This window comes from Kitasatospora sp. GAS204B (assembly GCF_029892155.1).
GTDB lineage: Bacteria > Actinomycetota > Actinomycetes > Streptomycetales > Streptomycetaceae > Kitasatospora.
This window is the reverse complement of the sequence record NZ_JARZAG010000011.1, coordinates 167,035-223,933: the sequence shown is the minus strand read 5'-3', so window position 1 is coordinate 223,933 and position 56,899 is coordinate 167,035. Positions and strand designations below refer to the sequence as shown.

Below are 56,899 nucleotides of genomic sequence, written 5' to 3'. Positions count from 1 at the left end.
TCGGGCACAGCCACATCCCGTGGGACACCGTCACGCCTCGTGGTCTGCGCCTGCTCAACCCCGGCTCGCCCACCGACCGGCGGCGCCAGCCCTGGTGCACGTACCTGACCGCCGGGATCGACGGCGGGCTGCTCCAGCACGTGGAGCTGCACCGGCTGGCGCCCGGCGGCTGAGGATCGCGAGCGGCGGGTCAGTCGGGCCCGCGGCGGGACTGGCGTCGCCGATAGCCGAACGCCCCCACCACGACCCCGGCCAGCAGCATGAAGAGCAGCACCACCCACATCGCGGCGTTGATGGTGGCGAAGCCCCACAGGTGGATCCTGACCGTCCCCCGGTTCATCAGGATGAACCACACCGCCAGGACCGTCACGACTACCACAACGACCCTGGCGGGCGTGACGCGCACCCCACCGATCCGACGCTCGGCAGCGTCTCTGTTCGTAGTCATATGTCCAGTGTGCGACCCGCGCCCCGACGGTGCTTGGTGCGAAGCCGCGGCTGACCGCGCCGGGCCCGGTGCCGTCCGGTGTCGGCTGGGTCTCGTCCGGGTCTCGTCCGGGTCTCGCCCGGATCTCGCCCGGGTCTCGCGCGAGGCGCGGAGCGTGTGGCTTTCTGCGAATCGGCGGCCCGCGCCCGGGCATTCGGGCAGTCGATCACCGGCCGCAAGGCCGTGGCCGGCCGCTGACCTGCGCTCATCTCCGTTGGCAGCGGGCATGATTCGGGCATGTTCCAGCCCGCTTTGGAGCTGTCCAGCGCCCCGGCCCGGGGGTATAAATCTCACACGGGCAGATTCGGGCTTCCGATGTCCGATCGGGCGGAGGGGAGGAACGCGGGATGCGAGCATCGGAGCGCCAGCACCGGATCCTCGTCCTGGCCCGGCAGGAGGGCCGGATCGAGGTCACCGCCGCGGCGGCCGACTTCGGGGTCGCGTTGGAGACCATCCGACGGGACCTGAGCGAGTTGGAGCGCAGGGGGCTGGTCCGCCGTACCCATGGCGGTGCCTACCCCGTGGAGAGCACGGGCTTCGAGACCGACCTGGCCCAGCGGGTCACCCGCCACGTCGAGGCCAAACGCCGGATAGCGGCCGAGGCGGTCAAGCTGGTCGGCGAGGCGGAGAGCATCTTCGTCGACGAGGGGTACACCCCGCAGATCCTCGCCGCGCTGCTGCCGACCGAACGTCCACTGACCGTGGTGACGGCGTCGCTCTCCGCAGCCGCCGCCGTGGCCGACGCGGCGAACGTGACCGTCCTGCTGCTGGGCGGCCGGGTTCGCGGCCGGACCATGGCCACCGTGGGCTCCTGGGCCTGCGAGATGCTCGCGGGATTCGTCATCGACCTGGCGTTCCTGGGGTCGAACGGGATCTCCCGCGAGCTCGGCCTGACCACCCCGGATCCGGTGGTGGCCGACGTCAAGGCCAAGGCCCTCGAGGTGTCCCGCCGGCGGGTCTTCATGGGCCACCACAGCAAGTTCGGGGCCAGCAGCTTCTGCCGCTTCGCGGACGTGAGCGACTTCGAGGCGATCGTCACCGACACCGAACTGTCCAGCGCCGAAGCCCACCGCTACGCGCTGCTGGGACCGCACGTCATCCGGGCCTGAGGCGGCAGTCCGAGGCACCGGCCTGCCGCCCCAACCTGACGCACCACAGCTGACGCACCACACCTGAGGCACCACACCGAACGGCAGTCCCCCCGCTGCCGTGGCCATCGCGCGACGCCCGAGCCACGACCACGGCCGATCCCCACGCGGCCGCGGCATCGATCCCACGCGTCGCGAACCGGTCCCACCCGACCGGGCTCGCCGAGAGAAGGAACAGCACCATGACGATCAGACAGTCCGTTCTGCGCAGGACCGTGCCGCTGGGCGCGATGGTCCTCTGCGGCGCCATGCTCGCGGCCTGCAGCGGTGCCGGCGGCGCCGGCGGCAGCTCGCAGGCGCACTCCATCAACGTGCTGATGGTGAACAACCCGCAGATGGAGGACCTGCAGAAGCTGACCGCGGACAACTTCACCAAGACCACCGGCATCAAGGTCAACTTCACCGTACTGCCGGAGAACGACGCCCGGGACAAGTTCACCCAGGACTTCTCCAGCCAGTCCGGCCAGTACGACATCGCGACCATCAGCAACTACGAGGTCCCGTTCTACGCGAAGAACGGCTGGCTGGCCTCGCTCAGCGGGAACTCCGCCAGTGACACCTCGTTCCAGCAGAGCGACATCCTGCCCACCATCCAGCAGTCCCTGACGTACAACGGCCAGCTCTACGCCGAGCCGTTCTACGGCGAGTCGTCGTTCCTGATGTACCGCAAGGACGTCTTCGCGGCCAAGGGACTGACCATGCCGGCCAACCCGACCTGGGAGCAGGTCGCCGACCTCGCGGCCAAGGCCGACGGGGCGCAGCCGAGCATGAAGGGCATCTGCCTGCGCGGGCAGCCGGGTTGGGGCGAGCTGATGGCGCCACTGACCACCGTGGCCAACACCATGGGCGGCACCTGGTTCGACCAGAACTGGCAGGCCCAGCTGACCGGTCCGGGCTTCACCAGCGCGACGAACTTCTACGTCAACCTGCTGCGGGCGCACGGTGAGGCGGGCGCGCCGCAGGCCGGGTTCACCGAGTGCCTCAACGACCTCGAGCAGGGCAAGGTCGCCATGTGGTACGACGCGACCTCGGCGGCCGGCTCGCTGGAGGCCTCGGACTCGCCGGTCGCCGGGAAGATCGGGTACGCGCCCGCGCCGGCCGACCAGACCAAGGCCTCGGGCTGGCTCTACACCTGGGCCTGGGGCGTGCAGAAGGCCAGCACGCACAAGGACGACGCCTGGAAGTTCATCTCCTGGGCCTCCAGCCAGGGGTACGAGCAGCTGGTCGGCAAGAGCCTCGGCTGGTCCCGGGTCCCGGCCGGCAAGCGCGCCTCGACCTACAGCAACCCCGACTACGTGGCCGCCGCCTCGGCGTTCGCGCAGGCCACCAAGACCGCGTTGACCAGCGTCGACCCGCAGAACCCGGGCGTCCAGCCCAGGCCCGCGCCGGGCATCCAGTTCGTCGGCATCCCGGAGTTCACCGATCTGGGCACCCAGGTCTCGCAGCAGATCAGCGACGCGATAGCGGGCCAGATCAGCGTGGACCAGGCGCTGAAGAACAGTCAGGCGCTCGCTGCCAAGGTCGGCGCCAAGTACGCGGGGCACTGACACCCCCCGCGAACCCACCCGACAGCATCCCGGCCCCGCCCCGCCCACCCGCGGCAAGGGGCCCGTGCGAAGCGGAGAAACGCAAGTGAGCACTACCTCGATCACCGGACGCCGCAGCAGGGTGTCGCCGTCCGCCGGACAGAGCGCGCGGCCGGCGGCGGGCCGGCCGCGCGGCGCCTGGTCGCTCCGGGCGCCGCTGCTGCCGGCGCTGATATTCATGATCGTGGTCACCCAACTTCCCTTCGTGGGGACCCTGGTGATCTCGTTCATGCGCTGGAACGCGCTGGACCCGGGCAACCGCGGGTTCGGCGGCCTGTCCAACTACGCCGCGGCGTTCGACGATCCGGCGCTGCGCTCGTCCATCGTCACCACGGTGCTGCTGACCGTCGCCGTGGTGCTGGTGAGCCTGCTGCTGGGGCTGGTGCTGGCGCTGCTGCTCGACCGCCGTTTCCTGGGCCGCGGCGTCGTGCGCACGATGCTGATCACGCCCTTCCTGGTGGTGCCGGCGGCCTCCGCGCTGCTCTGGAAGCACGCCATCTACAACGCCTCCTACGGTCTGCTGAACGGCTCGCTGACCTGGCTCTGGAGCCTGTTCGGCAGCTCGCACGCGCCGCAGCCGGACTGGCTCTCCAACACTCCGCTGATCGCCGTCGAGATCTCGCTGATCTGGCAGTGGACGCCGTTCATGATGCTGATCCTGCTCGCCGGGCTGCAGAGCCGGCCGCTGGACGTCGTCGAGGCGGCCCGGGTGGACGGGGCGAGCACCTGGCAGGTGTTCCGCTACCTCACCTTCCCGCACCTGCGCCGCTACCTGGAGCTCGCCGCCCTGCTCGGCAGCATCTACGTGGTGCAGAACTTCGACGCCGTCTTCACGCTGACCTCCGGCGGGCTCGGCACCGCCAACCTGCCCTACACCGTCTACCAGACGTTCTATCAGGGCCACGACTACGGCCAGGCGTCCGCCGAGGGCGTCCTGGTGGTCATCTGCACCATCCTCCTCGCGACCTTCGCGCTGAGGACCGTCTCGTCGCTGTTCCGGGAGGAGTCACTGTGACGACCGCCGCCACCACCCTGCCCGCCGCGCGTCGCCGCGAGGCCTCCGCCCGCCGCAACGGCGCCCTGCTCGGCCTGCTGGCCTGGCTGTGCGGTGTGCTCTTCTTCCTGCCGTTCGCCTGGATGGTGCTCACCTCGCTGCACAGCGAGTCGGCCGCCGCCACCAACCCGCCGAGCGTCGGGGCCGGCCTCACGCTGCAGGGCTACCGGGAGTTCTTCGGCGCCGGCAGCGGGGTCAGCCCCTGGCCGCCGCTGATCAACTCCCTGACGGCCAGTGTCGCCTCGACCCTGCTGGTGCTGCTGCTGTCGATCCCCGCCGCCTACGCGCTGTCGATCAGGCCGGTGCGCAAGTGGACCGACGTGATGTTCTTCTTCCTCTCCACCAAGATGCTGCCCGCCGTGGCCGGCCTGCTGCCGATCTACCTGATCGCGCAGAACACCGGGATGCTGGACAACATCTGGCTGCTGGTCATCCTCTACACCTCGATGAACCTGCCGATCGCGGTGTGGATGATGCGGTCCTTCCTCGCCGAGGTCCCCAAGGAGATCCTGGAAGCCGCCTCGATCGACGGCGCGGGGCTGCTCACCACCCTGGGGCGGATCGTGGCGCCCGTCGCCGCGCCCGGGATCGCCGCCACCGCGCTGATCTCCTTCATCTTCAGCTGGAACGAGCTGCTGTTCGCCCGGGTGCTGACCGGCGTCGTGGCCGGCACCGCACCCGTCTTCCTCACCGGCTTCGTCACCAGCCAGGGCCTCTTCCTGGCCAAGGTGTGCGCCGCCGCCGTCTGCATCTCCGTTCCGGTGCTCGTCGCCGGATTCGCCGCCCAGGACAAGCTCGTCCAGGGCCTCTCGCTTGGGGCAGTCAAATGACCAGTCAGATCCTGTGGGGAGCGGTCCGGTGAAGGCCGCCGTCATCAGCTCGCCCGGTGTGGTGGCCGTCGAGACCGTCGACGATCCGACACCCGGCCCCCGGGAGGTGGTGGTCAAGGTGGCGGCCTGCGGGCTGTGCGGCACCGACCTGCACATCCTCCAGGGCGAGTTCGCGCCCACGCTGCCGATCATCCCCGGTCACGAGTTCGCCGGGGAGGTGGTCGCGGTCGGCACCGGGGTGCGCGAACTCTCGGTCGGTGACCAGGTCGCCGTGGACCCCTCGCTGCCCTGCCGCGAGTGCCACTACTGCCGGATCGGGCGCGGCAACCTCTGCGAGAACTTCTCCGCGATCGGGGTCACCGTGCCCGGCGCAGCCGCCGAGTTCGCCCTCGCCCCGGTCGCCAACTGCGTGCGGCTGCCCGAGCACGTCCGCACCCAGGACGCCGCCCTCATCGAACCGCTCTCCTGCGCGGTGCGCGGCTACGACGTGCTGCGCAGCCGGTTGGCCAGCAGCGTGCTGATCTACGGCTCCGGCACGATGGGCCTGATGATGCTGGAGCTCGCCAAGCGCACCGGCGCGGCCGGCGTGGACGTCGTCGACATCAACAGCGAACGGCTCACCGCCGCACGCCTGCTGGGCTGCACCAACGCCGTCACCTCCGCCGACGAGCTGGACCGGCCGCGTGGTTGGGACGTGGTGATCGACGCGACCGGCAACGAGCTGGCCATCCAGGACGCGCTCGGCCGGGTCGGCAAGGGCGGTACCTACCTGCAGTTCGGCGTCGCGGACTACGCCGCGCGTGCGACGATCGAGCCGTACCGGATCTACAACCAGGAGATCACCATCACCGGCTCGATGGCGGTGCTGCACAGCTACGAGCGCGCGGCCGAGCTCTTCGCCACCGGTGTCCTGGACCCCCAGGTCTTCATCAGCGACCGGCTCCCGCTCGCCGACTACGCCACCGCGCTCCAGCAGTTCCAGGCGGGCAAGGGCCGAAAGATCGTCATCACCCCATGACCCGGGGCACCCGAACCACAGCAAGCCCGAACCACAGCAAGGAGGACGCATGACGGCCGCAGGGTCTTCGGCCCTCGTCATCGGTGAGGCACTGACCGACATCCTGGCGACCCCGGACGGCCGGCAACGCGCCGTACCCGGGGGCAGCCCCGCGAACGTGGCCCTCGGGCTGGCCAGGCTCGGCCGGCCGGTCTGCCTGGCCACCCGGATCGGCAGCGACCGGTACGGCCTGGACCTGCGGCGACGGCTCGGCCAGAGCGGTGTGCGGCTCACCGTCGGGTCGGTGGTCGACGCCGCGACGTCCACCGCCACCGCCACCCTGGGCTCGGACGGAGCGGCGACCTACCGCTTCGACATCGACTGGAGCCTGGCACCGGAGGCCGTCGACCCGGCCCGCACCGGTCCGATCGCCCACCTGCACACCGGTTCGATCGCGGCGACCCTGGCGCCCGGCGCGGCTCGGGTGCTCGCCGCCGTCCGGGCCGCCCGCCCGGGGGCCACCGTCTCCTACGACCCCAACCTGCGGCCCGCGCTGCTGGGGACGGCGGACGAGGAGCGGCCGCGAGTCGAGCAACTCGTCGCGCTCAGCGATGTGGTGAAGGCCAGTGCGGAGGATCTCGACTGGCTCTACCCGGGCTGCGACGCCGCGGCGGTGGCCGCCGCGTGGGTGCGGACCGGGCCCGCGCTGGTGGTGGTCACGCTGGGCGCCGCGGGTGCGCTGGCCTTCTGGCGGCACGGGAGTTGCGAGCTGGCGCCCACACCGGTCGAGGTGGTGGACACCGTGGGCGCGGGGGACGCCTTCATGGCCGGGCTGGTGGGTGGGCTGCTCGGGGCGGGGTTGCTGGGGTCCGAACCGTTGGGTGCCGAACCGCTGGGGTCCGAACCGCTGGGGTCCGAACGGCTGGGGTCCGGCTTCCAGTTGCCGCCGACCGCGCGCGAGGCGCTGCGGGCCGCGACGAGTACCGACCGCCTCGCCCCCGAGGTGGCCGAGGCGCTGGCCCTGGCGGCCCGGGCCGCCGCCGTCACCTGCACCCGCCCCGGTGCGGACCCGCCGACCCGGGCCGAGCTCGGCTGCTGAGCGCTGCCCCGGTCAGTCGGCTCCACCTTCTTGAGCCAGGGCGGCCGTCCCGCCGAGGGCGAACAGCACCGCCGTCCCACCCGCGACCGGGGAGAGCAGCAGGAAGGCACCCGCGCCGTACGCCCCGGCGAGGGTGGCACCCGCCGAGGCGCCGGCCGCGAAGCCGACGGTCGTCATGCTGTTGGCCCAGCCCTGGGTCTCGCTGTCGCAGCCGGGCGGGGTCAGCGCGCCGATGGCGGTGAAGAGGCGGGCGAAGGTCGAGCCGACCGCGAGGCCGGTGAGCGGGCAGACCAGCAGGACGGCGGCCGGCGCCACCTGCATCGCCAGGCCCAGCAGCACGCAGCCACCGACGAACACGGCGAGGAGTCCCGGCAGTTCGGTCCGGGCCAGGGCATCGTGGGCGCCCAGGCCCAGGGCGCCCACGATGCTGCCCACCGAGAGGCCGGCCAGATACCACCCGCTGTGCGAGGCGACGTGCTGCTGCTGCGCGTAGACGGGCAGCATCACCTCGGTGGCGGACAGCGCCGCGCAGAACAGGAACTGGGCGCCGAACACCGCGCGCAGCGGGCGGGAGCGCAACGGTGCCCGCCAGTGGCCGGTCGGGGGTCCGGGGCGTTCGGTCGGCTCGCGGTGCAGGGTGAGCAGCAGGACCACGGCGCCGGCCATCAGCACCCCGATCAGCGCGAACGGCAGCAGCGGGGAGAGCGAGGTGCTCAGCCAGGTGGCGAGCACCGGCCCGGTGATCAGCGTGACGTCCATCAGCGCCGACTCCAGCGCGTTCGCCGACGAGCGACCGCGCGCCCGGTCGACCGACGTCCAGTGCGTCCGCAGCAGGATGCTGACCGGCGGGAAGCAGAGACCGATCGTGACCACGGACAGGACCACCCACCCGAACGGCAGGCGGCCCGCGGCGGCCAGCACCAGCCCCGCCAGTCCGACCAGGTAGCCGGCGAGGCAGCGGCGCAGCACGCGACCCGACCCGGTCGCCGCCAGCCGGCCGCGCAGCGGACTGCTGACGGCGTTCGCGAGCAGCATCGCACCGACGGCCGTCCCGGCCTCGGCATAGGAGTACCGGGGCGACAGCAGGAGCACGCCGCTCACCGGGAACATGCTGATCGGGAACTTGGACACCAGGCTCGCCACGGCCAACCGCCGGGCCCCCGGGGCGGCCAGCACCTCCCGGTAGGTGGCGATCGAGCCGGTGGCGGCCGTCTCAGGCATCGGCGGGGACCGGGTCGGGCCGGATCTCCAGCCGGACCAGGGAGCGGACGGCGGCCAGGGTGGCGAGCACGGCCGCCTCGTCCTGGCCGTGCACGGAGGCGCTGAACGGGATGCTGACGTTGTCACGGGTCAGCGGAACATGGTCGCCGGGCTGGTAGCCGACCAGCACGCTGTCGATGCCCGGGAGGTCGTCCAGCCGGTCCAGGCCGTGCACGGCCACCAGCGTGCCGGGCGCCTGCTCGTTGTGGATCACCACCGAGCCGAACACGCCCGGGAACACGACCGGTTGGTCCAGCAGCCGCGGCCGCCGCCCCAGGTAGCACTCGATGGCGTCGTGGAACGGGCGCAGGCCGCCGTACCGGGCCCACATCTCCACGGCGGGACCGCCCGACAACCGGGCACCGACCTCGATCAGGAAGACGCCCTCCTCGTTGCACTTCACCTCGGTGTGGCTGGGGCCCCGCCGGATGCCGTAGGCATCGAGGGCCTCCCGGACGAACCGCTCCACCCGTTCCCGGTCCGGGTGACGCTCGTCGATCTGCACGATGTCCCAGAGCGGGAAGTCGTAGTCGCCGTCGTCGGGACGGCGGTACTCCCAGATGTCCACCAGCCGGTGCCGGCCGTCGGCGCTGAAGAAGTTGACCGCGAACTCGCGGCCCCGGATGTACCGTTCCACCAGCCACTCGGTGATCGGCTCGCGGTAGACGTCGTGGGTGACCAGCCGCTCGACGTCGTGCAGCGCGTCGGCGTCCGAGAACACCGTGACGCCCTGCGAGCCCGCGCCCATGGTCGGCTTCACGATGACGGGAAAGCCCACCTGGTGGGCGGCCGCGGCGATCTCCGCCGCCGCGTGGACCCGTCGGAACTCGGGGACGCGGACACCCGCCTCGCCCGCCCGGGCCCGCATCGCCGCCTTGTTGCGCCTGGCCCAGGCGAGCGCGTGGTCGTTGCCCGGCAGCCCGAGCCGCTGCGCGATCAGGTCGGCCAGGTACACGCCCGCCTCCAGGGCGGGCACCACCGCGCGGACGTCGAAGCCGGTGCCGGCCAGCTGCCGAGCGGCGTCCTCGGGCTCACCGGCGTACAGCGAGAGGTCGTCGCCCTCCTGGTGGCCGGGCAGCGCGGCCAGGTAGTCGTGCGTGTAGAGCGAGACGACGGCGAACCCCAGATCGCGGGCGGCGGCCTTGAACGGCACGCCTTGGCGGACGGGGTCGACCAGCAGGATCGCGGGTGTGGCTGCTCCCATGGCGGCCTCTCTTCTGATGCGGATGCGTGCGGACGACGTCCCAGCGGACGGACCGGCGGTCGCCGGCGGACCGTACTCCCGGCCCGGTGCTGCCCGTTCGGACCGGGCAGGCGTCCGGCCGGTGTGTTCCGGTCCGGGCCGAAGTCCGGGCGGCGGGACCTTCTGGCCGAACGGCCGGAGCGGCAGGATGGCTCACGATCGGAGCAACTGGCCTTCCGGAAAAGAGATCTGATGATGAATTCGGAGTTCTATTCGAAGGTGGCCGAGAAGTTCGGCGGCTATTCCAGCGGGGCCCAGCGCACGGTGGTCTACGCCGACGGCGATCCGGAGGAGGTCTTCGACCAGATCGTGCACGGCCTCGGCGATCCGGCCGGGCACCTGCTGGACGTCGGCTGCGCGGACGGACGCAACCTGCTGGCGATCGCCCCGGCCTTCGGCCGCGTCCACGCCATCGACCTGGCCCCGGAGATGCTCGAATCGGCCGGCCGCCACCTGGCCGAGTCCGGGCTGGGACAGGTCTCGTTCGAACTGCGGGACGCCTCGGCGACCGGCTTCGCCGACCGGACCTTCGACGTCGTGACCTCGCGTCGCGGCCCGCTCTTCGGACCGGAGTTCCAGCGGGTCCTCAAGCCCGGCGGCTCGCTGGTCTACCTCGGCATCGGCGAGCACGACGTGCGTGAGCTCAAGGAGGTCTTCGGCCGGGGACAGCTCTACGGCCGCTGGGCGGGCACGCCGGTCGCGCACGAGGAGCGGCGGCGGCTGGCCGAGGCGGGCTTCACGATCCTGCGGGAGCAGAGCTTCCACTACGACGAGTACTTCCACTCGCCGGCCGAGCTGAACCGGTTCCTGCAGCTGGTGCCCATCTTCGAGGACTACGACCCGGTGGGCGACCAGCAGCACTTCGATCGCTACGTCGCCCAGGCCTCCGCGCCGCAGGGCGTCCGGCTCGCCCGGCACTGGTTCCTGCTGCACGCGGCTAAGAGGGTCCGCCAGTAGGGGGCTGGAGGAAGGAGCGGCGTCCGGGCCGAGTCTGGGCGGTGCCGACGAGGGAGTCCATGCGGAGCATCGGCGACTGAGGAGAAGCCGTCCAGGCGACAGCCCGGGCGTCGCGACGCCGGCCCCCTGCTGGCGGACCCTCTAACCCGGCCGGCTGACCCGCGGGTCCGCCCCGGACCGCAGTGGTCCGGGGCGGACCCGGGGCCGGCGGTCAGGGACGGAGCAGGGCGAGCAGCTCGCCGCGCAGCACGCTGTCCTCGCCGAACGCGCCGCGGTAGGCCGTGGACGTCATCAGGGCGCTGGCCTTGATCCCGCGCATGGTCATGCACAGGTGCTCGCCCTTGGCGATGACGGCCACGTCCGCCGCGCCGGTGATCTCCGCGATGTCCCGCGCGATGTCCGCGACCAGCCGTTCCTGGACCTGGAGCCGGTGCGCGTGCCGGTGCGCCACCCGCGCGAACTTCGACAGGCCCAGCAGTCGTTCGGTGGGCCGGTAGGCGATCGTCACGGAGCAGTTGAAAGGCAGCAGGTGGTGCTCGCACAGGGACCACACCTTGATGTCCGAGACGATGACCAACTGGCTGGTGGTGGTCGTCTCGAAGAGGGTCGCGATCGCTCCCGGCTCGTAGTCGATGAACTCGCGCCACCACCGGGCGAACCGCTCCGGCGTCTCCCGGAGCCCGTCCCGGTCGGGGTCCTCGCCGATCTCCTTGAGCAGCCGCCGCGCCAGGTCGACCAGCGGATCCTGCTGCGGGGGCTCCCCGTACGCCAGGGCCTGCTTGCCCACTCGTGTCGTCACAGACAACTCAGACACCTCTCCTGTGGCCCCAGACCAGCGTGTGCAGCCTGGTGGTGATGTTCCAGCCGCGGTCGATCACCGAGGTGACGAGAGCCCGCGTGTGCTTGTCGATGGCGTCCCGGTCCTGCCCCTCGGGCATGATCCAGACCGAGTCGATCCCCATCTCCGCGACCAGCCCGGCGACCTCGTCGAGGTCGGCGGTGTCCCGGCAGACGAACTTGAAGGTGGTCCCCGGCGTTCGGGCGAATCGCCGCAGCGCACCGGGGACGATCCGCTGCCGCACCGGATCGCCCGAATGCGCGAGCTTGGGCGACACGTTGAAGCGGACCCCGGTCTCGATCAGGTGCGGATCCGGCGTCCGCGTCCCGTTCGTCTCGATCTCGACCTCGATCCCCCGCGCGGTCAGCAGGCGGACCAGCGGCAGCAGCCGCGCCTGCTGGTTGAGCGGCTCGCCCCCGGAGACGACCACCAGGTCGACTCCGAACGCCAGCAGCTCCTCGGCCACCGAGTCGACGGTGCGCCGGTGCAGTTCCACCTTCGGGTCGTACCTGACACCGGCGTCGCTCCTCCCCTGCCAGTCCCACGTGTAGGGGGTGTCGCACCACCGACAGGAGAGGTTGCAACCGCCGAGGCGCAGGAACGCGCATCTGCGGCCGAGTGACCGGCCTTCTCCCTGAACGGTCTCAAGTGGGGCCGAAGATCTCATTGACGACGAGTTCGGTTTCCACAGGGCACCACCTCCTTCTTCGCCATGTCGTCAGCTGAACCGATCACCTGCCGCACCCGCCCGCTCGGCGGCTCAGGGCCGGTACTCCGCCCAGGTCTTGGGCGTTTCGGAGATCCGCACAGAGCTGAGCTCCGGGAACTCCTTCGCCCACCGCCCGTACAGCCAGACGGCCAGGTTCTCGGCGGTGGGGTTGCCGTCCACGAGGTCGTTGAGGTGCCGGTGATCGAGCGTGCTGTCGATCCAGGACTTGAAGGTGGCGAGATCCCCGTAGTCGCGGACGAACCCGGTCGGCGTGAGTTCGGTCAGGTCGGCGCTCAACTCCAGCTCCACCACGTAGTTGTGACCGTGCAGGCGAGCACACTGGTGCCCGTCGGCAAGACCGGCCAGCTGGTGGCTGGCGGAGAACTCGAACCGTTTGGTGATCCGCAGCGTCATGTCGCTCACATGCCTTTCCGTTCGATCTGGTGATGGTGGGTCAGTTGGTGCCGGCGTGGGCGGTGGTGCCGGTGTCCGGCACCACGCCGAGCTTCTCCAGGACCGAGTGCCGGGCGCGGACCGGCTGCCGGCCCGCGCCGCCGCCGAACGGCGCCGCCAGCGGCTCGATCCAGGTCTCCGGATCCGTCTCGAAGAAGAAGACCAGGGAGAGCAGTTCCTCATCCGGTGCGCTGGCACTGGGCGCCAGCACCCGGTGCTTCAGCGCCCGCCACCGACCGTCGGTCCACAGCTCCATCAGCTCGCCCAGATTGACGATCAGTGAGTCCGGGCGGTACGGCGGTGCGAACCAGCCGTCCGCTTCGTTCCAGGCCTGCAGACCGCCCACCCCGAGCTGGCGGCTGAGCAGCGTGAAGGTGCCCAGATCGGTGTGCGGCCCGTTGCGCAACTGGCCGCTCTCCAACCGGCCCACCGAGCGCAGCGAGGGGTACCAGCTCACGTTCTGCGTCCAGGTCGACCTGGTGGCGACCGAGGCGAAGAACTCCTGCGGCAGACCGAGGACGGTGGCCAGCAGGGCGTTGACCTCCTGCGCGACCCGGACCATGTGAGCGGTGTAGGCGTCCGCGGCACGGCGCAGCTCTGGCAGTTCCCCCGGCCAGCGGTTGGCCGGGTAGTAGAGCCGGTCCAGCGCGGGATCGCCGGTGCGATGGGTCGGGCTGATGTAGAAGGACTCGTGGAGATCGGGCGCGCTCGGCCCGGCCGGCGATCCGTCGGCACGCGGCACGCCGACACCGCCGCCGGGATGCAGCTCCAGCCAGCCGCTGTCGTACGCGGCCTCGATGGCGTAGCGCGCCTTGACCTCGCGCGGCAGGGCGAAGTAGCGCCGTCCGCAGGCACGGAGCTCGTCCGTCAACCGCTGCGGCACGCCGTGGTCGACCAGTAGGAACATGCCGGTCTCCCGCAGGGCCCGGTCGAGTTCGGCGGCGGTACTCCGCCAGGCGTCGGCCGGGGCGGACCGCCAGTCGCCGAGGCGGACCGTGGGGATCACACTCTTCACGCAGCACTCCAGGAGTTGCGGGGCCCGGTCCGTTCGGGCGGGCCCGCGCGTGGGCGGCCCGTCGGACAGGTCCGTCGACAGAACAGCAGTGCCGTGGTCACGGCGCCGGCAGCGGCGGCCTCATGGCGCGAGCACCGCGCGCACGGACGAGCCGAGAATCTCCAGGCCCTCGGCGATCTCGTCCTCGCTGACGGTGAGCGGGGGCAGCAGCTTGACCACCTGCCCGCCCGCGCCGGAGGTCTCCATGAGCAGACCGTTCTCGAAGGCGGTGGCGCACACCTGGCCGGCCAGCTCCCCGCCGGCCGCGCCCAGAGCGCCGAAGTCGAGGCCCACGGCGAGCCCGCGCCCCTTGAGGCGCAGGCCCGCCGCCGGATGGGACCGGATGACCTCCGCCAGCGCGGACGCGATGCGCTCGCCCTTGGACCTGATCGCCTTCTCGAACTCCTCGTCACTCCAGTACGTGCGCAGCGCCGTCGCGCCGGTGACGAAGGCCACACTGACGCCGCGGAAGGTCCCGTTGTGCTCGCCGGGCTGCCAGACGTCCAGCTCCGGGCGGATCAGGGTGAGGGCCAACGGCAGCCCGTACCCGCCGATGGACTTCGACAGGCAGACCATGTCCGGCACGATCCCCGCGTCCTCGAAGCTGAAGAACCCTCCGGTGCGGCCGCAGCCCATCTGGACGTCGTCCACGATCAGCAGGACGCCGCACCGCCGGCACAACTCGGCCAGCTCGCACAGCCATTCGGCACGGGCGGCCGTCAGACCGCCCTCGCCCTGGACCGTCTCGACGATCACCGCGGCGGGCCGGTCCAGTCCGCTCCCGGGATCCTCGAGCATCCGCCGCAGGTACGTCAGTCCCGTCCCGGCCTCGTCCCCGGCCTCCTCGGCGTAGCGGTCGTACGGCATCGACACGGCCTGCCCGAGCGGGACCCCGGCGGCGGCCCGCTTCTTCGCGTTGCCGCTCACCGCCAGCGCCCCCAGCGTCATGCCGTGGAAGGAGTTGGTGAAGCTGACCACCGTCGGGCGTCCGGTCACCTTGCGGGCCAGCTTCAGCGCGGCCTCCACCGCGTTGGTGCCACCGGGGCCGGGGAAGACCACCCGGTAGTCGAGATCGCGCGGCCGCAGGACGACCTCGTGGAGCGCCGCCAGGAAGTCGCGCCTGGCCACGGTGAACATGTCCAGGGCGTGCGAGACGCCGTCGGCGGCGATGTAGTCGAGCAGCGCCCGCTTCAGCACCGGGTTGTTGTGGCCGTAGTTGAGGGCTCCGGCGCCCGCGAAGAAGTCCAGGTAGGGCCTGCCGTCCTCCGCGTGGATGCGGCTGCCCACGGCTCGGTCGAACACCACCGGCCAGGCCCTGCTGTAGCTTCGTACCTCGGATTCCAACATGTCGAAGATGGTCACGCCACGATCCGTTCTCGGGGGTTACTGCTGCACTCGGAGCCTGGGTGGATCGGTCGCGCCGCGCGCTACCGCGCGTACGCCGTGGGGTCCTTGACCCCGGCCGCCACGAAGGCCTCGCGCCGTTCGGCGCAGGCGGCGCACCTGCCGCAGTGGATCTCCTCGCCGCGGAAGCAGGTCCAGGTCTCCTCCCACGGCACGCCGAGGCCGTCCCCCAGCGCGATCACCTCGCTCTTGTGCAACTCCACCAGCGGGGCCAGCAGATCGAGGTCCGGGTGCGCCTGGCCACGGGTCGCGATCCGCTCCATCACCAGGAACGCGCGCAGGAACTCCGGTGAGGTGTCGGACGGACCGACGTCATCGGCCATCACGCCGAAGGCGACCGCCTGCGCCTGCTCCACCACCGCCAGCGCGAAGGCGGCGGCGAGCAGCAGCGCGTTGCGGTTCGGCACGATGGTCGAACTGCCCTGCGAGGGACCGGTGTCAGCCGGCACGTCAACGGCGGAGTCGGTGAGCGAGGAGCCCCGGAAGACGTTCCGCGCGGCACTGAGATCGGCCACCTCGTAGCGGGCTCCCAGCCGCCGCGCCGCCAGTCGGGCGAACTCCAGCTCCTTGCGGTGACGTTGTCCGTAGTCCACGGCCAGCAGATGCAGCCGGTGTCCCTCGGCCTTCAGTTTGTACGCCATCGTTACGGAGTCGACTCCACCGGAGACAACCGCTATGACTCTGCTCAATTTCCGTCCTCACAGGGTGAATGGCTCCTACGGGAGGCCGCTCCCCGTCCGTCCGGCCTCCTCGATTCCGCACTGGAATTCTCGTGCTCCGGCAGGGTTCGGAATAAGGTCCTGGCGCACCTCCCGCCAGCCGTGCCGACACCGTCCGTTCGGTCACCACGAGGCCTTTCGAACGGCACCGGCTGCCCGCGCGGACGTGGCCGGTGCCGCCGCCAGCCCGCCGGCGGCCCGCCCGGCGCCCGCCGGCGACGGGCGGGCCCGCGCCCACCGGCTGCGGTTCTGCCCGATCTGACGGTCCGACAGTTCACGGCACCGAACCAGCGGTCGGTACACGTAGACTTGGGATCCGTGAGGTTCACCGTGTTGGGGCCGCCCCGGGTGTGGAGCGGCGATGTGGAGCTGGAGCTGGGACCGCCCAAGCAGCGGGCGCTGTTGGCGCTGCTGCTGGTGCACGCGGGACAACCGGTCGAGTTCAGCGAGATCGTGGATGTCCTCTGGGGTGAGGAACCGCCGCACAGCGCGGCCAACGTGGTGCACCGCCACGTGGGCGCGCTGCGAAAACTGCTGGAACCGCGTCCGGCGTCCGGCGAGCACGGCAGTCCCGTGCTGCGCAGTTCGGGGACGTACCGACTTCCTGTCGATCCCGAATCGCTGGATCTGGCGCATTTCCGCGCCCTTGTCGAGCGCGCTCACCGGGCTCGGGCAGCCGGAACGCCGGCGGCGGCCGTCGAACTCCTGACCCAGGCGCTCGCGCTGCGCCACGGCGTGACCGCGGCCGGAATCCCCGCGCAGGTACGCGCACACCCGGCGTTCACCTCGATCGACCGGGAGTACCTCGGCGTCGTCAGGAACGCCGCACAGGTCGCCCTGGAGGCCGGCCGCGCGGGCCGGATCCTGCCCGCCCTACAGGACGCCGCCGAACGCAATCCGCTCGAAGAGGGGCTGCAGGCCCATCTGATGAAGGCGCTGGCGGTCACCGGGCAGCAGGCCGAAGCGCTGGAGGTCTACCGCAGGGTCAGGTCGCAGCTCGCCGAACAGCTCGGTGTCGACCCGGGGCCGGAGCTGCTCGACGCACACCGGCAGGTGCTCCACGGCGCTCCCCCGGCCCGGGCCACCGCACCCGGGCAGACCGCCCCCGGGCACACCTCCCCCGAGCACACCGCCGACGCGGCAGCCGGCCCGGCGGGCGGCCCGGCGCCGGTCGACGCACCAAGCCCTGCGGCGCCCGCTACTCGCCCCGCCCAACTCCCGGCCGCCTTGGCCGGGTTCACCGGGCGAAGTGCCGAACTGGCTTTGCTGCAAGCACTGTTGCCCGGCCAGGTGGAGAACGGCCGGCTGGAGAACGGCCAGGCGGCGAGCGGCCGGCCCGGCACCGTGGTGATCAGCGCGATCAACGGGATGGCCGGGGTCGGCAAGACCACGCTGGCCGTGCACCTGGCCCACCGGATCGCCGACCGCTTCCCCGACGGACAGCTCTACGCCAACCTGCGCGGCTTCGACCCGGCCGGTCTCGTGCCCAGCGTGAGTGAAGTCCTCCGCGGCTTCCTGCACGCGCTCGGCGAGCCGCCCCAGCGGGTGCCGGCCGGCGCGGACGAGCAGGCCGCCCTGTACCGAAGCCTGCTGGCGGGACGACGCATGCTGATCATGCTGGACAACGCGCGCAGCCCCCAGCAGGTACGGCCGCTGCTGCCGGGTGCGCCCGGCAGCCTGGTGATCGTCACCAGCCGGGACCAGTTGCACGGTCTGATCGCCAGCGAGGGCGCCCATCCGCTCAGCCTCGGTCCGTTCAGTCCCGAGGAGGCACGGGACGCCCTGGTGCAACGCCTGGGCGCCGCCCGGGTCGCCGCCGAGCCGCAGGCAGTCGAGCTGATCATCGAGCTGTGCGGGCGGCTCCCGCTCGCCTTGGCCGTGGTGGCCGCACGGGCCGCCACCCGTCCCGAGTTCCCGCTCGCCTCGATCGCGGCGGAACTCCGCAGCAGCCACGGCAGCCTCGACGCCTTCACCGGCACGGATCCCAGCACCGACGTCCGCACCGTCTTCTCCTGGTCCTGCGAGTTACTGACGCCCGAGGCCAGGCAGCTCTTCCGCCTGCTCGCCCTCCACCCCGGCCCCGACTTCACCGTGCCGGCCGCGGCGAACCTCGCCGGCCTCCCGGCGGGCCGGGCGGCCACGCTCCTCGACGAGCTGGGCCAAGCCCATCTGGTGACCGCGCCCACCCCGGGCCGCTACGCGCTCCACGACCTGCTGCACGCGCACGCCCGTGAGCTCTCCCTCGCGTACGACGACGAGCGGACCCGACAGGCGGCGCTGCGCCGGATGACCGACTACTACCTGCACTCCGCGCACGCCGCCGCGACCCTGCTGGCTCCGCACCGCCTGGACGGCATCGACCTGCCCGCGCACGGATCCGGAACCGCTGCCGAAACGCTCGACGGACGGCCCCGGGCCGCCGCCTGGTTGGACGCCGAGCTCCCCGTCCTGCTCCGCCTGATCGAGCAGGCGAGCGCCAACGGACTCCCCACCCATGCCTGGCAGTTGGCCCAGACGCTGGCCGGCTACCTGGACCGGCGCGGCCACTGGCAGGACCAACTGCGGATCCAGCGCACCGCGCTGCAGGCCGCCGACCGGGCAGCCGACGTCCTGGGACAGGCCCATGCGCACCGGGAGCTGGGGTTCGCCTGCGGCCGGCTGTCCCGCGAGAGCGACGCACAGCACCACCTGGAGCGCTCGCTCACACTCTTCACCGAGCTGGGCGACCGCGACGGCCAGGCGCGTACGCATCGCCACCTGGCCTTCCGGGCGAACAGCAGGCTGGACTACGACCAGGCCCTGCGTCACTATGAACAGGCCTGCGCCCATTACCAGGCGACCGGGCGGCTCAGCGGACAGGGCAGCGTGCTCAACGAGACCGGGTGGACGCACATCCTGCTCGGGCAGCACGAGCAGGCCCTGGCACTGTGCCGCAGGGCGATCGACCTGCACCGGCGGATCGACGACCTCAACGGCGAGGCCGCCGCCTGGGACAGCCTCGGCTACGCACAGCACCACCTCCGCCAGTACGCGCAGGCGCTGACCAGCTACGAGCGCGCCCTGAACGCCTACCAGGCCCTGAACGACAGCGCTTTGGAGGCCGACACCCTCAGCCACATCGGCGACACCCTGGACGCCCAGGGGAAGCACGAGTCCGCGGTCGTCGCCTGGGAGCAGGCGCTGGCCATCCTGGACGAGCTGGGCCACCCCGACGCCGAACAGCTCCGCCGCAGGATCCGGGAGCGGGCGACGGAGTAAGGCGTGGGACGGGGCAAGGCGACCGTCAGTTTTTCGGCACTGTTTCGGCACTGGCCCCGGCCTACGATGCTCAGGTGAGCCGACGACGCCACCCGACAGTCGAACCCCTGCTGCCCCAGCCCACCGATCGACCGAAAGCCCGGGCGACCAGGCCCTGCCACTCGCACCGCCGAGCGAGACCGCGCTGACAGCCCACCCCCTGTCAGCATGCTTTCGGTGTGAGGAAAAGGCGCTATGTCACTGCAGGAGATCACGGTAGCGATCCACGACGGCGACCCGCTCTCCCGAGCCGGCCTGATCGGCTACCTGGAGCAGCAACGGGACATCACCGTGGTGCAGCGGACCGACGCCACCGAGGACGCGCGAGCGGAGGACGTGGCCGTGCTGCTCGTCGACCAGATCGACGCGCCGACCGCGACCCGGCTGCGCAAGCTGGGCGTCGAGCGAGCCCAGCGAGTCGTCCTGGTGACCAGCGAACTCGACGAGGAGCAGCTGGAGTTGGTGCTGGAGGCGGGAGTGCACACGATCGTCTGGCGCCACCAGGCCACCGCCGAGCGGCTGGTGAAGGCGATTCACGCGGCCGGCCGGGGCGAGAGCGAGATCCCGGGCGACCTGCTGCGGCGGCTGCTGAGCCAGCTGGGCCGGATGCGCCGGGGCAGCGCCGTCCCGCCGGAATCCGGCACCCGGCCCACCCAGCGGGAGATCAACGTGCTGAAGCTGGTGGCGAAGGGCCTGGACACCCGCGAGATCGCCGGCCAGCTCTGCTACTCCGAACGCACCGTCAAAGGCGTGCTGCACGACATCATGGTGCGCATGCAGTTGCGCAACCGTGCCCACGCGGTCGCCTTCGCCATGCGCGAGGGGTACATCTGACGACGGCTCGCCGTGCCGGCCGGTGACGTGCGCAGGCCGGCCAGGCGTACGGGCCAGCCAGGCGTACGGATCGGTCAGGCGACGCCGCGGATGCGGTGGACCAGCAGGCCGGCGAGCAGCGTGACCAGGGCGGTGGCCAGGTAGAGCCCGAAGTAGCCGCCGAAGTCGGCGACGATCGGGGCGGCGATGGCCGGGGCGATCACCTGGGGGCCGGAGTTGGCGATGTTGATGACGCCCAGGTCCTTGGCCCGGTCGGCGGCGACGGGCAGGACCTGGGTGACCAGGGCCTGGTCGACGGCCAGGTAGACGCCGTAGCCCGCACCGAGCACCGCGGCGGCGACGACGGTGGCCGGCCAGGTGTGGACCAGGGCCAGCAGCAGGGCGGCGACGGCCATCACCGCGCAGGAGAGGACGACCAGCGCACGGCGCCGGCCGGTGCGGTCGGAGACCATCCCGGCGGGGATCGCCGTCAGCAGCGCGGCCAGGGTGTAGACGGCGGTGAGGATCAGCACCCCGGCGTCCGGCGAGCGGTAGTGCACGGCATCGGTGAGGTAGAAGAGCAGGTAGAGGGTGCCGATCGCATTGCCCAGGTTGATCAGGAACCGGGTCAGAAAGGCCCACCCGAAGTCGGGGTACCGGCGCGGACTGACCCAGTAACCGGCCAGCATGGTCCGGAGGTTGAACGAGCGGAACGCCCCCGGTGGCAGGACCGGGTCGGCGAAGAACAGGACGAACGGCAGCGCGAGGGCCACGGTCATGGCCGCCACCACCGCATACCCCGAAGCGATCCCGCCGACCAGCAGGGTGACCAGCAAGGCGCCGACCACCAGCCCGAGCGACTGGCTGATCCCGGTCCAGCCGGAGACCACCGCCCGCTGCCTGCTGGGAACCTGGTCGGCCACCGGCGCGGTGGCCCCGGCCAGCATGACGTTCAGACCCGCCTGTGCCACCACCCACCCGACCGTGATGCCGACCAGGCCATGCCCGCCGGCGGTCAGCAACAACCCGCCCGCGCCGAGCAGCGCGCCCGCCAGGATCCACGGGCGACGCCGCCCGAACCGCGAGGTGGTGCGATCCGACAGCGCGCCGGCCAGCGGGTTGACCAGCATCGCGACCACGGCGCCCACGCCCGTCACCCAGGAGAGCAGGCCGGCCTTGTGAGCGGCGTCGAGGCGTTCGAGCTGCATCGGCAGCAGGATCTGGATCGGCGTGAAGAAGCCCAGGAAGACCCCGAGGTTCACCAGGCTGAGCGAGGCCGTCCAACGCCACGAGACCCGGGTCACCGGCTCGGCCAGCGCGGCACCGGCGGCGTGGGCCGTGTCGGCGGCCACGTGGCCGGCCGGGTCGGCCGGGTCGGCCACCGCGTCGGCACCGCTCATGAGGGCTGCTCATCTCTGCCGCGCACGCGGCGGCTCAGCTGCGGTGGCGGTGCTACCGGCTGCCATCGTATCCGGCCGAGCTCAGCAGCCGACAGCACGTTGCCGGCTCTGGGCCGACACCCAGGCCCCGACATCGGCGAGGGGTCGCCGGTCAGGCCATCCGTCAAGTCGCTGTGCGGGTACCGGAGAAGAGGGAGCTGCCTGCGGCATGGGGCGTGCCCGTCACCGTCTCGGTCCTGCCACGGCGTACAGCACGGTGCCGGTCACCAGCAGGGCCCACGCGGTCCCGGTGGACGCAGCCGTGCCGGGGAGGAAGATCATCCAGCCGGCCACCTGTCCCACGGTGCCGGGTGGAATCGGGACGACGAGGGTGAGCGCGAGCCAACCGGTCGGCAGGGTCCAGGCGTACGCCGCCCCGCACAGCACCGCCCCGAGCGCGGCCAGGCCGACCAGGCCCGCGCTGTCCCGGACGACGACCTCGGCCGGGGCGAGCTTCGCTCCCGCCGCCTGGGCCGCCAGCAGCTCCGTCCCGGCAACCGCGCCGATCAGCAGCACGTGCGCTGCCCGGCGGGGCAACCACCGGATCGCGGCCGTTCTCTCCAGCGCGGCATCCCGCCCATCGAGCCCGACGGAAGCGGCCGCCACCATCGCGCTGAGAACCTGGGCCGCCATCACCAGGTCCGTCGAGCCCGCACCGCGGTCCCGCTTGGAGACCCACGCCGCCAGTGCGACGAGCGTGATCGCGGCGACCGAGGTGGGCACCTGCCGTGAACGCGCGTACAGGATCAGCCACCTCATTGCGACGCCTTCCCCGCCAGCACCGAAAGCTCGTCGGTCCGCGTGCAGGAGAGGGTGGCGGCGTGCACCTCGGCGATCCACGAGCTCTGCTCGGCCGGTGTCATCGCCACCAACCGCTGCCAGGCCGTGTCGGCCTCCGCCCAGGTCTGGCTCATGTACGGGGCGCCGGCCTCGTTTTCCATCGGTCGGCGCTGGGGATCATGCAGGGCCCAGCTCACGGCGACGCTCTGGACGGCGACATCGGCATGTCCGCCGCCCTCCCGGTCGTTGTTCGCGTGGCAGCTCGGTGCCAGGCCCTGGGCGATCAGCGCACGGGTCAGCTGCTCGCCCCTCGCATCGGCGAAGAGTCGATCGTCGAAGTCGACCAGCACCACGTCGCCGGACAGTTCGCGCTCGTCGCCGAGCGCGCGCAGCTCGGTGTCCTCCCGCACCAAGTGCGGCGCCTTGTCGCCCAGGACGTCGTGCAGCACGCGCAGCGCCTCCTTGCTGCGCAGCGCGAGCTCGGGCAGGCGTGAACGGTCGGCCTGCGTCACGCACACCGGTCCGTCGCAGACCAGGGCGGCGGCAGCCTTGTCGACGACGTAGGTGTCGCGCGCAGCGGCCGGGAGCACCAGCAGGGCCAGGGCCGCGCCGGCCAGGACGGGGGCCACCGCGAGCAGCCGGGCCCGGCGGGTCACGGCCGACAGCAGGGCGAATCCGGTGGCGAGCAGGCCGAGCAGCCAGAGCGTCTGGCCGAGGTGCACGGAGCCGGACAGGGTCAGCAGCATCTCCCGCGGGTCCGCGGTCGCCGGGGACAGCAGGGCGAGCCGGTTCGGCGCGATGCTCGACGGCAGCGCCCCTTCGCTGTTCGGTCGCAGGAGGCTCGTCAACAGGAGGAAGAGCACCGTCAGGGCCGGCGGGGTGAGCACGGATGGCACGGACCGCGCGACGCCCATGCCGAACACAGCCCCCGCGACCAGGGCCAGCGCTGCCACGAGCGAGATCGGCAGCCAGCCCAACGGCGCATAGGTGGTGGCGCCGAGGGCCACCTGGACTCCGCCCACGAGGACGAGGAGGCCGAAGCCCGACGCCAGCGCGAGCGCCGTCGCACCGGCCGGCAGCGCCGCTCGTCGCCAGGCCGGCAGCGGCGTGGTCGTCAGCAGTTCGGTCATCCGCGAGCGGGACTCGCGCAGCCCGTACACCGCCCCCATGCCCACCACGAGCGGCCACCAGAAGGACAGCAGGTACCGGGTCCACAGGGCCATCGAGGTCCACTGGGCGGTCCATCCCGCGGTGCCGTTCCACCAGATCCCGCCGACCAGGAAGAAGACCGCCAGGCTGCCGCCCAGGACGACGACGCCGGTCCACGGGGCGATGGAGCGCTTCAGCTCGATGCGCAGGACACGTCCGCTCACCAGGTGCCTCCCTGCTGCTCGGAGTTGTGGAGCAGCGCCGAGTAGCCGCGCTCCAGCGGGCTGTCGCCCGGGTACTCGGCGCCGCCCGCCGCGGCCAGGACCTCCGGCGTGCCCTGGAAGACGAGGCGGCCGTCGGCGAAGAGCACCACGTCGGAGCAGGCGGCCGCGACGTCCTCGACCAGGTGGGTGGAGACGACCACACAGGTGTCGCGGCCCAACTCCTGCAGCAGCTCGCGGAAGCGCAGCCGCTGCGCCGGGTCCAGGCCGGCCGTCGGTTCGTCCAGCAGCAGCACCGCGGGGTCGTTGACGATGGCCTGGGCGATGCCGGCGCGCCGGACCATGCCTCCGGACAGGGTCCTCATCCGATGGTCGGCGCGGTCCGCCAGGCCCACCCGTTCCACGGCCCGCTGGACGGCCGCGGGGATGTCCGCCTTCGGGACCTCCTTCAGCCAGGCCATGTACTCGACGAACTCGCGCACGGTGAAACGCTTGTAGTAGCCGAACTCCTGCGGCAGGTAGCCGATCCGGCGGCGCAGCGCCCGCAGGTCACCCACCCCGCTCACGGAGGTGCCGAACAGCTCCAGTTCGCCCGCGGCGGGGCGCAGCACGGTGGCCAGCGCCCGGATCAGGGTGGTCTTTCCCGCTCCGTTGGGCCCCAGCAGGCCGTGGGTGCCGGTGCTCAGGGAGAGGTCGAGGCCGTCGACGGCCATCTTCTTGCGTCCGACCCGAACTTTCAGGCCGGCGGCCCGGATCTCCCAGGCGTAGGTCTTCGGCGCGGTGTCGGCCGCGGTCATGGCGGGTGTCATGCAGTGGTCCCTTCCGAGGGTCGACGATGGTTTCACAGCGCTGGGTAGGCGCGTCTGCGGGCGATCACGGCGCCGATGCCGAGCACGAGGAGCGCTCCCCACACGGGCAGTTGGTCCGGCTGCAGGACGACGGGGACGCGGCCGGCGTGCCATGCGGGTGCGGCGATGACGACGCCCCACGCGACCACCAGGGCGGCGGCGGCGCGGGTCACGCCGACCACGCTGCCCAGCGCCAGGGCCGCAGAGGTGAAGGCCAGCGAGGGCAGCAACCACTGAGCGGCCGTCATGGCCCCGGTCAGCCATCCCTCCACCAGCAGCGCGGGCAGCACCACGGCGAGTACCGAGACGGTGCGCCGGAGCAGCAGGGGCAGACCGGCCCGAGGGGTGGCGGCTGTCAGTTCGTACGCCGGGTCCAGGGCGCGCGACCACGCCACTGCGACACCGCACATCGGCAGCACGGGCGCGATCAGCAACACGGGCGAGGCCGCGCCGAACAGCATCGGCGCCCCGGCCGCCGCCAGCAGCAGCGCCAGCAGGGTCACGGTGGCGGTCATGGCCAGCCACGGGACCAAGATCGGTGTCAGCCAGGCCGACACCCACCTCGGGCGGTACCGCCGCGAGGGCGCCTGGACGGCCGCGTCCAACTGCGGCGCCAGCCCGGCCCGGACGGTGTCGACGAGCGTGGCGATGCCGGGCGCCTCGGTGGCCACGGAGGCCGCCAGGCGGCTCCGGCACGGCGCGCAGGTCTCCAGATGGGCCTCCAGCGCCCACAGCGTGTCCGCGGCCATCGCCGCATCACCACGTGCGTAGTCGTCGATCAACCGCCTCGACGCGTGTTCCGTACTCATGCCAGCGCCTCCCGCATCGCGATCCTGGCCCGGCGGGCGCGGGTCTTGACCGTGCCTTCGGGCAGTCCGAGCAGGACGGCGGTCTCCCGGACGGAGAGCCCGTCGAGCACCGTGGCCTGCAGTACCTGTCTGAGTTCCGGAGCCAGTTGCCGAAGGGCGTCGCCGACGTCGCCGCCGACGGTCCCCGCGAGCGCCTCTTCCTCCGCCGCAGGCACCACCGCCCGCTCGGCGGCGGCGACCGGCGGTTCGGCGTGGTGGGCACGACGGCGGAACGCGTCCACGAGGCGGCGCGCCGCGATCGTCCACAGCCACCCGACCGCCGTCCCGCCGACCGCGCTCCCGGCGAACGCGCCGGCCGCGCGCCACACCGCCAGATAGGTCTCCTGCATGACCTCGGCGACGATCTGCTCGTCCGCGCAGCGGCGGCGCAACCGCACCGCCAGCCACGGTGACGTGCGCCGGTACAACTCGTCGAACGCCCCGCGCTCACCTCTGGCCACCAGCCGGACGAGGCGTTCCTCGTCCAGCTCGTCCAGTGCTCTCCTACGTGATCTCACACCTGCCAGACGCCCGAGGCCGCACACGGGTTCTACATCTGGCATGACCTGCATCACAGTTCCACGCGGAGGTTCGAGATCCCTCCGAAACCCGGCGACCGGCTTCGAGCCGCTTCGGCAACCGGTCGGACCGGGTCCCGCCGGTCACGTCCAGACCAGCCGAGCTACGGCCGAACAGCTCATCCAAGCGCGTCGTCCTCGGAGGTGTCGCGCTCTGCGGGGTTGATCGGGAGGCGGACCTGGAAGCGGGTGTCGCCCGGGACCGACTCGAGTCGCAGGTCGCCGCCGTGCCGGTTGACGATGATGCGCCAGGAGATGTCCAGACCCAGACCGGTACCTTCGCCGACGGGCTTGGTGCTGAAGAACGGGTCGAAGACCCGACTCTGTACGTCGGCGGGCACACCGGGGCCGGTGTCGCGGACTTCGACCAGCACCTGGTTCCCGTCCCGTGCGGTGCGAGCGGTGAGTGTGCCGCCGGCGCCGGTGCTGCGCATGGCCCAGACGGCGTTGTCGATCAGGTTCGTCCAGACCTGGTTCAGCTCGGCGGGGTAGCCCGGGATGCTGGGCAAGGTGCGGTCGTAGTCGCGCACGACGGTGATGTTCGGACCGATCTTCGCGGAGAGCAGCATCAGCGTGCTGTCCAGCAGCTCGTGCACATCGGCGTTCTGGTACGGGGCCCGGTCGAGTTGCGTGTACTGCTTCGCCGCACCGACGAGTGCGGAGACGCGGTGCACGGCGTCCTCGATCTCGTGGAGCAGGAGCTCGGCCTCGACCGTGCAGCTCAGCCAGTTCAGTGCTCTTCCGAGCAGGTCCTCGGGCAGGGCTCCGGCGATCCGGTCCAGCCAGTCGATGCCCAGACCCGCCTCGACGAGGACCGGCGCCATCTCCCAACCGTCGGCGACACTGTGCGCCTCCAGCCAGTCGCCGATCTCGTCCTCGCGGTCCGAGGCCTCCAGCGGGTCGAGCGCTGAGGCGTGCGCCAGCCGACCGATCGTCATGTCCTGCAGTTCCCTCAGGTGCGCCAGGTCCCCACCTGAGCGTGGCTCGGCCGCGAGCTCCGCGAATTCGCGGCGCACCCGGGCGATGCGCTCCCGCAGGGCCGAGGTGGCCCGCACGGCGGCAGCCGCAGGGTTGTTGAGCTCGTGGGTGAGCCCGGCCGTCACCGACCCGAGAGCGAGCAACCTCTCCCGCTGGCCGACCGCCTCCTGGGTGCTCTTGAATCCGAAGAACAGACCCTCCAGCAGATGGACGGCCATCGGGAACCAACTGCGCATGATCTCCGCGAAAGCCTCCGCGGGCAGCACGAAGAACCTGGACCGCTCGGTCACCCGGAGCGAGTTGTTGTACACCTGCGGCACCTGGTCGCCGAGGTAGGCCTGGAACGCCCCGGCGTACACGCCGGCCTCGGATGTGCGGCTGACGTCCACCTGCTGGCCGCCGACGCTGCGCGAGAGGACCACGGTTCCGTGGAACAGCACGAAGAAGCTCGCCGCGGGATCGCCCTCCCGGTACACCGGACCCGGGTCGAACCATTCGACGTGGCCGTACCGGCACAGCTGAGTGAGTTGGTCGGGAGTCAGCTTCTCGAACAGGAACAGCGTCCGCAGCTCCCGCTCGTCGCACTTCTCCTGGGCAGTGGTCATGACTGCTCCAGGTACCGGTGCGCGATCATGACGGCCATGGCGCCCTCGCCGACCGCGGAAGCGACCCGCTTGGCGGACTCCGCGCGCACGTCTCCGGCCGCGAAGACCCCTGGCACGTTGGTCTCGAGGTGGTACGGGGGCCGATCCAGCGGCCAGCCGGCAGGGGGACGCCCGTCGGTGGTCAGATCAGGGCCGGTCAGCACGAAGCCTCGCGGGTCCCTGAGCACCGTGCCGTCCAGCCAGTCGGTCAGCGGTGCCGCGCCGATGAAGACGTACATCCACTGCGCGTCAACCGTCTCGGACCTGCCGGTCACACGGTTGCGCAGGGTCAGCCCTTCCAGATGTTCCGTTCCGTGGGCGGCCTCGACAACCGTGTCCGTGAGCACCGTGATGTTGGAGGCGTCCTCGACCCGCTGGAGCAGGTAGTAGGACATCGAGGCGGCCAGCTCCGGTGCCCGCACCAGCAGGGTGACCTTCCGGGCGCTGCGGGAGAGGAACATCGCGGCCTGGCCGGCGGAGTTCGCGCCGCCGACGATGTACACCTCCTGCCCTTGGCAGGCGGCCGCCTCGGTCAGGGCCGAGCCGTAGTAGACCCCGCGCCCGGTCAGTGCGGCCGCCCCTGGCACGTCCAGTTGCCGGTAGGACACGCCGGTCGCGAGGATCACGGTGTGTGCCGAGATGGCGGAGCCGTCAGAGAAGCGCAGCGTGCGTGCCGCCCCCTTCACTTCCAAGCCGGTGACCTTGCACGCCGTGAGCAGCTCCGCGCCGAACTTCGTGGCTTGGCGGCGTGCCCGGTCGGTGAGTTGCGCGCCGGAGACGCCGTCGGGGAAGCCCAGGTAGTTCTCGATGCGGGAGCTCTGGCCGGCCTGTCCGCCGGTTGCTTCGCGCTCCACGAGGACGGTGCGCAGACCCTCCGAGGCTCCGTAGACGGCCGCGGCGAGGCCGGCGGGGCCGCCACCGACGATGACCAGGTCGTAGAAGTCGGCCGCGGGGGTCGTCGACAGCCCTACCTGGGCGGCCAGGTCCCGCTCGGCGGGCTCAATGAGGGCAGCGCCGTCCGGGGTGACCACCAGGGGCAGCCGCAGACCGTCCTGCCCTGCGGCGGCCAGCAGACGTCTGCCCTCCGGTTCCTCGCTGGAGTACCAGCGGTACGGCACCTGGTTGCGGGCGAGGAACTCCCGGATCTGGGAGGAGCGAGCCGACCAGCGGTGCCCGACGACTTTGGTGACGTCCACGGCGCGGCCGTCGCCGGCCCGCCACGTCTCCAGCAGGTCATCCACCACCGGGTACAGCTTCTCCTCGGGCGGCTCCCACGGCTTGAGCAGGTAGTGGTCGAGATCGACGACGTTGATGGCGTCGATCGCGGCGTTGGTGTCGGCGTAGGCGGTGAGCAGTACCCGTCGGGCTGCCGGGAACAGGTCGAGCGCCGCTTCGAGGAATTCGATGCCGTTCATCTGCGGCATCCGGAAATCGGCCAGGATCACCGCGACCGGCGCGCCCCGCAGCTTCAGCTCCCGCAGCGCCTCGAGCGCCGAAGCGCCGGACTCGGCGCGGACCACCCGGTAGTCCTCCCCGTAGCGGCGGCGCAGGTCACGGGCGACGGCCCGGGATACCGCAGGATCGTCGTCCACGGTCAGGATCACGGTCCGCACCTGATCGGTGGCCTCTGCCATGGTTCACCACCCAGGACTGTCGCAGGGCTGGAGGGGGGAGCACCCCTTCCAGTCTGATCGCTTGCCCGCGGTGCGGCCCGCCGTCGCGGCACTTACGGGCAGAGCGGGCCGCGTGGTGGCGTCGGCTGCCGACTACGGACAGTACGGGATGCAGTGGCCGGCGTTTCGTCGGAGTGTGTTCGTGGACCGGCATGTGCGGAGCGAGCTGGAGGGCCCGATGAGCAGCGACGTGATCATTGGATACGACGGGGAGCCGCGCTGCGAGTGGGCAGGCGCCGAGGACACCGCGCTGAGCCGCTACCACGACGAGGTGTGGGGGACCCGCACCCATGACGAGTCAGCGATGTTCGAAGCGCTCACCCTCGGCGTCTTCCAGGCCGGGCTCAGCTGGAAGGTCGTGTTCAACAAGCGGGACGCGTTCCGGCAAGCGTTCCGGGGCTTCGACGTCGCCGAGGTCGCAGCGATGACGGACGTCGATGTCGACCATCTGGTGAACGACGCCTCGATCATCCGAAACCGCAGCAAGATCGAGGCCACCATCAGCAATGCGCATGCCATGCTGTCCGCGTCGCCGAGCCTGCTGGTGCTCGCGCAGTCCTACGAGATGCCCCGCAAGCGGGCTCCCCGGACCTACGCCGAGCTGCCGACGTCGACGCCGCAGGCGGAGGACTTCGCCAAGCGGTTGAAGGCTCAGGGGTACCACTTCGTCGGTCCGACCAGCGTGTACGCGTTCATGCAGAACGTGGGTGTGATCAACGACCACCTCCACGGCTGCTTCCGCGCAGCTGACTACCGAACCGCGCACCAGGGCGAGTGAGGACCGCTCCCTCACCGAGCCCGACGCCTTCCGCCACGCCGACGCCGTCATCCCCGGCGTCGACGTCGTCGGCGCGGGCATGGCCCCCGGCACCGGGTCCCCCGGACCGGGCGGCGACCTGAGCACACGTCAACTCCTCAACGCGATTCGCCGCTCCACCATGGAGCTGCCCCTCGCCGGAGTCGACGTGATCGAAGCCTGGCCGCGCTCCGACCATGCCGGCATCACCGCGATCTGCGGCAACCGTGTCAGCCCAGCGCGGTCACGCCCACAGCCTCGAAAGACGACATCTGGGCCGCAACTGTGCGGGTGACACTGCCGTAAGGCCCGGGCTCTGAACTGGCCTCCGCCGGTGTGGTGGTCGAGCAGCAACGGCGCTGAGCCCTTTTTTGCCATCCCGTGACTGAGCGAACGCGACGGCTGGGCCTATCTTTCCATCCGGCGCCCGCTCGCCGCCTACGGAGACCCCGAGGACGGTTCGGCCGGGCTCCAGCCCGTCGGCGCGCCTCGAACCCCTGATCCGCGCCATCCGCATCCGGCCTCGGAAGGCCTCATGACATTTGACTTCGCACGGGTCGACTCCGGTTCGACCGCCTGGGTCCTGGTCAGCGCAGCACTCGTCCTCTTCATGACGCCGGGCGTCGCGTTCTTCTACGGCGGCATGGTCCGCGCGAAGCACGTCATGAGCATGTTGATGCAGAACTTCATGGCCATCGCGCTGGTGAGCGTGGCGTGGGTGCTGGTCGGCTACACCCTCGCCTTCGGAAAGGGCGACGGATTCATCGGCGATCTGCATTTCGCCGGTCTCGCCCATCTGGACCAGGTGGTTCCCGGTTTCACCGGGAGCAGCGCGATGGCCATTCCGCCGCTGGTCTTCGTCGTCTACCAGATGATGTTCGCCGTGATCACCCCGTCACTCATCACCGGGGCCACGGCGGACCGCTGGCGGTTCAGCACGTTCGTGCCGTTCGTCGTCCTGTGGTCACTGCTGGTCTACAGCCCGGTCGCCCACTGGATATTCTCACCGACCGGATGGGCCGCCCGACTCGGCGTGCTCGACTTCGCCGGAGGGATCGTCGTGCACACCACTGCGGGCGCCGCCGCGCTCGTCATGGCGGTCGTCCTGGGCAAGCGCAACGGCTGGCCGAGCCGGCAGATGCCGCAGAGCAGCCTGCCCCTGATGCTGGTCGGCGCGGGGATCCTGTGGTTCGGCTGGTTCGGCTTCAACGGCGGCTCCGCCCTCGGCGCCAACGAGTTGGCCGCCAGCGCGTTCCTCAACACGAACACCGCGGGCGCCGCGGCGCTGCTCGGCTGGCTGGCCGTGGAGAGGCTCCGGCACGGCAGGACCAGCACGGTCGGCGCGGCCGGGGGTGCCGTCGCCGGCCTGGCCGCGATCACGCCGTGCGCCGGGTTCGTCAGCCCGCTCGGCGCGCTCGCGATCGGGGCGGCTGCCGGCGTGCTCTGCGAGTTCGCCGTCGACTGGAAGCACCACCTCGGCTACGACGACGCCCTGGACGTGGTGGGCGTGCACCTGGTGGGCGGCGTCTTCGGCGCCCTCGCGGTCGGCCTGTTCGCCACCAGGTCGATCAACCCGGCCGGGGCGAACGGCCTGTTCTACGGCGGCGGCCTGACACAGCTGGGCAGGCAGGCGATCGGCGTCGGCGCGGCCTTCGGCTACACAGTGGCGGTGACGCTCGCCATCGCCCTGGTTCTCAAGAGGCTGATCGGCGACCGGGTCTCCGAGGAGGAGGAAGAGCGCGGGCTCGACCTCAGCCACCACGGTGAGACCGCGTACGTACTGACCGAGCCGTGACGCCTCGGCCCTAGGAGCGGTAGGCACTTCAGCCGACCCGCCGGTCAGTCTGGAGGGGCCCGGGGTACTACCCCGGGTCCACCACGGCGTCCAGCAGCACACAGACGGCGGCGCCGAGCACGACCGTACCGGGCAGCAGCAAGGTCGCCGCCCGGTCGCCGGCCGAGAGGGCCAGCACGGTCAGCACGCCGAACAGGACGAGGAAGCACCCGCCGATCGGCGCCAGCGAGAACAGCAAGTCGCCCCGGTGGCAAGCCCGTTCCAGATCACCACCACAGCTGCCGATGGTGTCGAGCCGCCGGCACGCGCGGGCGACGAACACCCGGAGCGTTCGGTCGGGGCCGACCTTCCGCTGGGTGCGAGCCAGGCCGTATCGAACACTCTTGCACCGTAGCCCAGCCGCAACGGACTGCACGGCTTCCTCCCAGTCAGCGCGGGTACGCACCCCCGCCGCGCTCGTCAGAAGACCACCACCGAGCGCAGCACCTCGCCCTGCCGCATGCGGGCGAAGGCGTCCTCGACGTCGGTCAACGCGATGGTCTCGGTGACGAAGGCGTCCAGGTCCAGGCGTCCCTGCAGGTACAGGTCGACCAGCAGCGGGAAGTCCCGCGAGGGCAGGCAGTCGCCGTACCAGGAGGACTTGAGGGCGCCGCCTCGGCCGAAGACATCCAGCAGCGGCAGTTCGAGGGTCATCTCCGGGGTCGGCACGCCGACCAGGACGACGGTGCCGGCGAGGTCGCGGGCGTAAAAGGCCTGCCGGTAGGTCTCCGGGCGGCCGACGGCCTCGATCACGACGTCCGCGCCGTTGCCGCCGGTGAGCTCGCGGATCGCTGCAACGGCGTCGCTCTCGCGGGAGTTGACGGTGTGGGTGGCGCCGAGGCGCCGCGCGGTGGCGAGCTTGGTCTCGTCGATGTCGACGGCGATGATCCGGGCGGCCCCGGCCAGTCGGGAGCCCATGACGGCGGCGTTGCCGACCCCGCCGCAGCCGATGACCGCGACGTTGTCACCCCGGCCGACCCCGCCGGTGTTGACGGCGGCGCCGAGGCCCGCCATGACGCCGCAGCCGAGCAGTCCGACGGCGAGGGGCGAGGCGGCGGGGTCGACCTTGGTGCACTGCCCCGCCGCGACCAGGGTCTTCTCCGCGAAGGCGCCGATGCCCAGTGCCGGGGAGAGTTCGGTGCCGTCCGCCAGGGTCATCTTCTGCTTGGCGTTGTGGGTGTCGAAGCAGTACCAGGGGCGCCCGCGCCGGCAGGACCGGCACTGTCCGCACACCGCACGCCAGTTGAGGATGACGAAGTCGCCGGGCGCGACCTCGGTCACTCCCTCGCCCACCGACTCCACGATCCCGGCGGCCTCGTGCCCCAGCAGGAAGGGGAACTCGTCGTTGATGCCGCCCTCCCGGTAGTGCAGGTCGGTGTGGCAGACACCGCAGGCCTGGACCTTGACCACCGCCTCGCCCGGGCCCGGATCCGACACGATCACCGTCTCGATCCTGACCGCTTCGCCCTTGCCCGCGGCGACGACACCTTTGACCTGCTGAGCCATGGAGCACAACCTTCCGCTGGGTGGAGGGAAACGGTGTGGACGCCGGTGGGGGCTGTCAGTCGCCGAGACGGCCGGTGACCCAGGCGTGGAACGCGCCGATGTGGTGCTCGCTCGGCACCAGTACCCCGCCGCTCCGGTAGGCGCGCGAGTCCATCGCGGGCTGGCAGCGCTCGCAGGCCTCGAAGTCCTGGACGTTGACCCGGTGGAACAGCTCCACCGAGCGGGATACGTCGCGGCCCGCCTCGACGACGTCCTTGAGGAAGAGCCAGTCGCACTCCACGACGGTGCGGTCGGCGGCGAGCGGGAACATCCGGTGCACGATGACATGGTCGGGCACCAGGTTGACGAACACCTGCGGCTTGACCGTGATCGCGTAGTACCTGCGGTCCTGGTCCTCGGAGACGGTCGGGATCCGGTCCACGCCCGCGCTGCCGTCGACGGTGAAGCCCTTGGCGTCGTCGGCGAACTCGGCGCCGTGGCCCACGTAGTACTGCGCAGCATAGCCACCGGCGAACTCGGGGAGCACGTCGGTCAGTTCGGGGTGGATGGTGGCGCAGTGGTAGCACTCCATGAAGTTCTCGACGATCAGCTTCCAGTTGGCCCTCACCTCGTAACGGATCCGGCGGCCGACCGCGAGCTCCTCGGTCCGGTAGCGCTCGATCGCCTCCGGATCGCCAAGGCGCTGCGTCGCGGCGCCGATCACGTCGGCCTCGAAGGACGGCGGCTCATCGGCCAGGCAGACCCAGACGTAGCCGAGCCACTCGCGCACGTGCACCGGGACCAGGCCGTAGGTGGTGCGGTCGACGTCCGGCATGCCGGCGAGGTTGGGTGCGGCGACGAGCTTGCCGTCCGGGCCGTAGGTCCAGGCGTGGTAGGGGCATTGGAAGTTCCGCCTGACCTCGCCCTGCTCCTCGGTGCAGAGCCGCGCGCCGCGGTGGCGGCAGATGTTGAGGAACGCCCTGACGCTGTCGTCCCGGGATCGGGTGATCAGCACGCTCTCCCGGCCGACCTGCGCGGTCCGGAAGCTGCCCGGCTTGTCCAGGTCACTCGCGCGCACGGCACAGAACCACAGCTGCTCGAATATCTTCTCCTGCTCCAGCGCGAAGATCTGCGGGTCGGTGTAGGAGGAGCCCGGGAGGGTGCGGATCAGGCTCGGCGGGAGCTCGCTCGCGGTCACGGCGGTGGGCCTTTCGTCGGAGGAACGCACGGCTGGAGAAGGATCCGGATACCGGCCTCGGTCTGCTCGGCACCTGTTCAGCGTCGGATGCGGGCCATCTTCGGGTCGAACAGCGGCTCCTGCGTGACGGTTGCGGGCAGCCGCTCGCCGAAGTACTCGACCCCCACCCTGCGGCCGGGCTCGGCGGCGGCGCGCGGCAGCCACGCGTAGGCGATGGAGGCGCCGATGCTGTACCCGTAGGCGGCGCTGGTGACGTACCCCGCGGGGGCGCCGTCGACGTACACCGGTTCCTTGCCCATGACGACGGCCCGCGGGTCGTCCAGCAGGAGGCAGGCGAGCCTGCGCCCCACCGTCTCCTCGGTCACACCGAGCAGCGCGTCGCGGCCGAGGAAGTCCCCCTTGTCCATGCGCACGGCGAACCCGAGCCCGGCTTCGTGGGGGTTGTGTTCGGCGGTCAGGTCGGTGCCCCAGGAGCGGTAGCCCTTCTCCAGGCGAAGGCTGTTGAAGGCGCTGCGTCCGGCGGCGACGATGCCGAGCGGTTGCCCGGCCTCCCACAGGGTGTCCCAGAGCTTCTGGCCGTTGTCGGCCGTGGTGTACAGCTCCCAGCCGAGTTCGCCGACGTAGGACAGCCGCATCGCGGTGACCGGGACGTTGCCCAGGTACGCCCGCTTCGCCCTGAAGTAGCCGAAGCCCTGGTGCGAGAAGTCCGCGTCGGTGAGCGGCTGGACCAGGGCACGGGCGAGCGGTCCCCACAGGCCGATGCAGCAGGTGCCGGCGGTGGTGTCGCGGATCTGGACCGAACCGTCTGACGGGAGGTGGCGGACGAGCCAGTCGAGGTCGAGGTTGCCGTTGGCACCGAGTTGCCAGCGTTCGCCGCAGCCGCGGCCCGGGCCGAGCCTGGCCACCGTCAGGTCGCTGCGCACCCCGCCGGTCTCGTCCAGCAGCAGGGTGTAGGTGACGGAGCCGACCGGCTTGTCGAGCTGATTCGTCGTCAGGTACTGCAGGAACGCCTGTGCACCGGGGCCGGTGACCTCCAGGCGCTTGAGCGCCGTCATGTCGTACATCGCGACGCGCTCGCGGGTGGCCAAGGCCTCCGCGCCGGCGATCGGGGACCAGTAGCGGGCGGCCCAGGCGCCGCGCCCGGGGATGCCGGCGACCTCGGGCAGCCCCTGGTTGGCCTCGTACCAGTGCGGGCGCTCCCAGCCGGAGGCCTCCAGGAAGAAGGCGCCCAGTTCCCGCTGGCGCGCGTGGAAGGGGCTGACCCGCAGCGGGCGCGGCTCCTCCATCGGCTGCAGCGGGTGGATGATGTCGTACACCTCGACGAAGTTCCGACAGCTGCGCTGGTGCACGTAGGCGGGGGCGAGCTGTCCCGGCTCGAAGCGGTTGAGATCGCACTCGTGCACATCGGTGCGCGGGGTGCCCTCGACCAGCCACCGCGCCATCGCCCGTGCCACACCCGCGGAGTGGGTCACCCACACCGCCTCGGCGACCCAGAAACCGCGCAGCTCGGGCGCCTCGCCCAGCAGGGGGAAGCCGTCGGTGGTGAAGGAGAAGATGCCGTTGAAACCCTCGTCCACCTTCGTCCGGGCGAGCGCGGGCAGCAGCGCCTGCGAGTCGGCCCAGGGCTGCTCGAAGTCCTTCTCGGTGAACGGCAGCATCGAGGGCATGACCGGACCACCGGGGGCGGACACCTCGTCGAGGTCGACGGGCATCGGGCGGTGCGCGTAGGAGCCGATGCCGATGCGGTCACCGTGCTCGCGGTAGTACAGGTCGCGGTCCTGGTGGCGCAGGATCGGCTTGGAGGCCTCCAGCTCCTCGGTGTTGCAGCCGGCCAGCGCCGGTACCGGGCCGGTCCTGGCGTACTGGTGGGCCAGCGGGACGAGCGGGACGGCGAGCCCGGCCATCCGGCCGATCCTCGGCCCCCAGAACCCCGCGCAGGAGACGACCACGTCCGCGGGGAAGCTGCCCTGGTCGGTGACGACGGCGGTGACCCTGCCGTTCGCGGACTCGATCCCGGTGACCGTGTGGTGCGCCATGAACCGCGCGCCGCGCCCGATCGCACGCCGGGCCTGCGCCTCGCCGGCGCGCACCGCCTTGGCGAGGCCGTCGGTGGGCACATGGAAGCCGCCCAGGATCCGGTCGCGGTCCAGCAGCGGGTGCAGGGCGACGCACTGCCCGGGGTCGAGCAGTGCGCCCGACACCCCCCAGGAGGCGGCCAGCCCGTGCTTGCGGGTCAGCTCGGCGAGCCGCTCGGGGGTGGTGGCCACCTCGAGTCCGCCGAGCTGCTGGAAGCACCACTGGCCGTCGAGGGTCAGGGCGGAGTACTTGCGGACGGTGTAGGAGGCGAACTCGGTCATGGTCTTGGAGGAGTTGGTCTGGAAGACCAGTCCCGGCGCGTGCGAGCTCGACCCTCCGGTGGCGAACAGGGGTCCCTGCTCCAGCACCGTGACGTCTGTCCAGCCGCGCTCGGTGAGTTCGTCGCTCAGCGCGCAGCCGACGATGCCGGCACCGATGATCACGACCCTCGGTTGAACTGTCAAAGCATCCGTCCCCTCGGGAGGTGGCTGCGGCGGGCTGAGCCAGACAGTACGAGTTGCACATTACGCATCTGCTTGCGCGATGAGAAACAGAGTCGGGCCCACATCACGAGCTGTCAAGACCCGCCGCCGGGCCGGTCCGGATGCCATCCGAGCGCCCTCCCTTGACAGGGATATGGGGCCCTTCCATACTCGCCGACAAGTTGCGCATGGAGACAAACGTCTCGTATCGCGCAACTCGCGAGAAAGGCGGCGCCTGTGCCCCCATCCCTCGACCCGGCCTGTCTGCTGATCGACGGCGCCTGGACGCCGGCCGAGGACGGCCGACAGCGAGCGGTCGTCAATCCCTTCGACGCCTCGACGCTGGCCATGGTCGCCGAGGCATCCGAAGCCGACACCGACCGCGCGGTACGCGCCGCCCGGTCCGCCTTCGACGAGGGCTCCTGGGCCCGCGCGCCGTCCGCACGCCGCGCGGGCGTGCTCACCGCCACCGCCGACGCGCTCCAGGCGCAGCGGGAGCAACTGGCGCGGCTGGAGACGCTCGACACGGGCAAGACCCTGGCCGAGAGCCGGATGGACGTCGACGACGCCACCGCCGTCCTGCGCTACTACGCGGCGCTGGCGACCTCGGACGCCGGCCGGACGATCGACACCGGGCGGCCCGACGCGATCAGCCGGGTGGTCCATGAGCCCGTGGGCGTCTGCGCACTGATCACACCGTGGAACTACCCGCTGCTGCAGATCGTCTGGAAGCTCGCTCCCGCCCTGGCGGCCGGCAACACCGTGGTGGCGAAGCCCAGTGAGGTCACACCGCTGACCACGATCCGTCTCTTCCGGCTGCTCCAGGAGCAGTTGGAGCTGGCCGGCGCGCCGAGCGGAACGGCGAACCTGGTGCTGGGCGGCGGCGCCGTCGGCGCCGTACTCGCCCGGCATCCCGCGGTCGACCTGGTCTCCTTCACCGGCGGCCTGGCCACCGGCCGCTCGGTGATGCGGGCGGCGGCCGACACGGTCAAGAAGGTCGCCCTGGAACTCGGGGGCAAGAACCCCAACATCGTCTTCGCCGACGCCGACCTCGACGCGGCCCTCGACTTCGCGCTCACCGCCGCCTTCCTGCACTCCGGCCAGGTCTGCTCCGCCGGCTCGCGGCTGCTGCTGCACCGCAGCCTGCACGCCGACTTCACCGCCGAACTCGCCCGCCGCGCCGACCTCATCCGGCTCGGCGACGGACTCGACAAGGGCACCGAGACCGGCCCGCTGGTCTCCGCCGAGCACCGCCGGAAGGTCGAGGACCACATCGCGGGCGCCCTCGCCGCAGGCGCCGTGCTGCGCGCCGGCGGCGCCCGGCCCACCGAGCCCGAGCTCCAGGCGGGGTTCTTCCTGCGGCCCACCGTCCTCGACCGCTGCCACCCGGGCATGGCGGTGGTCCGCGAGGAGGTGTTCGGCCCCGTCCTCACCGTCGAACTCTTCGACGACGAGGACGAGGTGGTGGCCCTGGCCAACGACACCCCGTACGGCCTGGCGGGCGCCGTGTGGACGCAGGACACCGGACGCGGCGAGCGCGTCGCATCCCGGCTCCGGCTCGGCACCGTCTGGATCAACGACTACCACCCGTACGTGCCGCAGGCCGAATGGGGCGGCTTCAAGCAGTCCGGCACCGGCCGCGAACTCGGCCCGTCCGGCCTGCGCGAGTACCAGGAGGCCAAGCACGTCTGGCGCACCGTCACCCCCGCCGCCCAGCACTGGTTCGCCGGCTGACGCGGCGTCACTTCCTTTCCCCGGCCCCCGTCCGCACCTCCCGACTCCACCCGGTCCGCGCCGCATGCACGTCCCCCAGCCCCCTGCCTGCCACTGGAGCGACCATGAGCAACCCGGGAACCACCAACACCACCGCGCCCCCACCCACCGACGACTCCACCGACCTCGCGCGCTTCGGCTACCAGCAGGAACTCCAGCGCTCCCTCGGTTCCTTCTCCAGCTTCGCCGCGGGCTTCAGCTACATCTCGATCATGACCGGCGTGTTCCAGCTCTTCGGCTTCGGCTTCGCCTCCGGCGGGCCGGCCTTCGTCTGGACCTGGCCGCTGGTCTTCATCGGCCAGGGGGCCGTGGCCCTCTGCTTCGCCGAGATGGCAGGCCAGTTCCCGCTGGCCGGCGGCGTGTACCAGTGGTCCAAGCAGATCGCGCGACCCGTCGCCTCGTGGATGGCCGGCTGGATCATGACCATCGGCGCGATCGTCACCGCGGCGGCCGTCGCCGTCGCGTACCAGGTCATCCTGCCGCAGGTCTCGCTGGCCTTCCAGGTCGTCGGCGGCGCCGCCGACGCCGGGCTGACGACCACGCCGAACGGCGCGAAGAACGCGATCGTCCTCGCCCTGAGCCTGGTCGTGTTCACCACGGTCGTCAACGTCGTGGGCGTCCGCCTGATGGCGAAGATCAACAACCTGGGCGTCGCCGTCGAGCTCATCGGCGTCACCCTGCTCATCGTCATGCTCGCCGTGCACATCAAGCGCGGCCCGCAGGTCGTCCTGCACACCGCGGGCACCGGCGCCGGTCACTCGTGGGGCTACCTGGGCGCCTTCCTGGTGGCGTCGATCATGAGCGCATACGTCTTCTACGGCTTCGACACGGCCGGCATGCTGGCCGAGGAGACCACCGAGCCGCGCCGCCACGCCCCCCGGGCGATCCTGCGGGCCATCACCGCCGCCTTCCTGGCCGGCGGGCTGCTCATGCTCGTCGGGATGATGGCGGTCGGCAACATCAACGCCTCGGAGCTCGGCACGCTCGGCATGCCCTACCTGGTCAAGTCCACCCTCGGCACCGGCCTGGGCGACGCCTTCCTGATCTGCTCGGCGATCGCCATCACGGTCTGCTGCCTCGCCGTGCAGACCGCCGCCATCCGGCTGCTCTTCTCCATGGCCCGCGACGGACGCCTCCCCTTCGGCGCCGCGCTGGCCAAGGTCTCCCCCAGGTCCAGCACCCCGGTCGCGCCGGCCGTCATCACCGGCGTGCTGACCATCGCCCTGCTGCTCGTCAACATCGGCAACCAGCGGGTCTTCTACATCCTCACCTCGGTCGCCATCATCCTCTTCTACCTCCCCTACCTGCTGGTCACCGCCCCGATGCTGCTGCGCCGCCTGCGGGGCCAGTGGCCGCGCGCGGACCACGGCCCGTACTTCTCGCTGGGCCGCTGGGGTCTGGTCGTGAACACCGTGGCCGTCGGCTACGGCCTGGCCATGGTCGTCAATCTGGCGTGGCCGCGAGCCGCCGTCTACGGCGACGACCGCTGGTACTACACCTGGGGCGCCATCGTCTTCACCGCGGTGATCTCGGCCGTCGGCGGCCTGCTGTACCTGCGCTACGGCAACCGCGGCGGCACACCGCAGCACACCGCCGCCGAGACGGTGACGAACGAGAGCCTGGTGACTGAGGCCTGACCATTCGTCAGAAGTCGTGCCGGCGGAACGGGACGCGCGGGCCGCCCGGTGCCCCGTTCCGCCGGCCACCAGGCGGCCGACTACTCCAGGCGCAGGTAGCCCAGCCGGGCCGAGACCTCCTCCGCCGCGGACCGGACCGCGGCAGCCACCTCGGGAATGCGCTGCTCGGTCAGCCGGAAGGACGGCCCGGAGGCGCTGATGGCCGCCACCACCTGACCGTTGTGCGCGCGCACGGGCGCCGCGACGGCGTTGAGTCCCGGCTCCAACTCCTCGACGCAGTAGGCGAAGCCGTCCGCGACGGCCTGCTCCAGCTGCGCGAGCAGGGTGCCGGGTTCGGTCACGGTGCGCGGGGTGTAGCGCTCCAGGGGGGCGGCGAGCCTTGCCTTCAGCGTGTCCTCGGGCAGGTACGCCAGGAGCACCTTCCCACTGGACGTCGCGTGCAGCGGCGTGCGCTGACCGACCCAGTTGTGCGTGGTCAGCGCCGATGGGCCGAACACCTGGTCGATGTTGACGGCCTCGTTGCCGTCGAGGATCGCCACGTTGATCGTCTCCGCGACCTGGACGGCCAGCCGCTCGCAGACCGGACGGCTCTGCTGGGAGAGGTCCATCCGGACGGTGGCGGCGCCGGCCAGCCGGACCAGGCCCAGACCCAGGCGGTACTTGCCGCGCTCCCCCGGCTGCTCGACCAGGCCGCGCATCTCCAGGGCGGCGGCGAGGCGGAAGGCCGTCGACTTGTGCACGCCGAGCTCCACCGCGAGTTCGGTGACACCCGTCTCACCGCGGCGGGCGAGGATCTCCAGGATGGTCACGGCCCGGTCGACGGACTGCACCGGGGACTCCGCCCGCTGCGAGGGGCCCGGCCCCCCGGGGGACCCACCGTTCAGACTGTTGCTCATAGCGCAACATTATGCACAGCTTCCCGCCGATGGCATTCGTCCTCTTGACAAGCCTTCGGCGGCTCGAAAGCATGTTGCGTAATCCGAATCGTGTTGTGCAATACGATACACCTGAGCGGATTCGAGGATCCGAAGCTGGAGGCTCCCATGATCACGGTGTGCCGGATCGACGAACTGCCGCCCGGCGAAGCGCTCCGAGTGACGGCAGGCGTACCGGCGCCGATCGCCGTCTTCAACGCCGACGGGACCCTGTACGCCGTCGACGACACCTGCACCCACCAGGACGCCTCGCTCGCCGACGGCTGGTTGGCGGGCTGCTTCGTCGAATGCCCCCTGCACGCGGCCTCCTTCGACCTCCGCACCGGCCGACCGACGTGCCCGCCGGCCAAGTCGGCACTGCGGACGCACCGGGTCACGGTGGAGGACGGACACGTCGTCCTGCACGTCACGGTCGGCGAGCCGGCATGAAGTCCATCGCCGTGGTCGGCGGCTCACTGGCCGGTCTGAGCACGGTCCGCGCGCTGCGCGCCGAAGGGTACGACGGCTCGATCACCGTCATCGGCGAGGAACGCCACCACCCGTACGACCGGCCGCCGTTGTCCAAGGGCTTCCTCAAGGGCGGCCTGGCGGCCGAGGCGCTCGCGCTCGGCAGCTCGCACGAGTACGCGGACCTGTCCGTGCACTGGCTGCTCGGTGAGCGGGCCGTCCGGCTGGATCCCGCCGCACGGACCGTCACCCTGACCGGCGGCCGGGAACTGCGCACCGACGCCGTCGTGATCGCCACCGGCGCGCGCCCCCGCACGATCGCCGGAGCCGAGAAGCTGGCAGGCGTCCACACGTTGCGCACCCTGGACGACGCGATGGCGTTGCGCACGGACCTGCACAAGGGCCTGCCCCGCGTCGTGGTCATCGGCGCGGGCTTCATCGGCGCCGAGGTCGCCGCCACGGCTCATGCGGTCGGCCTGGACGTCACCGTGGTCGAGGCCGCGGAGGTTCCGCTGGAGCGGGCCCTGGGACGCGAGATGGGCCTGGTCTGCGCCGCGCTGCACGCGGACCACGGGGTGCGCCTGCTGTGCGGCACCGGCGTCGCGGGCCTCACCGGCGAAGGCCGGGTCACCGGCGTGCGGCTGACCGACGGTCGGGTGCTGCCGGCCGACGTGGTCGTGGTCGGCATCGGGGTGCGGCCGGCGACCGGCTGGTTGGCCGGATCGGGGATCGCGGTGGACGACGGGGTCGTGTGCGACGCCGGTTGCGCGACGAACATCCCCGGCGTCGTCGCCGTGGGCGATGTCGCCCGCTGCCCCAACCCGTTCACCGGCCGCTCCGAGCGCATCGAGCACTGGACCAACGCGACGGAGCAACCGAAGACGGCCGCTCGCACCCTGCTGTCGGGCACCTCGGCACCCGCGCCGACGCGGCCGCCGTACTTCTGGTCGGACCAGTACCAGGCCCGGATCCAGCTGGCCGGTCAGGTCCGCCCCGATGCTCAACCCAGGGTCGTCGAGGGCGACTTGGACAGCCGTTCGTTCGTGGCCGTCTACCGGCGCCACGGGCACGACGTCGCCGTGCTCGCCGTCGACCGGCCCAAGCTCTTCAACCGGCTGCGCCGCACGCTCACGCCGATCCCCGTTGCCACGGCGCCGGTTGCTTCCTAGTGCGGATCCGCCGCGCCGCGGGGCCTGGTGCGGATCAGGCGGTCCCGCGGTGGCGGTAGAACTCGGTGTGGTCCGGTTCGAGGGGAGTGTTGCCGAGGATGAGGTCGGCGGCCTTCTCGGCGAGCATCATGACGGGGGCGTAGATGTTGCCGTTGGTCACGTACGGCATCGCGGACGCGTCGACCACGTGCAGCCCGTCCAGGCCGTGGACCCCCAGGGTGGCCGGGTCGAGGACCGACATCTCGTCCGTGCCCATCCTCGCGGTGCACGAGGGGTGCAGGGCGGTCTCCCCGTCCTTGGCGACCCACTGCAGGATCTCCTCGTCGGTCTCGACCTGCGGTCCGGGCGAGATCTCGCCGTCGCTGAACCCGGCGAAGGCGGGCTGGCCGAGGATCCGGCGGGTGACCCGGATCGCCTCGACCCATTCCCGGCGGTCCTGAGCGGTGGAGAGGTAGTTGAACCTGAGCGCCGGGTGCTCGCGCGGGTCCGTCGACCTGATCTTCACCGAACCCCGGGCGTCGGAGTACATCGGGCCGATGTGCACCTGGTACCCGTGCCCGCCGGCCGGTGCGGAGCCGTCGTAGCGCACCGCGATCGGCAGGAAGTGGAACATCAGGTTGGGGTAGTCGACGTCCTCGTTGCTGCGGACGAAGCCGCCGCCCTCGAAGTGGTTGGTCGCGCCCGGGCCCGAGCGCAGGAAGAGCCACTGCGCGCCGATGAACGGCCGCCGCCACAGCTTCATGGCGGGCTGCACGGACACCGGCTGCCTGCACGCGTGCTGGACGTACACCTCGAGGTGGTCCTGCAGGTTCTCGCCGACGCCGGGCAGGTGCTGGACGGCGTCGATGCCGAGCGCGCCCAGCTCCGCCGCGTTGCCGACGCCGGAGAGCTGCAGCAGCTGCGGGGAGTTGACGGCGCCGCCGGACAGGATCACCTTGCCGCCCCGCACGCGGTGCAGGGTGCCTCCTCGGTGGTACTCCACGCCGACCGCGCGCCGGCCGTCGAAGAGGACACGGCCGACGTGGGCGCGGGTCTGCAGGTCGAGGTTGCGGCGGCCGAGCACCGGGTGCAGGTAGGCGCGGGCGGCGCTGAGCCGGCGCCCGCGGCGCAGGTTGCGGTCGAAGGGGGCGAAGCCCTCCTGGCGGTAGCCGTTGACGTCGTCGGTGAGCGGGTAGCCGGCCTGCTGGACCGCCTCGAAGAACGCGGAGAACAAGGGGTTGGCGACCGGCCCGCGCTCCAGGACGAGGGGGCCGTCGTGGCCGCGGAAACCTCGACCACCGGCGACCGGGCCGCCGGCTTCCCGGTCGGCGAGGCAGTTCTCCATGCGCTTGAAGTAGGGGAGGCAGTGGGCGTAGTCCCAGTCCTTCATGCCGGCGTCGGCGCCCCAACGCTCGTAGTCGAGCGGGTTGCCGCGCTGGAAGATCATGCCGTTGATGCTGCTGGAGCCGCCGAGGACCTTGCCCCGGGCGTGGTAGATCTTCCGCCCGTTCATGAAGGGTTCCGGCTCGGACTCGTACTTCCAGTCGTAGAACCGGCTGCCGATCGGGAAGGTCAGGGCGGCCGGCATGTGGATGAAGACGTCCCAGGGGTAGTCCGGCCGGCCCGCCTCCAGCACCAGCACCCGGTTGGACGGGTCCGCGCTGAGCCGGGCCGCGAGCGCGCAGCCTGCCGACCCTCCGCCGACGATGATGAAGTCGTACTGCTTCAAGGCCATGGTGTCCTGCCATTGCTCTCGGGGCGGTGACGCCGTCTGCGCAAGTCTGGCGAGGTTGCTGCGGGTTGCGGGGGCACGGTGACGCGGGGCACCCGTCGCGGCCCATGAACAGCGAGTTTCTCTACGGGAAACTGCGTTCATAGTGCGCAACAGTTTCGGGACCTACCCAGGGCTCGTCAAGGCCCCCTGCCCCCCTTGCCGGCCTGTTGTGTTTGACGCAACAGTGTGCGTAGTCTGAAACACCGCTGAGCCGACGCCGTCTCTCCCCAGGAGTCCCGCGATGTCCCACCAGCTGCCCGAGCACCCCGACTGGCTGTGGCGCACCCCCGACCCCAAGCGCTCCTACGACGTGATCATCGTCGGGGCGGGCGGCCACGGGCTGGCCACCGCCTACTACCTCGCCCGCAACCACGGGATCACCAACGTCGCCGTGCTGGAACGCGGTTGGCTCGCCGGCGGCAACATGGCCCGGAACACCACGATCATCCGGTCCAACTACCTCTGCGAGGAGAGCGCGGCGCTGTACGAGCACGCGCTGAAGCTCTGGGAGGTGCTGCCGCAGGAGCTGGAGTACGACTTCCTGTTCAGCCAGCGCGGCGTGCTCAACCTCGCCCACACCCTGCAGGACGTCCGTGAGGGCACCCGCCGGGTCAACGCCAACCGGCTCGGCGGCGTCGACGCCGAGTGGCTGGACGCCGACCAGGTGCGCGCGTTCTGCCCGATCGTCAACACCTCCCCCGACGTGCGCTACCCGGTGCTCGGCGCGACGCTGCAGCCCCGGGCCGGCATCGCCAAGCACGACCACGTCGCCTGGGCGCTGGCGCGCAAGGCGGACCAGTACGGCGTCGACCTGATCCAGGGCTGCGAGGTGACCGGATTCCTGCGCGAGGGCGACCGCGTCGTCGGCGTGCGGACCAGCCGGGGACCGATCAGCGCGGGGCGGGTCGCACTGGCCGCCGCCGGACACAGCAGCGTCCTGGCCGACCTGGCCGGACTGCGGCTCCCGGTGCAGAGCCACCCCCTGCAGGCGCTCGTCTCCGAGCTGCTGGAACCCGTGCACCCCACCGTGGTGATGTCCAACCACGTGCACGTGTACGTGAGCCAGGCCCACAAGGGCGAGCTGGTCATGGGCGCGGGCGTGGACTCCTACAACGGCTACGGCCAGCGCGGCTCCTTCCACCAGATCGAGCATCAGATGGCCGCGGCGCTCGAACTGTTCCCGATCTTCGCCCGGGCGCACGTGCTGCGCACCTGGGGCGGCATCGTCGACGTCACCCCCGACGCCTCGCCGATCATCGGCCCGACGCCGATCGAGAACCTCTACCTCAACTGCGGCTGGGGCACCGGCGGTTTCAAGGCGACGCCCGCCTCCGGCTGGGTGTACGCGCACACCATCGCCACCGGCGAGCCGCACCCGCTGAACGCACCCTTCGCGCTGGAGCGGTTCACCACCGGCGCGCTGATCGACGAGCACGGCGCCGCCGCCGTGGCGCACTGACCGCACTGACCGCCTGAGTGCGCTGACCGCACTGACCGGAGGACCACGCATGCTGCTGATCGCCTGTCCCTGGTGCGGCGAACGGGACGAGCTCGAGTTCCACTACGGCGGCCAGGCTCATGTCGCCTACCCGGCGGACCCCGAGGGCCTGTCCGACGCCGAGTGGGGCGAGTACCTGTTCGTGCGCGACAACCCCAAGGGCCCCTTCGCCGAACGCTGGTCGCACGCCGCCGGCTGCCGGCGCTGGTTCAACGTCGTCCGACACACCGTCACCCACCAGATCCTGGCCTCGCAGAGCAATCACCCGGTGGCGGCCGGCCAGCCGAAGCCGGTGATCGCATGACGCAGTCCCACCGTCTCCCCGACGGCGGACGGGTCGACCGCTCCGCCCCCCTGCGCTTCACCTTCGACGGCGTGGCGTACACCGGCCTGCGCGGCGACACGCTCGCCTCCGCCCTGCTCGCCAACGGCGTGCTGCACGTCGCCCCCAGCCTCTACCGCAGGCGGCCGCGCGGCATCGCCACAGCAGGCGCGGAGGAGCCCAACGCCCTGGTCCAGGTCGACGGGCCCTGCTCGGAGCCGATGCTGCTCGCGACCACGATCGAGCTGTACGAGGGCCTCTCGGCGGCCGGCCTCGCGGGCCTCGGTCGCCTCGACCCGACCCCCGACCAGGCCGTCCACGACAAGATGCACATCCACACCGACGTCCTGGTCGTCGGCGCCGGCCCGGCCGGACTCGCCGCCGCCCTCGCCGCCGGGCGTTGCGGCGCCCGCGTCGTCCTGGTCGACGACCAGCCGGAACTCGGTGGATCCCTGCTCGCGGGGCGGGAGTCGATCGACGGCCGCCCGGCGCTCGACTGGGTGGCGGAAGCCCGCACGGAGCTCGCCGCGCAGGTCGACACGCGGATCCTCACCAGGTCCACGGCGATCGGCTACCACGACCACAACTACCTGCTCGTCGCCGAGCGCCGCACCGACCACCTCGGCCCGCAGCCCGTCCCCGGCATCTCCCGGCAGCGCCTGTGGCACATCCGGGCCCGCCGGGTGGTCCTGGCGACCGGCGCCCACGAGCGACCGATGGTCTTCGCCGGCAACGACCTGCCGGGCGTCATGTCCGCCGCCGCCGTGCGCGCCTACCTGAACCGGTACGCCGTGCTCCCCGGCCGCCGGCCCGTGGTCCTCACCACCAATGACCACGCCTACGCCACCGCGCTCGACCTGGTCGCGGCCGGGGCCCAGGTGGCGGCACTGGTCGACACCCGGCCGGAGCCGCCCGCCGATCTCGTCAACTCCGCGCGTGGCGCCGGGATCGAGGTCCACACCGGATCGGCCGTGGTCGGCACCCGGGGTCACGATCGTGTGTCGGCGGTCCGCATCGCCGAGCTCGATGCCGACGACGTGATCAGCGGCCCGGTCCGCGAGGTGGCCTGCGACCTGCTCGCCGTCTCGGGCGGCTGGAGCCCGGCCGTCCACCTGTGGAGCCAGTCGCAGGGCACGACCCGCTACGACGACGACCTGGCCGCGTTCGTCCCCGCGCAGGCCGCGCAGAACGTCGTCAGCGTCGGAGCCGCCCTGGGCGTCCTCGACCTCGCCGGGTGCCTCGGCGGCGGCTTCGCCGCCGGGGTCGAGGCGGCCGACCTGGCAGGCTTCCCCAGCACCGCGCCCTCGGTGCCGCCCACCTCCGTCGACCGCCCGCCGGCCCGGCCGCGGCCGGTGTGGCTCGTGCCCGGCGAGACGGGCGACCCCTCCGAGTGGAGCGACCACTTCGTCGACCTGCAGCGCGACGCCACGGTCGCGGACGTGCAGCGCGCGATCCGAGCCGGTATGCGCTCCGTCGAGCACATCAAGCGCTACACCACCATCGGCACCGCGCACGACCAGGGCAAGGCGTCCGGAGTGAGCGCCACCGGCGTCATCGCCCGGCTGCTCGGCGCCCGCTCGCCGGGCGAGGTGGGCACCACCACCTACCGCGGCCCGTACGTGCCCGTCTCCTTCGCGCTGCTCGCCGGGCGTGAACGCGGCGCCCTCTTCGACCCGGTGCGCACCACCGCGATCCATCCCTGGCACGTCGAGCACGGTGCGGTCTTCGAGAACGTCGGCCAGTGGAAGCGCCCCTGGTACTACCCCCGGCCCGGGGAGTCCACGGCGGCGGCCGTGGAGCGCGAGTGCCGCGCGGCCCGCGAAGGCGTCGCCGTCATGGACGCCAGCACCCTCGGCAAGATCGACGTCATCGGGCCCGACGCGGGCGAGTTCCTGAACCGCGTCTACACCAACGCCTTCGCCAAACTGGCCGTCAACTCCGCGCGGTACGGGGTGATGTGTCGAGCGGACGGCATGGTCCTCGACGACGGCGTGACCCTGCGCCTGGCAGCCGACCACTACATCATGACGACCACGACCGGGAACGCCGCGGGCGTCCTGGACTGGCTGGAGGAGTGGCTGCAGACCGAATGGCCCGAGCTGCGCGTGCGGTTCACCTCGGTGACCGAGCAGTGGGCCACGGTCGCGGTCGTCGGCCCCCGATCACGCGAGGTCATCGCAGCCCTGGCCCCGGACCTGGACGTGTCGAACGACGCCTTCCCCTTCATGACGGCCCGTGAGACCCGCCTCGCGAGCGGCGTGGCGGCCCGGATCTGTCGCATCTCCTTCTCCGGCGAGCTGGCCTTCGAGATCAACGTCGCCGGCTGGTACGGCCTCGCCACCTGGGAGTCCGTCATCCGGGCCGGCGGACCTCTGGGCATCACCCCGTACGGCACCGAGACCATGCACGTGCTGCGCGCCGAAAAGGGCTACCCCATCATCGGCCAGGACACCGACGGCACGGTCACCCCGCAGGACCTCGGCATGGAGTGGGTCGTCTCCCAGCGGAAGCCCTTCATCGGCAAGCGTTCCTTCCGCCGTGCCGACACCGCGCGCGGCGACCGCAGGCAGCTCGTCGGAGTGCTGCCCGCGGATCCCGCCGTGCTGCTACCGGAGGGCGCGCAACTGGTGGCGGACGCCGAGGCGTCGGTGCCCACCAGGGCGCTGGGGCACGTCACCTCCAGTTACCGCAGCGCGGCACTCGGCCGCACCTTTGCCCTGGCACTCGTCGCGGGCGGGCGGGAGCGGCTGGGCGAGACGGTCTACGCACCGCTGCCCGACGGCGTGATCGCCGCGACCATCACCGACCCCGTCCTCTACGACCCGAAGGGGACCCGCCGTGACGGCTGACACCCAGCGGCGCAGCCCGCTCGGACACCTCGCCGACGTCCTCGCGGCGCACTCGACCGGCGGAGAGCGGGGAGTCCGGTTGCGCGAGGTTCCCTTCCTCGCGCAGCTCGACCTCCAGCTCCACCCGCATGGGCCGGCCGCAGAGAGGATCGCCACGGCGCTGGGCTCGCCGCTGCCGACCGAGCCGAACACCGTCACCGAGCCGGGAAGCCTCCAGGTCGTCTGGCTGGGCCCGCAGGAGTGGCTCGTGCTGGGCCCGGACGGCTCCGGAAGCGCCACCGCCGAACTGCTGCGAGCGGCACTGACGGACGAGCCCGGATCGGTCGTGGACGTCTCCGCCAACCGCACCACGCTCGAACTGTCCGGCCCCGCCGCCCGCCAGGTCCTGGAGAAGGGCTGCTCACTCGACCTGCACCCCCGCGCCTTCGGGCCGGGCCGCTGTGCCCAGACGCTGCTCGGCAAGGTCCAGGTGATCCTCCACCAGGTCGACGCGGAGCCGACCTACCGGCTACTCGTGCGGGGGTCGTTCGCGCAGTACCTGACGGACTGGCTCCTCGACGCGATGGAGGAGTACCGCCACCCCCGGCTCACACCCTGAGCGGGTCGGGCAAACCCTCACCACCTACTTCCCCCGCCCCGCCCGGTGGGCCCGTCCCGGACGGCGCCGGGGCGACGCCGAACGGCCAGCCCCAACCCCCTTGCAACCAAAGGACTTACCGGACCACTGGAGGCCGAAACTCCAGGTCACCAGGCCCCTCAGACCGAACAGCACCCATGAAGTCCGCCACCCGCGCGATGCCTCGGCGAGACCGAGCTTCGCCGGACCGCCCAAGCCGCCGGCCGGCTCCCTGCGGCTCCGCCCCAGCACGCCTGGTCGGCACGGGTCGACGGGCAGGCGCATGGTCGCGGAGGAACTGCCGTAGTTCGCCCCCGCGGCGGTCACCCCGATCTCGAACCTGTCGGAAGCAGGCGCCCCCGGCCCCGCCGTGCCTCAGGGCTCCGGCTACGCGGTGTGTCCGCAGGCCCTCACGAGGCACCGCGGTCTGGGGTCAGCGGGTGATCGAAATCGCGAAGGGGACGAACCCGCTGGAGCGGATCACGTGGGGTACGAACAGGATCGCGGCCTCCGTGGCGCGAGCGGTCCGGATCCCGCCGAGGTCGGTGATCCACTCCTTGCGCCAGCCGAGGTCGGTGAGGAGTTCGCGGACGGTCTGCTTGGCCCCGGGATCCTCGCCGGAGACGAACACCGTGGGCCTCTGGGTGAGCGTGGCCGGCGCGGTCATCACCGGGAAGAGCATGGTGTTGAGTGTCTTGACGACGTGTGTTTCGGGGAGCGCTTCCTGGAGTTGCTCGGCGAGGCTCGAGCCGGGGTAGATCAGGTCGGCGGGCAGTCCGTCCGGTCCGTCGATGGTGGCGTTGGAGACGTCGACGAGGATCTTGTCGCGCAGTTCGTCGCGCAGGGCGGCGAGCCGGTCCAGGGAGCCGGCGCCCGGGGTGGCGTTGATGACGATCCGGGCTGTTCGGGCGGCGTCGGCGGCGGCGCCCGGCGCGCGGTCCGCCACGGTCACCTCATGTCCTGCCCGGGTGAGGGCGGTGGCCAGGTTGCCGCCGACGCGGCCGTTTCCGAGAACGGCGATCGTGGTCATGATGATGTGGTCCTTCCGTGCGTGCGGGTCGTGGTGCGGAGTCAGCGTGAAAGCGTGGCGACGGCCTCGGCGTGGACGCCGGGCGCGGCGGCCAGGAAGCTTTCGCTCTGCGGGGTCCAGGGGCGGCCCTTGACGTCGGAGATCAGTCCGCCGGCCTCGGTGACGAGGAGCGCGCCGGGCAGCAGGTCCGCTCGGGCGCCGGCGAACTGCCAGAAGGCGTCGAGCCGGCCGGCGGCCACGTTCAGCAGGTGCAGGGTCGCGGGTACGGCGACGCGGACGACGAGCGCGTCGAAGAGCATCGCGGTGATCGAGGAGCCGACGCGCCGCACGACCTTCTCGTCCTCGTCCGGCCGGGCCTGGCTGGTGGCCACGATGCTCAGGCCGAGGTCCGCGGTCCGGGAGACGTTCAGCGGCCGGCCGTCGAGGTGGGCGCCCGCGCCGGTGAGCGCGGTATAGGTCTCGCCGGTCAACGGCAGGTGGACCACGGTGAGCACCGGCTGGTTGTCACGCACGAGGGTGGCGGTCACCGCCCACTCCGGCAGGGCGTGCAGGTGGTTGACGTTGCCTTCGGCCGGATCCACGACCCACCACTCGCCGGGCGGCAGCGCCCCGCCGTCCAGCTCGTCCTCCACCCAGCCGGCGTCCGGGCGCAGGCTCGTGAGGCGGGGACGCAGGATGCCGAGGGCCGTGTCGTCGTTGGCGGCGAGCGCGCTCATCAGCTCTTCGCGGGTCCGGTAGGGGACCACCTCGCCGTACCGCTCGCGCAGTGCCGAACCGGCCTCACGCACGGCGGCCGCGGTCCGGTCGAGCAGGTCTGCGTCGGAGACGGTGACGGTGACAGTGACGTCAGTGGTCTGAAGCGTTTCGGACATGGTGGAACTCCCGTCTGAGCAAGGGACGTTGAAGAGGATTCGGGCCAGGACGCGCGTTCCGTCCTGCGCCGTGGTGACGACGCTATCCACCCCCTCCATTAACATCAAATGCATGTCAAGCACGGCTGGGATTACTCCCATGCAATTGGATTTGAATCTGCTCACCGCGCTCGACGCGCTGCTGGGGGAGGGCAGCGTGGCCGGGGCGGCCGCACGACTGCACGTCACCGCCCCCGCGATGAGTCGGAGTCTGGGCCGGATCCGGCGCACGACCGGGGACCAGATCCTGGTGCGCACCGGCCGCACCATGACCCCGACGCCCTATGCGATCGCCGTCCGGGAGCAGGTGCACGAGCTGCTGCACCAGGTCCGGGGCGTGCTGGCCCCGAGCCGTGAACTCGATCCGGCAACGCTGGAACGCACCTTCACACTCCGCTGGCACGATTCCCTGGTCGCCATGAGCGGCCCCACGCTGCTCGCGGCCGTACGCGGACAGGCGCCGGGCGTGCGATTGCGCTTCGTCGCGGAATCGAGCGTCGACACCCCCGAGTTGCGGCGTGGTGAGGTCGATCTGGAGGCGAACGCCAACCGTCCGAGCGCACCCGACATTCGCGCCGAGAAGGTGGGCGAGACCCACCTCGTCGCCGTTGTGAGGCAGGGGCACCCCCTCACCCGCGCCCGAACCGTCACCACAGAGCGGTACGCCGCCGCCGAACACGTCACCGTCTCGCGACGTGGAAACCTCAGCAACGCCGTCGACGACGCCCTCGCTCGGCTCGGCCTCACCCGCCGGGTGGTGGCGGCCGCGCCCACGGAAGCGGCCGCGCTGGAGTTCGCGCGCGGCTCCGATCTCCTGATCAGCGTCCCCGAAATCACCACACGCACGGCGGCCGCCGGCCTCGGTCTGGTCGTGCTCCCCCTGCCGCTCGAACTGCCGTCGGCACCGGTCTACCTGTCGTGGCATCAGCGCTACGACACCGACCACGCCCACACCTGGCTGCGCGCACTGGCGCGAACCGCGCTGGCCACCTGCGGAACGTCGTAGCCGACGCCGTACGGCCGCACGCTGCGGCCTGCCCGGCACGACCGTCCGGGCGGGGCCCGACCTCCCGCTCCGAGCGCGCGGCACCCGGTTCTTGGCGGGCCCCCGATCCGCTCGAGTTCGAGTCAGGTCCGAGGGGACGGACCCGGGTTGGCGGCCTCGATGCCGCCCAGGATGAGGTCGATGCCGACCAGGAACTGCTCCCGGTCGTCGTGCTCGGGCAACTGCGCCGCCACCCGGTGCACGAACGGGTACCGAGCGGGATCGAGCTGGGCCCACTGCTGGGCGATCTCACCCAGGAAGGCCGTCCGATCGGTCCTGTGCGCGTGCAGGCGGGCGTTGGCGGCGTTCTGTCCGGCGACGCCGAGGACATGGATCACGAGCGTGGACGTGGCATCGAACTGCGCCCCCTCGGGCACACCGAACCCCTCCAGCCGACTGCCGAAGCCCTCGAAGATCTGCGGAATCGCGGCCAGCCACGGCGCGCGGGAGAGCTGGGTGCCGACCCAGGGGTGTGCGTCGATCGCGTCGAAGAGCCCGAGCGCGAGGGCCCGGATCGCCTCCCGCGGACGCGCGCCGCCGGGCAGGTCCGCCATGACCCGGGCGATCACGTCGTTGGTGGCCGCCGCCAGCAGGTCGTCCTTGTTGGCGACGTGCCAGTAGATCGCCCCGCTTCCGGTGGCCAGGTGGGCCGCGAGCGTGCGGAAGGTCAGCGCGCCCTCGCCGTCGGAGTCGAGGATCTCGATCGCCGCCTCCACGATCCGTTCCTTCGACAGCGCGTCCGTGCGCCGTACAGCCCGCTGCTTCTTGATGGCCATGAACACAGTTTGACATGAATGGATCGCTGTTCCAACATGAGAATGGAACAACGTTCCATCATAACTTCGAAGGGAACACCATGACGACACCGGTCACGATCATCGGCGCGGGCCTGGGCGGCCTCACCCTCGCGCGCGTCCTGCACGTCCACGGCATCCCCGCCACCGTCCACGAGGCCGACCCCTCCGCCGAGTCCCGCACCCAGGGCGGCCAGCTCGACATCCACGAGGAGGACGGACAGCGTGCCCTCGCGGACGCCGGCCTCACCGACGAGTTCCGCGCGATCATCCACGAGGGCGGCGACGCCGCCCGGGTGCTCGACCAGCACGGCGCGCTGCTACTGGACGTCCCCTCCGACGGCACCGCGGTACGCCCCGAGGTGCTCCGCGGCGACCTGCGCCGGATCCTGCTCGACTCCCTGCCGGAGGGAACGGTGCGCTGGGGCAGCAAGGTCACCGACGTCCGGCCGCTCGGCGACGGCCGGCACGAGCTGACCTTCACCGACGGCTCGACCGAGACCAGCAACATCCTGGTCGGAGCGGACGGCGCCTGGTCCAGGGTCCGGCCGCTGCTCTCCGACGCCCGGCCCGTCTACACCGGCACCACGTTCGTCGAGACCTACTTGCACGACGTCGACGAGCGGCACCCCGCGACGGCCGCCCTGGTCGGCCGAGGCGCCATGTACGCACTCGCCCCCGGCAAGGGGATCGTGGCCCACCGTGAGGCGGGTGGCATCCTCCACACCTACGTCGAGCTGAACCGTTCGGCCGAGTGGATCGCCACCACGGACTTCACCGACACCGCGGCCGCCACCACCCGGGTCGCGGCCGAGTTCGACGGGTGGACGCCGCACCTCACCGCGCTGATCACCGACGGCGAGACCGCCCCGGTGGCACGCATGATCCACACCCTCCCGGACGGACACCGCTGGGAGCGGGTGCCTGGCGTGACGCTGCTCGGCGACGCCGCGCACCTGATGCCGCCGTCCGGCGACGGCGCCAACCTGGCGATGTTCGACGGTGCCGAACTCGGCAAGGCCATCGCCCAGCGCCCCGACGACGTCGAAGCGGCGCTGGCCACCTACGAGAAGGAGCTCTTCCCGCGCAGCGAGGCCTTCTACGCGGACGCCCACGAGATTCTTGACCTCTGCCTCGGCGAGCGCGCACCGCAGAGCTTGGTCGACTTCTTCAGCGGGCACCCGGAGGGACAGGACGAGGCGGTGGCACAGTCCTGAACGTTACCGCCACGGTCGGCGCACGGGGCGGTGGTACATGCCTTCGCGGACCTTCGGACAACGCCGAGCGGGCACGGCCGGCACGCCGATCGAGAACATCGGACTGCCCGCAGTCGACGTCCACCGGCGGGCAGCAATCGCCGCCCGTGGGGCTTCTCCCGAACAGCCGGCCAGGTCGGCGTCGTCCCGGTGCCGCCGGCCACGCTGGAGGGCGTGGCGAGGCTGCAGGTCCCCGACCACTTGGTCGGGATCGAGACCACCAACGTCCTCGACTGCCGACCGACCCACAGAACCCCTTGCGCGGCACGGCGCAGGCGGGAGTGTCTGGACGAGGCCACCATCGATGACGAAGTCGCTCCCCGTCACGTTGCCCGCCCGGTCGCCGGCCAGCAGCACGACGAGGTCGGCGACCTCCTGCGGGAGGCTGAAGCGGCCGGTCGCCGACTGCGCGACGGCCGCTCGAGCGATGTCCTCCGGATCTCCGCCAGCCGCTTTCGCGACGGTCTCGGCGACGCCGCCGTCACCGAGCTACTTTTGATGACTTGCAATCAGATCGCGGTACCAGGCATAGGAGGCCTTCGGCGTGCGCACCTGCGTCTCGAAGTCGACGTGCACCAGACCGAATCGCTGCTGGTAGCCCTCCGCCCACTCGAAATTGTCGAGCAGCGACCAGGTGAAGTAGCCCCGGACATCCACGCCTTCGGCGACCGCTGCGGCGAGGGCGTCGAGGTGGCCGGCCAGGAAGTCGATGCGCGGCTGGTCGTGGACGGTGCCGTCGGGACCGGGCTCGTCCGCGACCGAGCAGCCGTTCTCGGTGATGGTGATCGGCGGCAGTGCCGCCCCGTACCGGTCCTGCAGGCCGACCAGCAGCTCGCGCAGTCCGTCCGGAACCACCGGCCAGCCGAACGCGGTTCGCGGCACTCCCTCGATCTCGGCTTCGACGAACGGGAGTCCGCCGGGCTCGGTCGGGGCGGCGATCCGGGTCGGGTTGTAGTAGTTGACGCCGAGGCCGTCCAATCCCGGGCCGGCGATCAGCTTCAGGTCCCCGGGACGGACGCACCCGCCGAGGTCCTCGCCGACACCGTACGCGCTCAGGTCCGGATAGCTTCCCAGCAACAGCGGATCGGTGAACAGCCGGTTGTGCAGCGCGTCGTACGCAGCCGCGGCCGCGACGTCCGCCTCCGCCTCACTCGCGGGCCACACCGGGGTGAGGTTGTTGGCGATCATCACCTCATGGCCCCGCTCGCGCAGCACGGCGGCCGCCAACCCGTGCCCCAGCAGCTGGTGATGGGCGGCCGGCAGCGCATCCAGCATCAACGTGCGCCCCGGAGCGTGGATCCCGAGCGCGTAGCCGAACACCATGTGCACGAACGGCTCGTTGAGCGTGATCCAGGCAGGGACGCGGTCACCCAGCCGATCCACCACCAACTCGGCGTACTCGGCGAACCGGTAGGCGGTGTCCCGGGCCAGCCAGCCGCCGCCGTCCTCCAGCGCCTGCGGTAGGTCCCAGTGGAACAGCGTCGGCATCGGCGTGATCCCGTCGGCGAGCAACCCGTCCACCAGCCGGTCGTAGAAGTCGAGCCCGCCGACGTTCACCGCCCCGGCCCCAGCCGGCAGCACCCGCGACCACGCGATCGAGAACCGGTACCCGTCCAGCCCCAGCCCCCGCATCAACTCCACGTCCTCAGGCCAGCGGTGGTAGTGGTCGCAAGCGACCCGCCCAGTGGCCCCATCCCGCACAGCACCGAGCCGAGCCGCGAACACATCCCATACCGAGGGTCCGCGCCCATCCTCATCCACCGCCCCCTCGATCTGGTAGGCGGCGGTCGAGGCACCCCAGCGGAAGCCCGCGGGCAGGTCCAGACGATTCGGCATGTCCTACTTCCCTTCAAAACCCGAGGAGACCTCATGTTAGTGGCATACTGC

At 71.5% G+C, this 56,899-nt stretch carries 50 protein-coding genes and 2 pseudogenes (1 of these 52 cut by a window edge); 24 read left to right on the top strand and 28 right to left on the bottom strand.

From position 1 onward, the window contains the following. Positions 1-173, top strand: partial view of a metallophosphoesterase gene (locus tag P3T41_RS17705; RefSeq protein ID WP_280690833.1) — the 3' end only. It extends 331 nt beyond the left edge of the window; the window shows 173 of its 504 coding nt (coding positions 332-504); the start codon falls outside the window, past its left edge; the stop codon is at positions 171-173. Positions 174-190: 17 nt separating this feature from the next. Here P3T41_RS17705 and P3T41_RS17700 read toward each other — a convergent pair whose 3' ends face one another. Continuing rightward, on the bottom strand, positions 191-448 hold the full coding sequence (locus P3T41_RS17700) for a DUF1049 domain-containing protein (RefSeq protein ID WP_280690832.1): 258 nt from the start codon (positions 446-448) through the stop codon (positions 191-193). 386 nt (positions 449-834) lie between these two features. Here P3T41_RS17700 and P3T41_RS17695 point away from each other — a divergent pair, with 386 nt between their 5' ends. The 6 genes from P3T41_RS17695 to P3T41_RS17670 all read left to right on the top strand — a co-directional run bounded on the left by P3T41_RS17695 (position 835) and on the right by P3T41_RS17670 (position 7,201). Further along, complete coding sequence (locus P3T41_RS17695; protein WP_280690831.1) at positions 835-1,596, top strand: DeoR/GlpR family DNA-binding transcription regulator; 762 nt, start codon at positions 835-837, stop codon at positions 1,594-1,596. A gap of 269 nt (positions 1,597-1,865) precedes the next feature. After that, on the top strand, positions 1,866-3,182 hold the full coding sequence (locus P3T41_RS17690) for a sugar ABC transporter substrate-binding protein (protein ID WP_280690881.1): 1,317 nt from the start codon (positions 1,866-1,868) through the stop codon (positions 3,180-3,182). Positions 3,183-3,399: 217 nt separating this feature from the next. Next, entirely contained in the window at positions 3,400-4,236 is an 837-nt protein-coding gene (locus P3T41_RS17685) for a sugar ABC transporter permease (protein WP_280690880.1), read from the top strand. Between the two features lie 17 nt (positions 4,237-4,253). Then, positions 4,254-5,105, top strand: a complete 852-nt coding sequence (locus P3T41_RS17680; protein ID WP_280690879.1) for a carbohydrate ABC transporter permease — start codon at positions 4,254-4,256, stop codon at positions 5,103-5,105. A gap of 28 nt (positions 5,106-5,133) precedes the next feature. After that, positions 5,134-6,123 carry a zinc-dependent alcohol dehydrogenase family protein gene (locus P3T41_RS17675; RefSeq protein ID WP_280690830.1) on the top strand — a complete coding sequence of 330 codons (990 nt, stop codon included), beginning with the start codon at positions 5,134-5,136 and terminating at the stop codon, positions 6,121-6,123. A gap of 49 nt (positions 6,124-6,172) precedes the next feature. Then, a complete protein-coding gene (locus P3T41_RS17670) occupies positions 6,173-7,201 on the top strand; it encodes a PfkB family carbohydrate kinase (protein WP_280690829.1) in 1,029 nt (342 codons plus the stop codon). 12 nt (positions 7,202-7,213) lie between these two features. Here the strand turns inward: P3T41_RS17670 and P3T41_RS17665 are convergent, their stop codons facing one another. Together P3T41_RS17665 and P3T41_RS17660 are read right to left on the bottom strand one after the other, a co-directional pair. After that, on the bottom strand, positions 7,214-8,422 hold the full coding sequence (locus tag P3T41_RS17665; RefSeq protein WP_280690828.1) for an MFS transporter: 1,209 nt from the start codon (positions 8,420-8,422) through the stop codon (positions 7,214-7,216). Then, entirely contained in the window at positions 8,415-9,665 is a 1,251-nt protein-coding gene (locus P3T41_RS17660) for an ATP-grasp domain-containing protein (protein ID WP_280690827.1), read from the bottom strand. The genes P3T41_RS17665 and P3T41_RS17660 overlap by 8 nt, the downstream gene beginning before the upstream one ends. Positions 9,666-9,896: 231 nt before the next feature. Here P3T41_RS17660 and P3T41_RS17655 point away from each other — a divergent pair, with 231 nt between their 5' ends. Next, complete coding sequence (locus tag P3T41_RS17655; protein WP_280690826.1) at positions 9,897-10,661, top strand: class I SAM-dependent methyltransferase; 765 nt, start codon at positions 9,897-9,899, stop codon at positions 10,659-10,661. 211 nt (positions 10,662-10,872) lie between these two features. Here the strand turns inward: P3T41_RS17655 and folE are convergent, their stop codons facing one another. The 6 genes from folE to P3T41_RS17625 all read right to left on the bottom strand — a co-directional run bounded on the left by folE (position 10,873) and on the right by P3T41_RS17625 (position 15,808). After that, entirely contained in the window at positions 10,873-11,460 is a 588-nt protein-coding gene (gene folE / locus P3T41_RS17650; protein WP_280690825.1) for a GTP cyclohydrolase I, read from the bottom strand. Positions 11,461-11,467: 7 nt separating this feature from the next. Next, on the bottom strand, positions 11,468-12,166 hold the full coding sequence (locus tag P3T41_RS17645; protein ID WP_280690824.1) for a 7-carboxy-7-deazaguanine synthase QueE: 699 nt from the start codon (positions 12,164-12,166) through the stop codon (positions 11,468-11,470). Positions 12,167-12,259: 93 nt separating this feature from the next. Further along, positions 12,260-12,622: a 6-carboxytetrahydropterin synthase gene (locus P3T41_RS17640; RefSeq protein WP_280690878.1), complete on the bottom strand. Its 363-nt coding sequence runs from the start codon at positions 12,620-12,622 to the stop codon at positions 12,260-12,262. Between the two features lie 40 nt (positions 12,623-12,662). Continuing rightward, positions 12,663-13,676 carry a 2-oxoglutarate and iron-dependent oxygenase domain-containing protein gene (locus P3T41_RS17635; RefSeq protein WP_280690823.1) on the bottom strand — a complete coding sequence of 338 codons (1,014 nt, stop codon included), beginning with the start codon at positions 13,674-13,676 and terminating at the stop codon, positions 12,663-12,665. Between the two features lie 120 nt (positions 13,677-13,796). After that, positions 13,797-15,077, bottom strand: a complete 1,281-nt coding sequence (gene ectB, locus P3T41_RS17630; RefSeq protein WP_280690822.1) for a diaminobutyrate--2-oxoglutarate transaminase — start codon at positions 15,075-15,077, stop codon at positions 13,797-13,799. 65 nt (positions 15,078-15,142) lie between these two features. Further along, positions 15,143-15,808 carry a 7-cyano-7-deazaguanine synthase gene (locus tag P3T41_RS17625; protein WP_280690821.1) on the bottom strand — a complete coding sequence of 222 codons (666 nt, stop codon included), beginning with the start codon at positions 15,806-15,808 and terminating at the stop codon, positions 15,143-15,145. Positions 15,809-16,156: 348 nt separating this feature from the next. Between P3T41_RS17625 and P3T41_RS17620 the strand changes: the two genes are divergently transcribed. Both P3T41_RS17620 and P3T41_RS17615 read left to right on the top strand, forming a co-directional pair. Further along, on the top strand, positions 16,157-19,096 hold the full coding sequence (locus tag P3T41_RS17620; protein WP_280690820.1) for a BTAD domain-containing putative transcriptional regulator: 2,940 nt from the start codon (positions 16,157-16,159) through the stop codon (positions 19,094-19,096). A gap of 234 nt (positions 19,097-19,330) precedes the next feature. Beyond that, positions 19,331-19,969 (top strand): response regulator transcription factor, encoded by a 639-nt coding sequence (locus P3T41_RS17615; protein ID WP_280690819.1) that lies wholly within the window; start codon positions 19,331-19,333, stop codon positions 19,967-19,969. Between the two features lie 74 nt (positions 19,970-20,043). Here the strand turns inward: P3T41_RS17615 and P3T41_RS17610 are convergent, their stop codons facing one another. The 8 genes from P3T41_RS17610 to P3T41_RS17575 all read right to left on the bottom strand — a co-directional run bounded on the left by P3T41_RS17610 (position 20,044) and on the right by P3T41_RS17575 (position 29,067). Then, a complete protein-coding gene (locus P3T41_RS17610; RefSeq protein WP_280690818.1) occupies positions 20,044-21,348 on the bottom strand; it encodes an MFS transporter in 1,305 nt (434 codons plus the stop codon). Positions 21,349-21,570: 222 nt separating this feature from the next. After that, positions 21,571-22,146 (bottom strand): hypothetical protein, encoded by a 576-nt coding sequence (locus P3T41_RS17605; protein WP_280690817.1) that lies wholly within the window; start codon positions 22,144-22,146, stop codon positions 21,571-21,573. Next, positions 22,143-23,540, bottom strand: coding sequence for a hypothetical protein (locus P3T41_RS17600; RefSeq protein WP_280690816.1), 1,398 nt, complete (start codon positions 23,538-23,540; stop codon positions 22,143-22,145). Before P3T41_RS17600 ends, P3T41_RS17605 begins: the two co-directional genes overlap by 4 nt. Continuing rightward, positions 23,537-24,346: an ABC transporter ATP-binding protein gene (locus P3T41_RS17595; RefSeq protein WP_280690815.1), complete on the bottom strand. Its 810-nt coding sequence runs from the start codon at positions 24,344-24,346 to the stop codon at positions 23,537-23,539. The genes P3T41_RS17600 and P3T41_RS17595 overlap by 4 nt, the downstream gene beginning before the upstream one ends. 32 nt (positions 24,347-24,378) lie before the next feature. Then, positions 24,379-25,194, bottom strand: coding sequence for a zf-HC2 domain-containing protein (locus tag P3T41_RS17590; protein ID WP_280690814.1), 816 nt, complete (start codon positions 25,192-25,194; stop codon positions 24,379-24,381). Then, entirely contained in the window at positions 25,191-25,751 is a 561-nt protein-coding gene (locus tag P3T41_RS17585; protein WP_280690813.1) for an RNA polymerase sigma factor, read from the bottom strand. Before P3T41_RS17585 ends, P3T41_RS17590 begins: the two co-directional genes overlap by 4 nt. A gap of 179 nt (positions 25,752-25,930) precedes the next feature. Beyond that, positions 25,931-27,394, bottom strand: a complete 1,464-nt coding sequence (locus P3T41_RS17580; protein ID WP_280690812.1) for an ATP-binding protein — start codon at positions 27,392-27,394, stop codon at positions 25,931-25,933. Next, positions 27,391-29,067, bottom strand: a complete 1,677-nt coding sequence (locus tag P3T41_RS17575) for an FAD-dependent oxidoreductase (RefSeq protein WP_280690811.1) — start codon at positions 29,065-29,067, stop codon at positions 27,391-27,393. Before P3T41_RS17575 ends, P3T41_RS17580 begins: the two co-directional genes overlap by 4 nt. A 217-nt stretch (positions 29,068-29,284) precedes the next feature. Between P3T41_RS17575 and P3T41_RS17570 the strand changes: the two genes are divergently transcribed. The 3 genes from P3T41_RS17570 (at position 29,285) to P3T41_RS17560 (ending at position 31,697) form a co-directional block, all read left to right on the top strand. Then, entirely contained in the window at positions 29,285-29,884 is a 600-nt protein-coding gene (locus tag P3T41_RS17570) for a DNA-3-methyladenine glycosylase I (RefSeq protein ID WP_280690810.1), read from the top strand. Then, positions 29,853-30,197 (top strand): arginase family protein, encoded by a 345-nt coding sequence (locus P3T41_RS17565; protein WP_348533668.1) that lies wholly within the window; start codon positions 29,853-29,855, stop codon positions 30,195-30,197. Before P3T41_RS17570 ends, P3T41_RS17565 begins: the two co-directional genes overlap by 32 nt. Positions 30,198-30,437: 240 nt before the next feature. Then, on the top strand, positions 30,438-31,697 hold the full coding sequence (locus tag P3T41_RS17560; protein ID WP_280690809.1) for an ammonium transporter: 1,260 nt from the start codon (positions 30,438-30,440) through the stop codon (positions 31,695-31,697). Between the two features lie 67 nt (positions 31,698-31,764). Here the strand turns inward: P3T41_RS17560 and P3T41_RS17555 are convergent, their stop codons facing one another. The 4 genes from P3T41_RS17555 to P3T41_RS17540 form a co-directional block, all read right to left on the bottom strand. Next, a complete protein-coding gene (locus P3T41_RS17555) occupies positions 31,765-31,935 on the bottom strand; it encodes a hypothetical protein (protein WP_280690808.1) in 171 nt (56 codons plus the stop codon). A 221-nt stretch (positions 31,936-32,156) separates the two neighbouring features. Continuing rightward, entirely contained in the window at positions 32,157-33,242 is a 1,086-nt protein-coding gene (locus P3T41_RS17550) for an S-(hydroxymethyl)mycothiol dehydrogenase (protein ID WP_280690807.1), read from the bottom strand. A 55-nt stretch (positions 33,243-33,297) separates the two neighbouring features. Continuing rightward, positions 33,298-34,419, bottom strand: a complete 1,122-nt coding sequence (locus P3T41_RS17545) for an aromatic ring-hydroxylating dioxygenase subunit alpha (protein ID WP_280690806.1) — start codon at positions 34,417-34,419, stop codon at positions 33,298-33,300. Positions 34,420-34,496: 77 nt separating this feature from the next. Further along, positions 34,497-36,938 (bottom strand): FAD-dependent oxidoreductase, encoded by a 2,442-nt coding sequence (locus P3T41_RS17540; RefSeq protein ID WP_280690805.1) that lies wholly within the window; start codon positions 36,936-36,938, stop codon positions 34,497-34,499. Between the two features lie 276 nt (positions 36,939-37,214). On the opposite strand from P3T41_RS17540, the gene P3T41_RS17535 reads away from it, so the two are divergent. Continuing rightward, complete coding sequence (locus tag P3T41_RS17535; RefSeq protein WP_280690804.1) at positions 37,215-38,711, top strand: aldehyde dehydrogenase family protein; 1,497 nt, start codon at positions 37,215-37,217, stop codon at positions 38,709-38,711. A 104-nt stretch (positions 38,712-38,815) separates the two neighbouring features. Beyond that, a complete protein-coding gene (locus P3T41_RS17530; protein WP_280690803.1) occupies positions 38,816-40,387 on the top strand; it encodes an amino acid permease in 1,572 nt (523 codons plus the stop codon). An 80-nt stretch (positions 40,388-40,467) separates the two neighbouring features. Here the strand turns inward: P3T41_RS17530 and P3T41_RS17525 are convergent, their stop codons facing one another. Beyond that, positions 40,468-41,217, bottom strand: coding sequence for an IclR family transcriptional regulator (locus P3T41_RS17525; RefSeq protein WP_280690876.1), 750 nt, complete (start codon positions 41,215-41,217; stop codon positions 40,468-40,470). A 213-nt stretch (positions 41,218-41,430) separates the two neighbouring features. On the opposite strand from P3T41_RS17525, the gene P3T41_RS17520 reads away from it, so the two are divergent. Together P3T41_RS17520 and P3T41_RS17515 are read left to right on the top strand one after the other, a co-directional pair. Further along, positions 41,431-41,751, top strand: a complete 321-nt coding sequence (locus P3T41_RS17520; protein WP_280690802.1) for a bifunctional 3-phenylpropionate/cinnamic acid dioxygenase ferredoxin subunit — start codon at positions 41,431-41,433, stop codon at positions 41,749-41,751. Continuing rightward, positions 41,748-42,938: an FAD-dependent oxidoreductase gene (locus P3T41_RS17515; RefSeq protein WP_280690801.1), complete on the top strand. Its 1,191-nt coding sequence runs from the start codon at positions 41,748-41,750 to the stop codon at positions 42,936-42,938. The genes P3T41_RS17520 and P3T41_RS17515 overlap by 4 nt, the downstream gene beginning before the upstream one ends. A 34-nt stretch (positions 42,939-42,972) precedes the next feature. Here the strand turns inward: P3T41_RS17515 and betA are convergent, their stop codons facing one another. Next, positions 42,973-44,652 (bottom strand): choline dehydrogenase, encoded by a 1,680-nt coding sequence (gene betA / locus P3T41_RS17510; RefSeq protein WP_280690800.1) that lies wholly within the window; start codon positions 44,650-44,652, stop codon positions 42,973-42,975. Between the two features lie 280 nt (positions 44,653-44,932). Between betA and P3T41_RS17505 the strand changes: the two genes are divergently transcribed. The 4 genes from P3T41_RS17505 to soxG are packed head-to-tail and all read left to right on the top strand — an operon-like array spanning position 44,933 to position 49,958. Next, positions 44,933-46,150 carry a sarcosine oxidase subunit beta family protein gene (locus tag P3T41_RS17505; RefSeq protein ID WP_280690799.1) on the top strand — a complete coding sequence of 406 codons (1,218 nt, stop codon included), beginning with the start codon at positions 44,933-44,935 and terminating at the stop codon, positions 46,148-46,150. 49 nt (positions 46,151-46,199) lie between these two features. Further along, on the top strand, positions 46,200-46,493 hold the full coding sequence (locus tag P3T41_RS17500; protein WP_280690798.1) for a sarcosine oxidase subunit delta: 294 nt from the start codon (positions 46,200-46,202) through the stop codon (positions 46,491-46,493). Then, complete coding sequence (locus P3T41_RS17495; protein WP_280690797.1) at positions 46,490-49,360, top strand: sarcosine oxidase subunit alpha family protein; 2,871 nt, start codon at positions 46,490-46,492, stop codon at positions 49,358-49,360. Before P3T41_RS17500 ends, P3T41_RS17495 begins: the two co-directional genes overlap by 4 nt. Beyond that, positions 49,350-49,958: a sarcosine oxidase subunit gamma family protein gene (soxG, locus tag P3T41_RS17490; protein ID WP_280690796.1), complete on the top strand. Its 609-nt coding sequence runs from the start codon at positions 49,350-49,352 to the stop codon at positions 49,956-49,958. Before P3T41_RS17495 ends, soxG begins: the two co-directional genes overlap by 11 nt. Before the next feature lie 451 nt (positions 49,959-50,409). Here the strand turns inward: soxG and P3T41_RS17485 are convergent, their stop codons facing one another. After that, entirely contained in the window at positions 50,410-51,006 is a 597-nt protein-coding gene (locus P3T41_RS17485; RefSeq protein WP_280690795.1) for an NAD(P)-binding domain-containing protein, read from the bottom strand. A 41-nt stretch (positions 51,007-51,047) separates the two neighbouring features. After that, positions 51,048-51,878 (bottom strand): 3'(2'),5'-bisphosphate nucleotidase CysQ, encoded by an 831-nt coding sequence (locus P3T41_RS17480; protein ID WP_280690794.1) that lies wholly within the window; start codon positions 51,876-51,878, stop codon positions 51,048-51,050. Between the two features lie 139 nt (positions 51,879-52,017). On the opposite strand from P3T41_RS17480, the gene P3T41_RS17475 reads away from it, so the two are divergent. After that, positions 52,018-52,923 carry a LysR family transcriptional regulator gene (locus P3T41_RS17475; RefSeq protein WP_280690875.1) on the top strand — a complete coding sequence of 302 codons (906 nt, stop codon included), beginning with the start codon at positions 52,018-52,020 and terminating at the stop codon, positions 52,921-52,923. Between the two features lie 122 nt (positions 52,924-53,045). Here the strand turns inward: P3T41_RS17475 and P3T41_RS17470 are convergent, their stop codons facing one another. Next, positions 53,046-53,738: a TetR family transcriptional regulator gene (locus P3T41_RS17470; protein ID WP_280690793.1), complete on the bottom strand. Its 693-nt coding sequence runs from the start codon at positions 53,736-53,738 to the stop codon at positions 53,046-53,048. Between the two features lie 80 nt (positions 53,739-53,818). Between P3T41_RS17470 and P3T41_RS17465 the strand changes: the two genes are divergently transcribed. Together P3T41_RS17465 and P3T41_RS17460 are read left to right on the top strand one after the other, a co-directional pair. Continuing rightward, positions 53,819-54,973: an NAD(P)/FAD-dependent oxidoreductase gene (locus P3T41_RS17465; protein ID WP_280690792.1), complete on the top strand. Its 1,155-nt coding sequence runs from the start codon at positions 53,819-53,821 to the stop codon at positions 54,971-54,973. A 150-nt stretch (positions 54,974-55,123) separates the two neighbouring features. Further along, positions 55,124-55,246, top strand: a pseudogene (locus tag P3T41_RS17460) (RidA family protein); the annotation flags it as partial. A 69-nt stretch (positions 55,247-55,315) separates the two neighbouring features. Here the strand turns inward: P3T41_RS17460 and P3T41_RS17455 are convergent. Beyond that, positions 55,316-55,477: pseudogene (locus tag P3T41_RS17455) on the bottom strand (3-oxoacyl-ACP reductase); the annotation flags it as partial. 24 nt (positions 55,478-55,501) lie between these two features. Further along, on the bottom strand, positions 55,502-56,848 hold the full coding sequence (locus P3T41_RS17450) for a GH1 family beta-glucosidase (protein WP_280690791.1): 1,347 nt from the start codon (positions 56,846-56,848) through the stop codon (positions 55,502-55,504). Positions 56,849-56,899: the final 51 nt, after the last annotated feature.

Excerpts from the sequence above, each read along its gene's own strand:
- P3T41_RS17700 (WP_280690832.1), bottom strand. The coding sequence starts at position 448 with ATGACTACGAACAGAGACGCTGCCGAGCGTCGGATCGGTGGGGTGCGC.
- P3T41_RS17695 (WP_280690831.1), top strand. The coding sequence starts at position 835 with ATGCGAGCATCGGAGCGCCAGCACCGGATCCTCGTCCTGGCCCGGCAG.
- P3T41_RS17690 (WP_280690881.1), top strand. The coding sequence starts at position 1,866 with ATGGTCCTCTGCGGCGCCATGCTCGCGGCCTGCAGCGGTGCCGGCGGC.
- P3T41_RS17685 (WP_280690880.1), top strand. The coding sequence starts at position 3,400 with ATGATCGTGGTCACCCAACTTCCCTTCGTGGGGACCCTGGTGATCTCG.
- P3T41_RS17670 (WP_280690829.1), top strand. The coding sequence starts at position 6,173 with ATGACGGCCGCAGGGTCTTCGGCCCTCGTCATCGGTGAGGCACTGACC.
- P3T41_RS17665 (WP_280690828.1), bottom strand. The coding sequence starts at position 8,422 with ATGCCTGAGACGGCCGCCACCGGCTCGATCGCCACCTACCGGGAGGTG.
- P3T41_RS17660 (WP_280690827.1), bottom strand. The coding sequence starts at position 9,665 with ATGGGAGCAGCCACACCCGCGATCCTGCTGGTCGACCCCGTCCGCCAA.
- P3T41_RS17655 (WP_280690826.1), top strand. The coding sequence starts at position 9,897 with ATGATGAATTCGGAGTTCTATTCGAAGGTGGCCGAGAAGTTCGGCGGC.
- P3T41_RS17645 (WP_280690824.1), bottom strand. The coding sequence starts at position 12,166 with ATGAGATCTTCGGCCCCACTTGAGACCGTTCAGGGAGAAGGCCGGTCA.
- P3T41_RS17640 (WP_280690878.1), bottom strand. The coding sequence starts at position 12,622 with ATGACGCTGCGGATCACCAAACGGTTCGAGTTCTCCGCCAGCCACCAG.
- P3T41_RS17615 (WP_280690819.1), top strand. The coding sequence starts at position 19,331 with ATGTCACTGCAGGAGATCACGGTAGCGATCCACGACGGCGACCCGCTC.
- P3T41_RS17610 (WP_280690818.1), bottom strand. The coding sequence starts at position 21,348 with ATGAGCGGTGCCGACGCGGTGGCCGACCCGGCCGACCCGGCCGGCCAC.
- P3T41_RS17605 (WP_280690817.1), bottom strand. The coding sequence starts at position 22,146 with ATGAGGTGGCTGATCCTGTACGCGCGTTCACGGCAGGTGCCCACCTCG.
- P3T41_RS17595 (WP_280690815.1), bottom strand. The coding sequence starts at position 24,346 with ATGACACCCGCCATGACCGCGGCCGACACCGCGCCGAAGACCTACGCC.
- P3T41_RS17590 (WP_280690814.1), bottom strand. The coding sequence starts at position 25,194 with ATGAGTACGGAACACGCGTCGAGGCGGTTGATCGACGACTACGCACGT.
- P3T41_RS17580 (WP_280690812.1), bottom strand. The coding sequence starts at position 27,394 with ATGACCACTGCCCAGGAGAAGTGCGACGAGCGGGAGCTGCGGACGCTG.
- P3T41_RS17575 (WP_280690811.1), bottom strand. The coding sequence starts at position 29,067 with ATGGCAGAGGCCACCGATCAGGTGCGGACCGTGATCCTGACCGTGGAC.
- P3T41_RS17570 (WP_280690810.1), top strand. The coding sequence starts at position 29,285 with ATGAGCAGCGACGTGATCATTGGATACGACGGGGAGCCGCGCTGCGAG.
- P3T41_RS17560 (WP_280690809.1), top strand. The coding sequence starts at position 30,438 with ATGACATTTGACTTCGCACGGGTCGACTCCGGTTCGACCGCCTGGGTC.
- P3T41_RS17550 (WP_280690807.1), bottom strand. The coding sequence starts at position 33,242 with ATGGCTCAGCAGGTCAAAGGTGTCGTCGCCGCGGGCAAGGGCGAAGCG.
- P3T41_RS17530 (WP_280690803.1), top strand. The coding sequence starts at position 38,816 with ATGAGCAACCCGGGAACCACCAACACCACCGCGCCCCCACCCACCGAC.
- P3T41_RS17520 (WP_280690802.1), top strand. The coding sequence starts at position 41,431 with ATGATCACGGTGTGCCGGATCGACGAACTGCCGCCCGGCGAAGCGCTC.
- P3T41_RS17515 (WP_280690801.1), top strand. The coding sequence starts at position 41,748 with ATGAAGTCCATCGCCGTGGTCGGCGGCTCACTGGCCGGTCTGAGCACG.
- betA (WP_280690800.1), bottom strand. The coding sequence starts at position 44,652 with ATGGCCTTGAAGCAGTACGACTTCATCATCGTCGGCGGAGGGTCGGCA.
- P3T41_RS17505 (WP_280690799.1), top strand. The coding sequence starts at position 44,933 with ATGTCCCACCAGCTGCCCGAGCACCCCGACTGGCTGTGGCGCACCCCC.
- P3T41_RS17500 (WP_280690798.1), top strand. The coding sequence starts at position 46,200 with ATGCTGCTGATCGCCTGTCCCTGGTGCGGCGAACGGGACGAGCTCGAG.
- P3T41_RS17495 (WP_280690797.1), top strand. The coding sequence starts at position 46,490 with ATGACGCAGTCCCACCGTCTCCCCGACGGCGGACGGGTCGACCGCTCC.
- P3T41_RS17485 (WP_280690795.1), bottom strand. The coding sequence starts at position 51,006 with ATGACCACGATCGCCGTTCTCGGAAACGGCCGCGTCGGCGGCAACCTG.
- P3T41_RS17480 (WP_280690794.1), bottom strand. The coding sequence starts at position 51,878 with ATGTCCGAAACGCTTCAGACCACTGACGTCACTGTCACCGTCACCGTC.
- P3T41_RS17475 (WP_280690875.1), top strand. The coding sequence starts at position 52,018 with ATGCAATTGGATTTGAATCTGCTCACCGCGCTCGACGCGCTGCTGGGG.
- P3T41_RS17470 (WP_280690793.1), bottom strand. The coding sequence starts at position 53,738 with ATGGCCATCAAGAAGCAGCGGGCTGTACGGCGCACGGACGCGCTGTCG.
- P3T41_RS17465 (WP_280690792.1), top strand. The coding sequence starts at position 53,819 with ATGACGACACCGGTCACGATCATCGGCGCGGGCCTGGGCGGCCTCACC.
- P3T41_RS17450 (WP_280690791.1), bottom strand. The coding sequence starts at position 56,848 with ATGCCGAATCGTCTGGACCTGCCCGCGGGCTTCCGCTGGGGTGCCTCG.